The following is a 55,333-nucleotide window of genomic DNA, read 5'->3' as shown; positions in this document are numbered from 1 at the left end:
GGCCGAGCGCGCAGGGGCAGGTGATGATCAGCACTGCCGCGGCGATATTGAGCGCCACGCGCAGATCGCCGGACCACGCGAGCCAGCCGAGGAAGGCGAGGGCCGACAGGATATGCACGCCGGGCGCGTAAAGCTTGGCGGCCTTGTCGGCGAGCGGGGTGTAATTCTCGCGGCCAGATTCCGCCACGGCCACGAGATCAGCCATACGGTGCAGCGAGGTGTCGCGCCCGACGGCGCTGGCGCGGATCACCAGCGGGCCGGTGAGGTTGATCTCGCCGGCGCTGACCTGCCTGCCCGGCTCGGCGTAGACCGGGCGCGTCTCGCCGGTGAGCAGGGCGCGGTCCAGCTCGGAGGTGCCTTCGGTGATCTCGCCATCCACCGGCATCCGACCGCCGGGGCGCACGCGGATCAGATCGCCGACCCGCAGCTCGCTGGCGGCGACCTGCTCTTCGCCGGTCTCGGTCACGCGCCAGGCGCGCGGCACCTCGAGCGCCGAAAGCTCCTCGGCGGCGGAGCGGGCGATGGCGCGGGTGCGGTGGTCGAGATAGCGCCCGGTGAGCAGGAAGAAGGTCAGCGCGATGGCGGCGTCGAAATAGGCGTGCTCGCCCGACAGCATGGTCTCCCAGAGCGAAGTGGCGATGGCCAGCAGGATCGCCAGCGAGATCGGTACATCCATATTGAGATGCCCGGCGCGCAGCGCGGTCCAGGCGTTGCGGAAGAAGGGCTGCGCCGAGAAGGCGATGGTCGGCAGCACGATGGCCGCCGAGACCCAGTGGAAGAGATCGCGCGTCGGCCCTTCGGCGCCGGACCAGACGGCGATCGACAGCAGCATGACGTTCATCGCGGCAAAGCCCGCCACGGCGAGGCGCATCAGCAGATCGCGCCCGGCCTTGTCGGTGGCGGTGGCGGCCAATGTGCCAGCGTCAAGCTCATGCGCCTCGTATCCCGCCGCCTCGACCACGGGGATCAGATCTGCGGCGGTGATCTCGGGCTCGGCCTCGATGCGCACGCGTTTCTGGCTGAGGTTGACCCGCGCGCTGTGTACGCCCGGCTCGGCTTCGAGCGCGCTTTCCACCGCCGTCATGCAGGCGGCGCAATGGATGGTGGGCAGCGAGAGCGCCAGCTTGGCCTCGGTCGCGCCCGCGCGTTCGGCCAGCGCCTCGGCGGCGGGGGCGGCGACACAGGCGGGGCAGGCTGAAGCCTGCGGGCGCAGGGCGGCGGTCATTGGCTCAGTCCTTGACGAAGAATTCCAGTCGCTGCTCGAAGAGCGTGCCATCGTCAGCATGGGCGTTGACCCAGACGTTCCAATGCCCGGGGGCAAGGGCGTCGGCGGCGACGAACTGGCGGCCGTCCCAGAAGAACTCGGGCGTGTGGTCGTCTTTCACATGGGTCGAGCGGCCCAGCTTGACCGACAAATCCGCGGGCTTCACCGGCTGGCCTTCGACGTCGGTGAAGCGCAGCACCACCGCCTCTTCGCGCAATTCGGCCTGCGCGGTCCATCCCAGCGCCTCCTGCTCGGCGCGGCGGGCGTCGAAGGTCTGGCTGGCGACATAGGAGTTCTTTACCTCAAGGCCGGGGAAGGTGGCGATGGCGTTCCACGCCAGCGCGATGTTCACCGCGATGATCACTCCGAACGCGCCGCCGAAGATGGCCAGCACGTGCCAGCCGGTGAGCTTGCGTCCACTATCCTGAGCTTCGGTCATCAGTTGTCCCGTCCGTTGAAGATGGTTTCTTTGCCAGCGCGGTCGCCGGTGGTGAGGTCCTCGACCCAGATATGGAACGGGGTGCGCTCGGCCTGAGCCTCGGAGGTGTCTGCGGGGGCGGTCACATAGACCCGTTGAAGGTGCGTCTCGTTGGCGGGCACGTCAACGGTGTCGTCGTCCTCGCCCTCAAGCGTGATCTGCAGGTTGGCGTCATCCGTGAGCGTGAGTTGGAAGGGCCGGTCCTCGCCATGCTTGTTGAGCAGGCGCACGTCGTAGGTGTTGCGGATCGACCCGTCGGAGAGCACCACGAAGGTGGGGTTGCGCACTGGCGCGACGGTGAGCTCGATCTCGGGGCGCATCACCAGCGCCACGAGCAGGCCGAGGCCCACCAGCGACCACAGCGCGGTATAGAGGATCACGCGCGGGCGGAAGATGTGCTTCCACACGGCGCGCGGTGCGTGCCCCTCGCGCTCGCGGGTTTCGTCCGACAGGGCGAGGTAATCGATCAGACCGCGCGGCTTGCCGATCTTTGCCATCACGTCGTCGCAGGCGTCGATGCAGAGCGCGCAGGTGATGCAGGCCAGCTGCTGGCCGTCGCGGATGTCGATGCCCATGGGGCAGACGTTGACGCAGGCGTTGCAGTCGATGCAGTCGCCGAGGTTCTCGGCGCCCTCGGCCTTGCGGTGCTTGCCGCGCGGCTCGCCGCGCCAGTCGCGATAGCCGACGGTGAGCGTGTCCTCATCCATCATCGCCGCCTGAATGCGCGGCCAGGGGCAGGCGTAGATGCAAATCTGTTCGCGCGCGAAGCCGCCGAAGGCGAAGGTTGTGGCGGTGAGCAGCAGCATGGTGGTGTAGGCCACCGGGTGGGCGTTGCCGGTCACCAGATCGACCAGAAGCGTCGGCGCGTCGGTGAAATAGAACACCCACGCGCCCCCCGTGGCGAGCGCGATGAGGAACCACGCCACCCATTTCGTCACGCGCAGGCGGACCTTGCGGGCATCCCACTTCTTTTGCCGGTGCAGGCGCAGGCGGGCGTTGCGGTCGCCCTCGATCCAGCGCTCGACGAGGATGAAGAGATCGGTCCAGACCGTCTGCGGGCAGGCGTAGCCGCACCAGACCCGCCCAAGCGCCGAGGTGAAGAGGAACAGGCCGAGGCCCGCCATGATCAGCAGGCCCGCGACGAAGTAGAATTCATGCGGCCAGATCTCGATGAAGAAGAAAAAGAACCGGCGGCCGGCCATATCGACCAGCACCGCCTGATCAGGCAGTTCGGGGCCCCGGTCCCAGCGGATCCACGGGGTGACGTAGTAGATCCCCAGAAGCACGATCATCAGCACCCACTTGAGGTTGCGGAAGTGGCCGCGCACGCGGCGGGGGAAGATCGGCTCGCGCGCCGCGTAGAGAGAGGGCGCGCCTGGTTGGGTATCGGACACCGTGCATACTCCGGTTCGAATTTGCCTTTGTCGCCCGTTCTGACGCCGCGGCCGCTTTCGAACTTTGACATGCATCAATATGCATATCTTTCACTTAGCTTTCGCGGCTTCTCGTCGCAGCCAAGTGGCGAAGAGGCGCAGCGGAGGCCGCATGACGCCGGGGCGGATTACCAGATAATAGCCCTTTTTGCGTGTGTCCTCGAACAAAAGCCGCAGCCGTCCGGCGGCGATGTCGTCATCGGCAAAGACGCGGGCGGTGATGGCGATGCCATGGCCCTGCCGCGCCGCCTCGAGCATCAGGTTGCCGGGTAGGGAGCTGATGCCGCGGCGGGCGTCGCGGTCGATGCCGAATTGCGAGAACCATTCGCTGGCCTCATTGGTGCCAAGCTCCTGCAGCCAGTGGTACTCGGTGAGGTCCGAGGGATCGCTGATCTCGCGCTCGCCCACCAGCCGCGGCGAGCCGACCAGCGCGATGGGGGATTCCACCAGAAGCTCCGCCTCGAGGCCCGGCCATTGACCCGAGCCATAGCGCAGCGCCAGATCGACGCCGCCCGGCTCCAGCGGCGCGACCTTGGCCGAAGGGTCGATCATCAGGCTGATCTCGGGATGCGCCTCGCGAAACCGCGCGAGCCGCGGCATCAGCCATGACGAGGCGAAGCTGGGCGTCGTGGTGATCATCAGCGGGCGCTCGGCCTCGGCACCGGTGAGGGCCGAAAGCTCCTGCGCGATCCGGCCGAAACCATCGCTCAGCGCCTGCGCCAGACGCGCGCCTTCTTCGGTGAGCGCCATCGAGCGCCGCGAGCGGTCGAGCAGCCCGAGCCCGAGATGGGACTCGAGATTACGGATCTGCTGGCTGATCGCGGCATGGCTGACGTTGAGCGCGGCGCCGGCACGCTGAACAGAGCCGGTCTCTGCGTAGGCGGCAAAAGCCCGCAGCGCGGGCAGAGGGGGCAGGGAGGTCCAATCCATATGTCAATCAATCTTACATGTCTGAATTGTTCCTGACTGGCCTGAAATTGCCCTTTGGTCAATATGAGAGGGGCAAGAGCACGGTGATCAGGAGAACGAAAATGCTTGGAATCTACTCAAAAACTTTCATGACAGCGGCGCGAATGGAAAATATGCCGCCCTCTTCGGAACTGTCGCGTATGGCGCATGATGTGTTGCCCGAGGCGAAAATTGCACCTCGGCGGGTCAAAAAACAAAGATTTGGTCTGCTGCGGATGATCGGTGCAAAATTTCGGCCTGCCAAGAGCGGAATGAGCGTTGTCACACATTGCGAGGGTTAATTCGCTTGGGCGAGGCCTGCCCAACAAAAACCGCACAAAAAGAACGCCGCCCCCCGGAAACGCGCGAACAGGACGGGGTGCGGCGTTCTGCCTCCGGGCCATCGGGTCCGGAGGTTTTCGCGTTAAAGGTTATTGCTCGGAGGCTTCGCCGCCGCCAAGCCCGTGCACGTAGCTGGCCACGGCGCGAATTTCCGCCTCGGACAGACGGGCGTTCCAGTTCGGCATGACGCCGAAGCGGGCGTTGTAGACCGTCTCGTAGATGGTTTCGTAATCGCCGCCATAGAGCCAGATCGCGTCGGTCAGGTTCGGCGCGCCCTGGAAACGGTCGCCGGTGCCATCCTCTGCGTGACAGGCCGAGCAGTTGTCCATGAACAGCGTCTCGCCTTCAGACACCGCCTCGGCGTTCTGCGGCTCTTCGCCCGACAGGGTCATCACGTAGTTCGCCACAGCCGAGACCTGTTCACGGTCGAGCAGCCCATCGCGCCCAAAGGCGGGCATTTCCGAATAGCGTGCGTCGGGATCATCCTCGTTACGGATGCCGTGGGTCACCGTGAAGTGGATGTCCTCGATCGAGCCGCCCCAGAGCCAGTTGTCGTCCAGCAGGTTGGGATAGCCCACCGCGCCTGCCGCGCCAGAGCCGTGGCACTGCGCGCACCATGTGCGGAACACTGCGGCCCCGGCGTTCTGCGCGTAGCTGTTCAGCTCGGGGCTCTCGGCGATTGCCGTCAGTTCGACCGATGCCAACTCCTCGTTGATCGGTGCGAGCTTGGCTTCCTGCGCCTCGATCTCCTCGGCAACGGCGCCGCGCGTCGAATAGCCCAGCAGGCCTGCCGTGGCCGAGCGTACGCCCGGCCATGCGGGGTAGGCGATGGTGTAGCCGACGCCCCAGACAATGGTGGCGTAGAAGACCATCAGCCACCATTTCGGCAGGGGCTTGTTGTACTCTTCAATGCCGTCCCAGGAATGGCCGGTCGTCTCGTAGTCGAGATCGTCTCTCTTGGTATCTTTGTTGTCGCTCATGATCCTCGCCTCCTCACTTCTGGGCGGGTGCTTCGGGCGCGCGCGCGGCGGCCGGAGCGTCGTCATTGCGCAGCGGGATGCTGGCGGCGTTGTCGTGCGAGTGCTTGCTGCCGGGCCGGAAGAGCCAGATCAGCATGCCCACGAAGAAGACGAACATTGCCAGAAGGCCCCAGCTGTCGGCGAAGTGGCGCAGGGCGGAATAGGTGTCCATTGCGTCCCCCTTACCGGCTTGCGTCGGGCGTGAAGGTCGAGAAATCGACCAGCGTGCCGAGCATTTGCAGGTAGGCCACCAGCGCATCCATCTCAGAGATGCCCGGCTCGCCGTCGAAGTTGCGGATGTTCACCGTCTCGCCGTAGCGCTCCATCAGCCCATCGATATCGCCGAAGGGATCGTGCTGGACGCGGAAGTCGGCGGAGGCACTGGCGATCATCTCTTCGGTGTAGGGCACGCCGACCATGCGGTGCGTTTCCATCAACTCGCCCATGTGCTCGCCCTCGACCAGACGGTGCGAGAGGAAGCCATATTTGGGCATGACGGACTCGGGCACCACCGACTGCGGGTCGGTCAGGTGATCCACGTGCCACTCGTCCGAATAGCGGCCGCCGACGCGGGCGAGGTCGGGCCCCGTCCGCTTCGAGCCCCATTGGAACGGGTGGTCGTATTGCAATTCCGCCGCGAGGCTGTAGTGGCCGTAGCGTTCCACTTCGTCGCGCATCGGGCGGATCATCTGGCTGTGGCAGACATAGCAGCCCTCGCGGATGTAGATGTCGCGCCCGGCCAGTTCCAGCGGGGTGTAGGGGCGCATGCCCTCTACGTCTTCGATGGTGTTTTCGAGGTAGAACAGCGGCACGATCTGCACCAGCCCGCCGATGGTCACCACCAGAAAGGCGAAGATGGCCAGCAGGGTTACGTTCTTCTCAAGGATCCCGTGTTTGTCGAGAATGCTCATCTTCGGCCCTCCTTATTCGGCCGGAGTGGCATGCGCCGTTGCAGCCTCGGCCTCGATGGCCGGAGCCCGCTTAACGGTCATCCACAGGTTGTAGCACATGATAATCGCGCCGGAGATGTAGAGCAGGCCGCCAAGGGCACGCACCACATACATCGGGAACTTGGCAGACACGGTGTCGGCGAAGCTGTTGACGAGGAAGCCGTTGGCATCCACCTCGCGCCACATCAGGCCTTCCATGATGCCCGTGACCCACATCGAGGCGGCGTAGAGCACGATGCCGATGGTGGCGAGCCAGAAGTGCCAGCTGACGAGGCTGAGGCTGTAGAGGCGTTCACGGTTCCACAGTTTCGGCGTCAGGAAGTAGAGCGCGCCGAAGGTGATCATGCCGTTCCAGCCAAGCGCGCCGGAGTGCACGTGGCCGATGGTCCAGTCGGTGTAATGCGACAGCGAGTTCACCGCGCGGATCGACATCATCGGGCCTTCGAAGGTCGACATGCCGTAGAAGCCGATGGAGATCACCAGCATCCGCATGATCGGGTCGGTGCGCAGCTTGTCCCAGGCCCCCGAGAGGGTCATCAGGCCGTTGATCATGCCGCCCCAGCTGGGCATCCACAGGATGATCGAGAACACCATGCCGAGGGTCGAGGCCCAGTCGGGCAGGGCGGTGTAATGCAGGTGGTGCGGACCGGCCCAGATGTAGATGAAGATCAGCGCCCAGAAGTGCACGATCGACAGCTTGTAGCTGAACACCGGGCGCTCGGCCTGCTTGGGCACGAAGTAATACATCATGCCAAGGAAGCCGGCGGTCAGGAAGAAGCCCACGGCGTTGTGGCCGTACCACCATTGCGTCATCGCGTCCTGCACGCCCGAGAACACCTGCACCGACTTGGAGCCCCAGATCGACACGGGGATGCTCAGGTTGTTGACGATGTGCAGCATGGCGACGGTGATGATGAAGCTCAGGTAGAACCAGTTCGCCACGTAGATGTGGGGTTCCTTGCGCTTGATGATCGTGCCAACGAAAACCAGAAGATAGGCAACCCAGACGATGGTCAGCAGCCAGTCGACGTACCATTCGGGCTCGGCGTATTCCTTCGACTGGGTGGCGCCGAGGATGTAGCCTGTGGCCGCCAGAACGATGAACAGCTGGTAGCCCCAGAACACCCACCACGCGAGGTTGCCGCCCCAGAGGCGCGCCGCCGAGGTACGCTGAACGACATAGAACGATGTGCAGATCAGCGCGTTGCCGCCAAAGGCGAAAATCACCGCCGAGGTGTGCAGCGGCCGCAGCCGCCCGAAATTCATGTGGCCCTGCGCCCATTCGAAGTTGAGCGCGGGGAACGCCAGCTGCGCGGCGATGAAAACACCTGCCGCAAAGCCGATCACGCCCCAGAAGGCGGTTGCAATCACGCCAGCACGCACCACATCATCCATATAACTCAGTTCCCGCACCTTGGCGGGGACCGGCTCGTCGGTATTGCGGAGGGTCCAAAGGAAAAGACCGGCCGCGATGAGGAAAATGGTCAGCGCATTGACCATGTAAGCCACATCTCGTGCGTAATTGGCGGCCACCAGCGCAAAGACTGCGACGACCCCCAGCACGATGAGCTTGATATAATTCAGCATCGTTCGTCCCTTCGTCTGACTCGCACAATTCGTTGACCGCGCGAGCGGTTTGACTGACGGGGTTGTGAAGTGAATGGCCCCGCCCAACCTTGATCTGCATCAAGGCTTTGGCTGCGAAGTCTTGCCTTAAGTCATTCTGAGAATTGCCTCTCGGGGGTAGAGTGCCGCCATCCGGCTCTCCGGACAATACCAAGGAGATGAACATGGGCTACAAAACAATACTTACGGTTGTGACGGACGAAGCTTTGCTGAATTCGACCATCGACCATGCAGCCGCCGTTGCGGCGTGCTGGGATGCCCATCTCGAGGTTCTGGCCTTCGGCGTGGATCGCACCCAGACCGGCTATTACTACGCCGGGGCCGACGCGATCATCCTTCAGGAAACGCTCGACCGGGCCTCCAAGGATGCGGCAGAGCTTGCCAAGGCCGCGCGCGTGCGGCTGGGCCAGATCGAGGGCCGCTGGTCGATCGAGGAAGGCGTGGCGCAACTGGCCGACATCGGACGTCACGTGGCCGGACGGGCGCGCTTTGCCGATATGGTCGTGCTGCCCAAGCCCTACGGCAAAGAGCGCGGCGTCGAGTTGGAGCCGATCGTGGAGGGCGGTCTTTTCGAAGGTCAGGCCCCGGTGCTGGTGGTGCCGCAGGCGATCAACCCTTCGAGCAAGCCCAAGCGCGTGGTGCTGGGCTGGAACGAAAGCGCCGAAGCGCTGCGTTCGGTGCGGGCGGCGATGCCGATCCTCAAATCCGCCGATACGGTGCATGTGGTGGTCATCGACCCGCCGCAGCACGGCCCGAACCGGTCGGACCCGGGCGGCATGCTGTCGCAATATCTGTCGCGCCACGGCGTCAACGCCGAGATCGACGTGCTGACCAAGACGATGCCGCGCATCTCGGACATCCTGAACCGTCACGTGCAGGATGTGGATGCCGATATGGTGGTGATGGGGGCATATGGCCATTCCCGGTTCCGCGAGGCGATCCTCGGGGGCGCCACGCGCAACATGCTGGAACTGGCTGAGGTACCGGTCTTCCTCGCGCATTGAGGCCAAGGAGAAGAGGCTTCTGCGTGGGGGATCGGAAGGCGGCTCTGCCGCCGGAGAGCGGGTCTGGGAGGGCCCGCTCTTTTCTTGTGCGGACTTGGTCGTGCTGGGCCTTTCGGGGCCTTTGGGCTCAGACCTCGCCGAGCTTCAATAGTGCCGCCTTCAACGCGTCTAGGTCGATCTCGCCAAGCGCGGCATCGACGGCGTCATGTTCCTGCCGCCAGAGCGGCAGCGCGCGCATGAGCAGCGCATGACCCGCATCGCTCAACCGCAGCAGCTTGTTGCGCTTGTCGCCCGGCTCAAGCGCGAACTCCACCAGCCCGCGCCGTTCCAGCACCTTGAGCGCGGCGGTCAGCGTGGTGCGGTCCATGGCAAGGAAGGGCGCTAGATCGGAGATGCGCGGCGGCTCGGGGCGGTTCAGCGACATCAGAATCGAGAACTGCCCGTTGGTCAGCCCCACCGGTTTCAGCGCCGCATCGAAGCGCCGCCCCAGCGCCCGCGCCGCGCGCTGAGCACGAAAGCAGAGGCAACGGTCACGCACCTCAAGCGTGCTGGTCATCGGCAGTTTCTGGCTCATCTTTCCATTCACGTTGATATCAACTTAATTATGCGCCTACTCTGGTCACACGCAACAGAGAGATGTCCCATGACGTATGTTTCCGGCTTTCTCACCCCGGTGCCGCAGGAAAACAAGGCGGCCTATATCGAGAGCGCCCGCAAGGCGTGGACGCTGTTCAAGGAATATGGTGCCACCGAGATGCGCGAATGCTGGGAGGCCGATGTGCCCGACGGCGAGCACACCTCCTTTCCCATGGCGGTGAAGCGCAAAGAGGGCGAGGCCGTTGTCTTCAGCTGGATGGTCTGGCCCGACAAAGAGACCGCCGACCGTTGCTTTGGCTCGTTCGAAAGCGACGAGCGCTGGCAGGAGATGATGTCCATGCCTTTTGACGGCAAGCGGATGATGTGGGGCGGCTTCGAGCCGGTGTTCGAGGGCAGCTGATCAGGCGAAGACGCCGCCGTCTGCATCGTCCCCGGCTTCTTCGAGCAGGCGGCCCATGTCCGGAATGGTCACATGGCGCTTGCCCTGAAGTTCAATGACGCCCTCTTTTTTCAGAGCCGAGATCTGGCGGCTCACCGTCTCCAGCGTCAGGCCGAGGTAATCGGCCATCGCCTCACGGGTGAGCGGCAGGTCAAAGGCGAGCTGATCGCCGACGTCGCGCATGTTGATCGAGGCATCGCGGCGGGCGATGATCGACAGCAGCGAGGCGATCTTTTCGCGCGCGGTCTTGCGGCCAAGCACCAGCATCCATTCGCGCGCGGCATCAAGCTCGTCCAGCGTCATTTCCAGCAGGCGCTGCGCGATATGCGGCGTGCGGGTCATCATCTCTTCGAAGGGGGTCTTGCGGAAGCAGCACATCACCAGATCGGTGGTGGCGACCACATCATAGGCAGCCGAGGAGCGGCCCGGGCGTCCAACGAAATCGGACGGCAACAAAAGGCCGACCATTTGCGTGCGCCCGTCTTCCATCGTTTGGGTCAGCGTGGCGATTCCCGAAACCACGGAGCCGACGAATTCCATCCGGTCGCCGGACCAGATCACCGTCTGGCCGGCTTCGAACTTGCGGTAATACTTGATCTCTTCCAGCCGCTCGAGCTCGTCCGTCTCGCAGCGCGCACAGACGGCGCGATGGCGAATCGGACATTCGTTACAATCAGGAGAGACTGCGAGGCTTTTCTCGTTCAGCATACCGGTTCCAAATTCTTGATCTGCGTCAAAGTCTCGCGAAGGGGAATATCTGTAAGCCTACGCGTATGATTACGTCAGCACAACTCTCCCGACTCGGCCTCTTCGACGCCAAGGTGCCCCGTTACACCAGCTATCCGACGGCCCCTCATTTCTCGGGGGATGTGACGCCGGATCGTTTTGCCGAATGGATCGGAAGCGTGCCGGAAAATGGCACGATCTCACTCTACCTGCACGTGCCTTTCTGTCGCAGGCTCTGCTGGTTTTGCGCCTGCCGCACGCAGGGCACCGCCACGCTGGGGCCGGTGGAAAGCTATGTCGAGACGCTGAAAGCCGAGCTTGAGCTGCTGAAACGGCAGTTGCCGCGCGGCGTGAAACTTTCACGTCTGCATTGGGGCGGGGGCACGCCGACGCTGCTGACGCCGGACCTCATGCGCGCGCTGATCGACAAGATCGGCGAGGTCGCGGAGTTTGCCGAACACGCCGAGTTCTCGGTCGAGATCGACCCCAATGAGATCGACGGCGAACGGCTCGACGTGCTGGCCGCAGGCGGCATGAACCGCGCGTCTATCGGGGTGCAGGACTTCGATCCCGAGATTCAGCAGACCATCGGTCGCGAGCAGGGCTATGACGTCACCCGCCGCGCCATCGAGATGATCCGCGAGCGCGGCGTCGCCAGCCTCAACGCCGATATCCTCTACGGGCTGCCGCATCAGTCGAAGACCAAGATCACCGAGTCGGTGCAAAAGCTGCTGTCTCTGGGGCCGGATCGCGTGGCGCTTTACGGCTATGCGCATGTGCCGTGGATGGCCAAGCGCCAGCAGATGATCCCCTCGGACGCGCTGCCGACCCCGGACGAGCGGCTGGATCTCTTCGAGACCGCGCGGCAACTTTTCGCATGGGATGGCTACGACGAGATCGGCATCGACCATTTCGCCGTGCCCGACGACGGGCTGGCCATCGCGCGCAAGACCGGCAAGCTGCGGCGCAACTTCCAGGGCTACACCGACGACACGTCGGATGTGCTGATCGGCGTCGGTGCCTCGTCGATTTCGCGCTTCCCGCAGGGCTTTGCGCAGAATGCGCCCGCCACCTCGGCGCATGTGTCGGCGATCCGTGAGGGGCGCTTCTCGACCACGCGCGGCCACACGTTCCGCGGCGAGGATAAGCTGCGCTCGCGGATGATCGAGATGCTGATGTGTGACTTCCGTATTCAGACCGAAGAACTGCTGCGCGACTATGGCGCGGAAGAAGGCGCGCTGGCCGAGATGTATCGCGCCGCCAACGCGCGGTTCGACGGCCTGCTGGAGATCACCGAGGACGGGCTCTTCGTCCCCATGGGCGCGCGCCCGCTGACCCGCATGGTGGCGCGCAGCTTCGACGCTTACGAGCTGTCGAAGGCGGGCCACAGTTCGGCGATCTGAGGTCTGTGCAGAGGGCCGCGCCTGACCCTCGGGTGGGCGCAGTCCAGCGGCTTAGCAAAGCGCTTTATCGCGTCGGCCCGCAAGAGGGCTGGGTGATGCGCCACATTGCAAACGCGCCCTCCCGGGGGGAGGGTCGGGCGCGGCCCGGGGCTGGTCGCCCCGGGCAACCTTTTGCCCGCGCTATCCAGCCAGCTCGAAGGCCGCGTTGAACAGTTTTTGCGTGTACTCGGTCTTGGGCGCGGTGAAAATCTCCTCCGCGTCGCCCATTTCCACGACGTCACCCTGCTTCATCACGATGACCTTGTGGCTCATCGCGCGCACCACCTTCAGGTCGTGGCTGATGAAGAGATAGGCCAGATCGTATTTGCGCTGCAGCTCGCGCAGCAGTTCGACGATCTGCACCTGCACCGTCATGTCGAGCGCCGAGGTCGGCTCGTCCAGCACCACCAGCTTGGGCCGCAGCACCATGGCGCGGGCGATGGCGATGCGCTGGCGCTGACCGCCGGAAAACTCATGCGGGTAGCGGTGCATGGTGGCCGGGTCGAGCCCGACCTCGGCCATGATCGCCGCCACCACCTCTTTCGCGGGCCGCCCATCGGGGGAGCCGTGCACGCCAAGCCCTTCGGCGATGATCTGCTCGCACGTCATGCGCGGGCTGAGCGAGCCGAAGGGGTCCTGAAAGACGATCTGCATCTCCGAGCGCAGCTTGCGCAACTGCCGGGTCGACAGATCGCGCACATCGCGCCCGTCGAAGGTGATGCCGCCCTGCGACTGGATGAGCCGCATGATCGCCAGCGCCAGCGTCGTCTTGCCCGAGCCAGACTCGCCGACGATGCCCACGGTCTCGCCCGCGCGCACCGAAAACGACGCGTCGTTGACCGCCTTCACATAGCCGACGGTCTTTTTCAGGAAACCCTTCTGGATGGGAAACCAAATCTTCAGGTTGTCGGCCCGCGCCACCTCTTTCGCGCCCGCCTCGACGGGGCGGGGGATGCCGGTGCTCTCGGCCGAGATGAGCTTGAGCGTATAGGGATGCTGCGGGTTGGCGAAAAGCTCGGCGGTGGGGCCGTGCTCGACGATCTCGCCGTCCTTCATCACGCAGACCCGGTCGGCGAATTTGCGCACGATGTTGAGGTCGTGGGTGATGAACAGCAGGCTCATCTGCTCAGCCTGCTTGAGGTCGGCCAGCAGTTCGAGGATTTGCGCCTGAATGGTCACATCGAGCGCGGTGGTCGGCTCGTCGGCGATCAGCAGGTCCGGGCCATTGGCCAGCGCCATGGCGATCATCACCCGCTGCCGCTGCCCGCCCGAAAGCTGGTGCGGATAGGCGGAAAGGCGGCTTTCGGGGTCGCGGATGCCGACCTTGTTGAGCAGATCGAGGATCCGCTCGCGCGCCTTGTCGCCGGTCAGCCCCTGGTGCAGCGCAAGGCTCTCACCCAGCTGCTTTTCCAGCGTGTGCAGCGGGTTGAGCGAGGTCATCGGCTCTTGGAAGATGAAGCTGATGTCATTGCCGCGCACCTTGCGGAGGCGTTTGAGATCGGCGCCGATCATCTCCTGATCATTGTAGCGCACCGAGCCTTCGACATGTGCCGCATCGCCCAGCAGCGAGACGGTCGAGAGCGCGGTGACCGATTTGCCAGAGCCCGACTCGCCCACCAGCGCCACGGTCTCGCCGCGCGGGATGTCGAAGCTGACGCCTTTGACGGCAAGGGTGCGCTTGCCGTCTTGGGTGAAGCTGACCTTCAGGTCGCGGACCTCGAGGATATTGTCGCTCATGAGAAGGTCTTTCTGGGGTCAAACGCGTCGCGCACGCCTTCGAAGATGAAGACCAGCAGCGACAGCATCAGGGCGAAGACGGTGAAGGCGGTGAAGGCCAGCCACGGTGCCTGCAGGTTCTGCTTGGCCTGCAGCGTCAGCTCGCCCAGAGACGGTGCCGAGGAGGGCAGGCCGAAGCCGAGGAAGTCGAGCCCGGCGAGGGTGCTGATCGTGCCGGTGACGATAAAGGGCAGCATGGTCAGCGTCGCCACCATGGCGTTGGGCAGCATATGGCGGAACATGATGGTCCAGTTGCTGACCCCCAGCGCCTTGGCGGCACGCACATATTCAAGGTTGCGCGCGCGCAGGAACTCGGCGCGCACCACGCCCACCAGCGCGGTCCAGCCGAAGAGCACCGTGAGGAACACCAGCAGCCAGAAACTTCGGCCCAGAATGGCGAAGAGGATGATGATCACGTAAAGCGATGGCGTCGCCGACCATATCTCGATCAGCCGCTGGAAGATGAGGTCGAGCCAGCCGCCAAAGAAGCCCTGCAGCGCCCCCGCGATGACCCCGATGATCGACGAGACCACGGTGACCACCAGCGTGAACAGGATCGACAGGCGGAAGCCATAGATCACCCGCGCCAGCACGTCGCGTTTGGTGTCGTCGGTGCCCAGCAGGTTCTGCCCGTTCGGGGGCAGGGGGGCCGCACCGGGGCGGTCGACGGGCGTGTTGAACGTGTAGGGGATCGGCGGCCAGATGCTCCAGCCCTTGACGAAATCGCCCTCGGGGGTACCGCCGCCGTCGACCGTTTCGATCAACCCCTCGGGGTCGTCGAAACACTCCTCCAGTCCGCCGGTGCGAATGAGGCACTGCACCTCGGGATCGCGGTAGGCGGCCTCGGTGCGGAAATCGCCGCCAAAGGCCGTCTCGGGATAGAAGTTGAAGATCGGCATACGCAGATCGCCGCGATAGCTGACGAGGATCGGCTTGTCGTTGGCGATGAACTCGGCGAACAGCGACAGACCGAACAGCAGGATGAAAATCCACAGCGACCAGAAGGCGCGGCGGTTGCGCTTGAAGTTGCGCCAGCGCCGCTGGTTCAGCGGCGACAGGGCAAAGCGGCCGGGTTTCGGCTGCGGTGCCACAGGCGCGGCGGGCTCGGGCTGCGGGCGGATGCCGTTCGCGTCGGGCAGGCGGGGATCGGGCTCAAAGCTCATCTCAGCCCTCCCGCTTTTCGAAGTCGATGCGCGGATCGACCAGAACGTACATCATGTCCGAGATGATCCCGACAACGAGGCCAATGAGGCCAAAGATGAAGAGCGTGCCGAAGATCACCGGGTAATCCCGTGCCACCGCCGCTTCGAAGCCGAGCCGTCCGAGCCCGTCGAGCGAGAAGATCGTCTCGATGATCAGCGAGCCCGAGAAGAACACGCCGATGAACACCGCCGGGAAGCCCGCGATGACGATTAGCATGGCGTTGCGGAAAATATGGCCATAGAGCACGCGGCTCTCGGTCAGACCCTTGGCGCGGGCGGTCATCACGTAGTGCTTCTTGATCTCGTCGAGGAAGGAGTTCTTGGTCAGCAGCGTCAGCGTGGCAAAGGCCGAGATCGTCGAGGCGATCACCGGCAGCGCGATGTGCCAGAAGTAATCGGCGATCTTCATCGGCCAGCTCATCATCTCCCAATTATCCGAGGTCAGCCCTCGCAGCGGGAAGATCTGCCAGAACGAGCCGCCCGCGAAAAGCACGAGCAGCAGGATCGCGAACAGGAAGCCGGGGATCGCATAGGCCACGATGATCACGCCGGAGGTCCATGTGTCGAAGCTGCTGCCGTCCTTGACGGCTTTGCGGATGCCGAGCGGGATCGAGACGATATAGGCGATGATCGTTGACCAGAGCCCGAGCGAGATCGAGACCGGCATTTTCTCCAGCACCAGATCAATCACCGAGATCGAGCGGAAGTAGCTCTCGCCGAAGTCGAGCCGCATGTAGTTCCACATCATGTCGAGGAACCGCTGCAGCGGCGGCTTGTCGAAGCCGAACTCCTTTTCGAGGCTCTCGATGAATTCCGGCGGCAGGCCGCGGGCGCCAACGTATTTCTCGTTGCCGCCGCCGCCCATGCCAGCGCCCATGTCGTTCATGCCGGTGTCGGGCGCGCCGCCATTGCCGCCCGAAAAGCCGCCGAAGACATCGCCCTGACCTTCGATCTGGGCGATGATCTGTTCGATCGGGCCGCCGGGCACGAATTGCACCAGCGCGAAGTTGATGATCATGATCCCCAGCAGCGTGGGGATGATGAGCAGTAGTCGGCGAAGAATATAGGCGCCCATATCAGTTCAGCACGCCGGCCTCTTTGAGGGCCTTTTCCTTGTCGGGGTTCACCCACCACAGGCTGAGATAGCCCAGATCGTAGGGCGGGATGGTCTCGGGGTGTTCATACATGTCGTAATAGGCGACCCAATAGTCCGCGATATAGCCGTCTGGCACGATGAAGAACTCGTAGCGCAGCGCGCGGTCGAGCGCCATCAGCGCCACGTCGGTTTCTTCTTGGCTGTCCGCCTCGAAGCTGGCGGCGATGATCGCATCGACCAGCGGGCTGGCGAGGCCTGCGGGGTTGAACAGCGAGAATTCGGCCTCGCGCGAGCCGTACATCTGGCTAAGCCCGCCGCCCGTCGACAGAAAGGCGCCATAGCGGCTCGAATAGATCATGTCGTAATCGCGCTCGCGCTGGCGCAGCGTGTATTGCGAAGGATCGACCTTCTCGTAGCTGGCGTTGACGCCGATCGCGCGCAGGTTCTGCACATAGGTCTCGTGCATCGCCTCCACAGAGCTTTCGATGTTCGACGGGATGATCATCGCAAGATCCAGCGTCTCGCCCGCCTCGTTGCGCGCCAGCCCGTCCTCACCCACGGTCCAGCCCGCCTCCTGCAGCAGGCGCGTCGCCTCGCGGCGGGTGCGGCGGCTGATCAGAATCCTCGGGGTCGCTCTCGTGCATGGTCCACACGTCGGTGGTGTAGAGGTCCTCGGGCACCACGTCGCCGAGCGTTTTCAGGAATTCCAGTTCCTTGCCCTCGGGCACGCCCTTGGCCTCGACCGGCGTGCCCTCGACGAAGGACGAGCGCGGGCTGTAGAGCCCGTAGCGCAGGCTCTCGTTGGTCCATTCGAAGTTGAAGGCCAGCGAGATCGCTTCGCGCACATTCTTGTCCTTGAGCTGCGGCTTGGCGAGGTTGAAGACGAAGCCGGTGGGGTTGGGCGGGCTGCCGTCGGCGATCTCTTCTTTCTTCACCGTGCCCTGCTGGATGCGCGGGAAATCATAGGCGGTGGCCCAGAGACGCGGATCGCTTTCCACCCGGAAGGTATACTCGCCCGCCTTGAAGGCCTCGAAAGATGCGGTCTGATCGGCGAAATACTCCACGCGCACGGTGCCGTAGTTGTGCCGACCCTTGTTGAAGGGGATGTCCTTGCCCCAGTAATCGTCGCGCAGCTTGTAGACGATGCGGCGGTTCACCTCGTAGCTGTCGAGCTTGTAGGGGCCAGAGCCCACGGCCACTTCCATACGCGGCTCGTCAAGGCGACGCTTCTCCGGATCTTCCTCGAACCAAGCCTTTTTGAACACCGGCGTCGCGCCCACGGTCTCGATCCGCGAACGCTTGGTCAGCTCGGTGTTGAAGGTGAATTTCACCGTGCGCTCGTCCAGCGCTTCGGCGTCTGTCACCATCTCGCCCACGGCGGCGGCATAAGACGGCAGGCCCTGCGTGATGAAAAGCTTATGGGAATAGACCACGTCCTCGGCGGTGACCGGAGTGCCGTCCCAGAATTTCGCCTCGGGCCGGATGTGGAAGATCACCCACGATTTGTCCTCGGGGTATTCGAGGCTTTCTGCGAGCAGGCCGTAATACTGGCCAACGGAATCCTCGGCGCTTTCGATCAGGCTGTCATATTGCAGCGTGGTCAGCGCGCCCGCGCGGCCCTTGCGGGAATAGGGGTTCATACTGTCGAAGGTGCCCGAGGCCCCAAGCACGATCTCGCCGCCTTTGGGGGCGTCGGCATTGGCGAAATCGAAGTGGTCGAAATCGGCCGGGTAGTCGAGATTGCCGAAGTAGGAATAGCCGTGGGAGGTGATGATCTGCTGATCGGATGCCTCGCTGGTGGCGGCGGCTTCGACCTTCTCGGGGCTGGCCTCCTGCGCCCAGCCGGCTTGGGCGGCAAGGGCGATCCCCAGCGCGGTCAGCGCGCCAAGAAGGGGGCGGAAGGCGGTCGGATCGAGGCTGCGTGTGGCGGCCGCGGCAGGGCGCGTCGTCCGGATCATGAGGTCTCCCCTGTTCTGTGCGACATGAGATGTGTCGCTTGATGTAAGCTAAGGGTCTGGTGTGACCACATTCAAGCCGAACTTGCTGGAGTTTACGTGAGCGCCCGCGATTTCGGCGCGAGGGTGCCTGTGGCGGGCTCGGGTCCGCGCGCGCGCCGCTTCGTCCTGCCGCTTCGTCTAGACCCAAATATCCCGGGGGAGGCCGCGCAGCGGCCGGGGGCAGAGCCCCCTCTGGCCCCGGGTATGCGGGAAAAACGAAAAAGGCCACGGCGCGCTGCCGTGGCCTTTGAAATTCAGCGTGTTTCAGCGTGGCTGCCCGGCTCAGCCGTCCACCGAGTCCAGATAGGCGATCAGGTTCACCCGGTCCTCGGCGCTCTTCAGGCCAGCGAAGGACATCGCGGTGCCGGGCGCCACACCCTTGGGGTTTTCAAGGAAGTGGAACAGGTTCTCGGGGGTCCATGCCTCGCCGACCTGCTCGAGCGCGCCGGAGTAGCTGAAGCCGGCCACCGCGTCGATCTCGCGGCCCACGACGCCGTCCAGATGCGGGCCGGTGGCGTTGCTGCCGTCGAGCTTGTGGCAGGCGCGGCATTTGCCAAAGACCCGCTCGCCTTTGCCGGCGTCCGCCGAGGCCATGAGCGTCTCGAAGTCGACCTCTTCCTCTTCGCCGCCGCCGCCGCTCTCTTCGACCTCGATCACATAGGAGGCGACTTCCTCGCCGTGGCTGCCGCCGACGTGGTAGAGGCTCTCGCCAACCCATCCGCCGAGCAGAAAGATCAGGAACGTGCCGCAGACGCCGCCCACTATCTTGGTCAAGGTCATGGTATCAAACATGTCTGGCGCGTCCTCCCCAGGGCTGGCGTCGAAAGATAACCGTCGCAAAGTGGTCTACGGCTTCCCTTGGCCTCTGGCAAGGTATAGTAGCCGCGACCAAATGCCCACAAGGCTCAAGTGTTTCTAAAACGACGCGAGACTGACATGACCAACCGCATTGCCTTCCAGGGAGAGCTTGGCGCCTATTCGCATCAGGCCTGCCGCGACGCCCGTCCGGACATGGAGGCACTGCCGTGCCGCACCTTCGAAGACGCCATCGAGGCGGTGCGCAGTGGCGAGGCGGATTTGGCCATGCTGCCGGTCGAGAACTCCACCTACGGGCGGGTTGCCGACATCCATTCGCTGCTGCCGCATTCGGGTCTGCACATCATCGACGAAGCCTTCGTGCGGGTGCATATCAACCTTCTGGCCATGCCCGGCACGCCGCTGGAGAAGGTCGAGAAGGCGATGAGCCATACGGTGCTGCTGGGTCAGTGCCGCAGCTTCCTCAGCGAGCATGGCATCAAGCGGCTGACCGGTGCCGACACCGCGGGCTCGGCGCGGCAGGTGGCCGAGATGGGCAAGCCCGAGATCGCCGCGCTGGCCTCGGAACTGGCGGGTGAGATTTACGGCCTTGACGTTCTGGCGCGCCATATCGAGGACCAGAGCAACAACACCACCCGCTTTCTGGTGATGTCGCCGCAAGCGAATCACGCGCCTCGGGGCGATCACGGCATGATCACCACCTTCGTGTTCCAGGTGCGCAACATTCCCGCCGCGCTTTACAAGGCGATGGGCGGTTTCGCCACCAATGGCGTCAACATGACCAAGCTGGAAAGCTACATGGTTGGCGGCTCGTTCACGGCCACGCAGTTCTACGCGGATATCGAGGGGCATCCCGATGATCCGGCGGTGCAGCGGGCGCTGGATGAGCTGGATTATTTCACGGAAAACGTCGAGATCCTCGGGGTCTACCCGCGCGATCCGCGGCGCGACTGAGGCTGGCCGGATCCGCAGCATCCGGGGCAGGGAGACAGGCAGGGGGACCCCATGGAAGACACTCACGACGACAAGATCCTCGCGCGCGCCTCGGCGACCATGCCGCGGCGGCTGATCGGCGTCGGCACGCTGGCCGGGCTGGGCTTGCTGTTGATTTATCTCGCGGTGACGCAGCCTCCGGCGGCGGTGATCTGGCTGGTGTTCCTGATCGTGCTCGGTGTTGCGGCCCTGTGGGTGGCGCAGATCATGTGGCGGGTCACCTCGCGTGAGCTGCTGCTGACCGAAGAGGCGCTGACCGATAGCTCCGGCGCGGTGATCGCGCGGATCGAGAATGTCGCCAAGGTCGACCGCGGTGCCTTTGCGATGAAACCGTCGAATGGCTTTGCCCTCACGCTGAAAGAGGCGGGCCCGCGCGCATGGCTGCCGGGCCTCTGGTGGCGCACCGGCAAGCGGGTCGCGGTGGGCGGCGTCACCGCGGCGCGCGACACCAAGCCCATGGCCGATATCCTCTCGGTGATGATCATGCGCCGCGAGGGAGAGCTGCCTCCCGAGGTCTAAGCCTCGAGGCGCAGGTTTAGGGCAGGTTCAAGATTGAGGCCGCGGCACCTGCTGCGGCCTTTTTCTGTCTGGCCTACCGGGGTTCGAAGGCGGGAACGCGGGCAGGACACCGGCGCTCCCGCGGTCTTGGCAAAGCGAAACGCCCGCCGCGTGATGCGGCGGGCGTTCCCATGGGTGAGGGTGGGTTAGGCGGGCCTTACGAGTTCCTGCGTCCCTTGGGCTCATTGTTGTAGGAGCCGTCGGAGTTGTCGCAGTCGGTGGCGTTTTCCGCGTTGTTGTTACACTCCGAATTGCCAGGCGCGTCTTGATCGCCATTGCCCCAACCGTTGTTGCCGTTCTCGTCGCCAGCGAACAGAAGCTGCGGCGCATAGCGCGGCTGGGTGAAGCTGTAGGCGCGGATGGTGAAGGCATCGAGGCCGACCCGGAACAGCGGGTAATAGTCATCCCAAGTCTCGACAATGATCACCTGCGCACCATCGGCCAGGACCGGCAGCCGGTCGCTATAGCTCTGCACGTCCGAGTTGGTCAGCGCCTCGGGGTCGCCGCGTACCTCGGACCATTCGACCGAGTATTTGCCGTTGGCCGACTTGTAGCTCACCACGGTGATCCGCAGGTCGGTCGGATAGGTGTCTTCGGTCGAGATCTCGGAAACCTGCTCTTCGGAATAGGTGCCGTCGCCGGTGCGGGTCAGCACCTTGAGCAGGTTGTAGCTGTTGTCGATATAGCTGTCGTCGATCTCTTCTGTCTCGCGCGACAGCATGTCGCCGATCACGTAGTTGGCCTTTTGGTTCACACCCTGCTGGCGGAACACGTCGAAATACACCCAGCAGCCGGTGAAGATCAGCAGCAGCGCCGGCAGCACGATCATCGCCTCGAGGGTCACATAGCCGTCGTTGCCCCGAGCAAATCGCGACAGATGCGGCAGGCGTTTGGAAATCAGATCCTTGATGGTCATGACATCGCTCCTCACATCGGCTCGTGCACGAATGCCGAGGTGGCCACCAGTGCGGTGTAGCCTTCGTCATCCTTGTGCATGTGACCGGCCAGCATGCCGGCGGGGCTGATCGGGCGGTACTTGTAGCAGGCGCGCAGCAGCATGGTCTCATGCTGGCCACCGTTTACGAAATTGCGCTGCGGCGTCACAGACAACGTCGTGTCGACGCAATCGGCGCTCATCGGCGGAGCTTCCCACTCGCGCATATCAAGACCGATCATCTCCAGCTGCAGCGTATCGGTGCAGTTGGACAGGATCGGCGCGCGGGTGCAGATCATCTCTTTGATCTCGGCAGAGGTATAAAGCTCGCCGGTGCCGATCTTCACCTCACGCACGGCCTGATCGAGCGCGCGGTCCAGCGTGGTCTGGCGCATGGTCGCCGTGCCAAGCTCGACGCTGGCCACCGCCAGTCCGAGGAAGAAGGGTGTCCAGAGGGCGAAGGGTACGAGCATCGAGCCGGACTCATCGCTGCGGAAGCGCCGCAGGGCGGTTTTCACAGAGCCGATCATTGGGTCAGCCTCAGCTGGTTGAGCGTATGCGCGATGGTCGAGAAGGCTTCGGCGATCTCCACCCCTTCGACGCGGAAGAAATGCGAGGGCGAGGAGGCGCAGCTTTCCATGACGTCGGCGCCGTGGTCTTCGACCTCGAAGCCGATGGACCAGATGATGACGCCGTTTTCCTTGGCGGCGGTGCAGATGTTGTCGAGCAGCCGGTCGCCGGTGTCGGCGTCATACTTCTGGTAATAGAAATTGCCGCGCTGGTAGGAGTTCACGTTGCGGTAGAGGTAGTACCAGAGATTGTACTTGTTCCAGTGAACGTATTCGGATTCCGAGTTGTAGTAACCGTCGCGGATGCGGAACGAGCGGTCGTGCTGGCCGTCGGTCATCAGAACCACGGTCTTCAGCACATCGCTGTCGTCATAGGCAACCGGGCGGCCCGAAAACACCGTATCGACCTCGCCGTCGCTGATCAGCCCGTCGGTGATGTCCTGGCTCGACGGATCAAGCAGCGCCGCGCCCCATTTCATCCCGAGGAAGATCGACGTGCCCGCGCGCGGGGTCAGCTTGTTGATCTGCGTCTTGAGCGCGCTGGCGTCTTGGCTGAACGGGGTGATCCGCTCGTAGTCGTAACGCGGGCAGACCGTGTCGGTCAGCGAGTTCTGGCCCGAATAGTTCCACTGAAAGTGCTGCATCTGATCGTAAGAGATGTCGCGCTCGATCTCGGTGGTTTCGAAGGCATCCTCGGCAAACTCGAGGCAGTGCGAATAGCCATGCTTCCAGTTCACCGGCAGATAGCTCAGGATCTCGGGGCCGGCGTTGACCTGCTCGGAGTAGGGCACCAGCGAGATCGACACGAGGTCCTCGCTGCCGTCCGCCAGCAGCGTGTCGACGAAATCGCCTGCCGCATCCTTCAGGTTGTCCATCTTGCTGTTGCTTTCCATCGAGCCCGAGATGTCGACCACAAGCGACACTTCGACCTTGTTGAAACGCTCGGTGGCCTGCGCATGGCCCGAGGCCTGCGTTTCGGCGATGCCCAAAAGCGCGAGGAACTGCGAGGGCATATCCACATGCCCGTCGGCGGTCACCGTCTTGTAGTTGAGGCCCTCGTCGACGTCGGAGGATACCAGCGCGTCGGCAAGGCCCATCTTGGCCATGTAATCGGCGACCACACCCTCGGCATCGAGCGTCTGGTCGAGATCGGCCGCGGCGAGAACGGCGCGGTCGAGGGTGTTCTGAACTTTCGTTCGGTTGAGCTCGGCATAAATCATGTCGACGCCAATGCCGCCGAACACCATCATCACCAGCGACATCGCCAAGGCCATATAGGCCAAGCTGCCGTTTTCGTCACGGAGGAACCTCGCCGTGCTGCGCTTCAGCGCGGCAACAGGGTTCCTGCACCGCCCGGCACGCGCCCGGCGGAAAGCAGTCTGCTTTTCCATGCTTCAATACCCTCGTTATGACCGCTGCAAATACAGGGCCGTTCGTACTCACCACACAATGTTGGAATGTATTTCGCTCCATGATGGCTAAAATGCGGCGCGTCTTGCGGCAAAAGTGGGACTTACCCTATGGAGTTGGGGACAAAGCGAAAGCGCGCGCTATTTCCAGTTCCAAAGCGAGAACAATCGCTTGGTCGAGGGTTATCAGACGGTTTCGCGAGGAGGCGAAATCGTTCAGAAAGAAGAGGTGGCACATCGGGCTGTTTCAGCGCCCAGATTGCGCCACGCGGCTGGGAACGCCCCCGGCGTGCCCCTGCCAGATGCCATTGGTCAGGAGGAGAACCGATGAACGTCTTGCCATCCAACGAGCCGACATTCCGCCAGAGCGTGGATTTGATGTTCAACCGCGCCGTGGCGCTGATGGATTTGCCGCCCGGTCTTGAGGAGAAGATCCGCGTCTGCAACGCGACCTACACCGTCCGCTTCGGCGTCCGCCTGCGCGGAAAGATCGAGACCTTCACCGGTTACCGCTCGGTGCACTCGGAACATATGGAGCCGGTGAAGGGCGGCATCCGCTACGCCATCGCGGTCGATCAGGATGAGGTCGAGGCGCTGGCGGCGCTGATGACCTACAAATGCGCGCTGGTCGAGGCCCCCTTCGGCGGCTCCAAGGGCGGGCTGCGGATCGACCCCACTCAGTACGAGGAGCATGAGCTCGAGTTGATCACCCGCCGCTTTGCCTATGAGCTGTGCAAGCGCGACCTGATCCATCCCAGCCAGAACGTGCCCGCGCCCGACATGGGCACCGGCGAGCGCGAGATGGCGTGGATCGCCGATCAATACGCCCGGATGAACACCACCGACATCAACTCGCGCGCCTGCGTCACCGGCAAGCCGCTCAACGCGGGCGGCATCGCGGGCCGGGTCGAGGCCACCGGACGCGGCGTGCAATACGCGCTGCGCGAGTTCTTCCGCCATCCCGAGGATGTGGCGGCGGCGGGTCTCTCGGGCGGTCTCGCGGGCAAGCGGGTGATCGTGCAGGGCCTCGGCAACGTCGGCTCACACGCGGCGCGGTTCCTGTCGCAAGAGGATGGCGCCATTGTCACCGGCATCATCGAACGCGACGGCGCGCTCTACAATGCCGAGGGGCTCGACGTCGACGCGGTGAAGGACTGGATGCAGCGCCACGGCGGGCTGGCCGAATTTCCCGATGCGACCCATACCGCCGATGGCGGCGCGGTGCTGACCGAGGAATGCGACATCCTCATCCCCGCCGCACTGGAAGGGGTGATCAACCTCACCAATGCCCATGCCATCCAGGCGCGGCTGATCATCGAGGCGGCGAACGGCCCGATCACCGCAGGCGCCGATGACATCCTGCGCACGCGCGGCACGGTGATCATTCCCGATCTCTTCGCCAATGCGGGCGGCGTCACCGTCTCTTATTTCGAGTGGGTGAAGAACCTCAGCCACATCCGTTTCGGACGCATGCAGCGGCGTCAGGAAGAGGCGCGGCACCAGCTTGTGGTCGATGAGCTTGAACGGCTCGACACCGCGCTTGGGGACACCTGGAACCTCGATCCGGCGTTCAAGGCGCGCTACCTGCGCGGCGCCGACGAGCTGGAGCTGGTGCGCTCGGGCCTCGATGACACGATGCGCACGGCCTACCAGTCGATGCGCGAGATCTGGCACGGGCGCGACGATGTTACCGATCTGCGCACCGCGGGTTTCATCGTCGCCATCGACCGCGTCGCCAAAAGCTACCGGGCAAAGGGACTCTAAGCGACGGTGGCGGCCCGCACGCCTGCTTTCATTGTTCCAAAAATACGCCGGGGGTCCGGGGGCAGCGCCCCCGGCCTTCTACCTCAGCCAGCGGTGCATCACGTCGTTGCCCAGCACCCGCGTCTCCACCAGCCGGAAGCGCGGCGCTTCGGCCAGCGTGTCGACGCCCATCGCGCCGATGCCCGGACGCCCTTCGGCGCCAAGCGCCATACCGGCGGTGAACCCGACCAACTCATCGACCATGTCAGCTGCCAGCAGTGACGCGGCAAGCTGACCGCCGCCCTCGCAGAACACCCGTGTCAGCCCCTTGGCGCCAAGCGCGGACAGCAGCGCATTCGGCTCGAGCCGCCCGGCGGCGACACGGCTTTGTAGCAGGGTCGCGCCGCAGCTGTTCCAGGCGCGGCGGGTTTCCGTTGCCGCCTCCGAGCCATGCACGATCCACACAGGCACCTCGCGCGCGGTCGAGGCGAGACGGCTCATCAGCGGCACGTCGATCAGCCGCGAGGCGATCACCCGCACCGGCTGCTGCACCTCGCCCCAGCCGCGCACGGTGAGGTCGGGATCGTCCGAGCGCGCGGTCCCTGCGCCGACCATCACCGCGTCATGGCTGGCGCGCAGCCCATGCACGGCGCGCCGCGCCTCGGGGCCGGTGATCCAGCGGCTCTCGCCGGTGGCGGTGGCGATGCGCCCGTCAAAACTGCTCGCCAGTTTCAGCGTGACCCAAGGGCGGCCCTGTTCGGTCTTGAGGAAAAAGCCCGCGTGGTCATGCGCGGCCTCGGCAGCCATGACGCCCGTGGTGACCTCGATCCCCGCCCGGCGCAGCATCTCAAATCCGGCCCCCGCGACGCGCGGATCGCTGTCGGCCAGCGGTGCGACGACCCGCGCCACGCCCGCGGCAATCAGCGCCGAGGCGCAGGGCGGGGTCTTGCCATGATGCGAGCAGGGTTCGAGCGTGACATAGGCGGTGGCGCCTTTGGCAAGAGGCCCGGCTTCACCCAGCGCCATGGCCTCGGCATGGGGCCGACCGCCGGGCTGGGTCCAGCCGCGGCCGACAACACGGCCCTCGCGCACCAGCACGCAGCCGACCGCCGGATTGGGCCAGCACTTGCCCATTCCCCGCCGCCCGAGGCGCAGGGCATGGGCCATGTGTCGGGCGTCGTCGGTCACCTGCGCGCTCTCACCCCTGCGCTGTTCACTTGTCAGACGCGGCGCCGGGGCGCAGTTCGCTGACGAATTTGTCGAAATCGTCCGCAGCCTGGAAGTTCTTGTAGACGCTGGCGAAGCGCACATAGGCCACGGTGTCGATCCGGGCGAGCGTTTCCATCACGATCTCGCCGATCTGCTTGGACTGGATGTCGGTCTCGCCAAGGCTTTCGAGGCGGCGCACCACACCCGAGATCATCTGATCGACGCGCTCGGGCTCGATCGGGCGTTTCTGCAGGGCGATGCGGATCGAACGCTCAAGCTTGTCGCGGTCGAAATCTTCGCGTCGGCCATTGGATTTGATCACCACGAGGTCGCGCAGCTGCACTCGCTCGTAGGTGGTGAACCGTCCGCCGCAGGCCGGGCAAAAGCGCCGCCGGCGGATCGAGACGTGATCCTCAGCAGGGCGCAAGTCCTTCACCTGGGTGTCGATATTTCCACAAAACGGGCAGCGCATCGCAGTCCCCCATCACTTCGTTCCGCCGTAGGTATGAGGTTATCCCCCATTTATCCACAGCCACTATAGGGGAGCGCCCAGAAATTGGGTAGAGGTCAATTTCACCCGCAAGATGAAGGGCGTGGAAAAAGCGGTTTCCGTGGGGAAAATGCCGCGAAAACGTTCTGCAGAAGGAAAATCCGCCGCTGCCGGGACGCTTTCGGAGCGATTTTTCACGGCCCCATATGCGCGATCACCTCGCGCCGGTGCGGCAGCTCGCGGTGCTCGAACACATAGATGCCCTGCCATGTCCCCAGCCCGAGCCGCCCGTCGCTGACCGGGATAGACAGCGACACGGGCATCATCGCGGCCTTGATATGCGCGGGCATGTCGTCGGGCCCTTCGTAGGTATGCGTCAGGTACTGCATCGAAGGATCGGTGCTGGGCGGGACGAGGCGGTGGAAATAGGCGGTGAGGTCGCTGCGCACCTCGGGGTCGGCATTCTCTTGGATCAGCAGCGAGGCCGAGGTGTGCCGGATAAAGAGGGTCAGCAGTCCGGTGCCGTGCACCCACGCAGCGACATCGCGGGTGAATTCATAAAGGCCCGGGCCGCTCGTCTGGATGGTAAAACTTGTCTGCATGGCGCTCCCTTCTGGTTGGGCGGCCGCCCGATCGCACAGGATCACACCGGGCCGGGCGCTTCTTGCCTAGCAAGCGGCGCCTGTCATGGCCAGCGCGGGAAGGGGGCTATGCGGAAACGGGACCGATCAAACGGTGTCAGCGACGCAGCGCACCTGCGGCAAGTCGTCATTGCCACCAAAGAGGAGAGGGGTGCCATCGTCGGCCACCGCGGGCATGGAGCCCATCTGTTTCAGCTGCGCCTTGCAGGCGGCCAGTTCGTTCGGAGCAACTTCGATTTCGATCACCGTAGGGCCGTCGGAGGACAGCGCCTCGTTTGCGGCATAGGCGGCAACGGCACTGCAGATAGCGGCGGCGGTCAGCACGGCGAGGCGGGTCATCGTAAGTCTCCTTGACTGGTCAACAAGTAAAGGCTGCTCGGCAATAAAACGCCGGCACCCGCAAATCGTTCCCCCGGACAGTTTCCCGGGCGATCCCTCTGGGCAGTTTCCCGGCCGCCCCCGGTCATTCCTCCGGGTGCCGCGTGATCCTGCGCGAGCGGTTCCTCAAGGCGGGCGGCCACAGCACCGGCGGTCATGGGCGCAGCGGTGAAACGCCCTAGCTTGCCGGTCAGCCCGCCGGGCGCCCCAGCGGGTCTGAAAGCACCGCGAGCCCGCCGGCACTTTGAGTGTGAGACGAATTTGCTACGGGAGGATTAATCATGACGCGCAAGACCCTCTTCATCACCGGTGCCTCCTCGGGCATCGGCGCCGAAACCGCCCGCGCGGCGGTCGAGAATGGCTGGAACGTCGGGCTTTTTGCGCGCTCGGCGGACAAATTGGCGGATCTCGAAAAAGAGCTCGGCACATATGCGCTGGCGCTGCCGGGCGATGCTTCATCGCTGGAAGAGCAGACCGAGGCGATGGCCAAGCTTGCCAGGCATTTTGGTGACGTGAACGCGGCCTTCGCCAATGCGGGCACGGGGCTGTCTCAGTCAGGCACGCGCAAGGGCGACCCCGAGGAATGGGAGCTGCTGGTGCGGCTCAACGTGCTGGGTGTGCTGTGGACCGCCAAGGCCGCCTCTGCCTATTTCGTGAAGAACCGGGGGCACCTGCTGCTGACCGGCTCGGCGGCGGGGCGCACGCATATCAAGGGCTCTGTCTATGGTGCCAGCAAATGGTTCGTGCATGGCTACGGTGGCAATCTCGCCGAGGAGTTCCGCGAGTGGGGCGCGCGGGTGACGGTTATCGCGCCGGGCATGGTCGACACGCCGTTCTTTGACGAGGGCAAGCCGGACAAGCTCAAGCCCGAGGACATCGCGCGTTCTGTCATCTTCGCGATGAATGCGGACCCGCGCGCCGACGTGCGCGAGATCTTCGTCATGCCGGTGAACTGACGGTGAACTGACGGCGATCTGGCGCGGATAAGCCGCCCTAAGCGATACTGCCGCAGCGCCCGCCGAACGGGCGGTGCGGTCACAGCAGCCGGCCGGCTCCGGCGCAAGGCCTCACGCAAGGCTTTACAATAACCGGCCAAGCCGCTCAGGTGTGGGGAGTTTCCCTCACGTAGCGGACCTTTGCGAATGGCGATTACGGCAAGCATCTACCACCTGACGCATTACAAATATGACCGCCCGGTCAGCCTCGGGCCACAGATCATTCGCCTTCGCCCGGCGCCACACTCTCGCACGCGGGTCATCTCGCATTCGCTGCGGGTCTCGCCCTCGGCGCATTTCGTCAATCACCAGCAAGACCCCTATGGCAACTGGCTGGCGCGTTTCGTCTTTCCCGAGCCGGTGACCGAGTTCAAGATCGAGGTCGATCTGGTCGCCGATATGACGGTCTACAACCCGTTCGACTTTTTCGTCGACGAGAGCGCCGAAGCCTTTCCCTTCGAGTATTCGCAGGATTTCTCCGAAGACCTGTCGATCTACCGCACGCCCGAGCAGGCCGGTCCGCGCCTGCAGGCCTATCTCGACAAGATCGAAAAGAGCGCGCCGCGCACGGTGGATTTCCTCGTCGGGCTGAACGCGCGGCTGGAGCAGGACATCGGCTATATCGTCCGCATGGAGCCGGGGGTGCAGACCCCCGAGGAAACGCTGCAACTGGCCAAAGGGTCGTGCCGCGACACCTCGTGGCTGCTGGTGCAGATCCTGCGCCACCTTGGCTTTGCGGCGCGCTTCGTGTCGGGCTATCTGATCCAGCTGAAGCCCGATCTGGTCTCGCTCGACGGGCCCGCAGGCACCGATCACGATTTTACCGACCTGCACGCATGGTGTGAGGTCTATATTCCCGGCGCGGGCTGGATCGGTCTCGATCCGACCTCGGGGCTGCTCACCGGCGAAAGCCACATCCCGCTGGCCGCGACACCGCATTACCGCAACGCCGCGCCGATCGTCGGCGGCTATTCTGCGCCGCCCGACACCCAGACCGAGTTCGCCTTCGACATGCAAGTGCATCGCATGGCCGAGCATCCGCGCATCACCAAACCCTTCTCGGACGAGGCGTGGCAGGCGCTCGACAAGCTGGGGCATGAGGTGGATGCGGAGTTGCAGAAGCAGGACATGCGGCTGACCATGGGCGGCGAGCCCACCTTCGTGTCGATCGACGATTTCGAGAGCGCCGAGTGGAACACCGCTGCCGTCGGCCCGCAGAAGCGCGGGCTTGCCGACACGCTGATCCGCCGCCTGCGCGAGCGTTTTGCGCCGGGTGGCTTTCTGCACTACGGGCAGGGCAAATGGTATCCGGGCGAGACGCTGCCGCGCTGGACCTTCTCGCTTTACTGGCGGCGTGATGGCAAGCCGGTGTGGAAGAACCCCGATCTGGTCGCACAGGAAAGCGCCACCGGCGCCGATGCCGAGAAGGCCGACGCCTATATGACGCGCTTTGCCGAGAACCTCGGGCTTGGCGGGGATTACGTGCATCCCGCCTATGAAGACCCGGTGGAGTGGATCCTCAAGGAAGCCGACCTTCCAATGAACGTCACGCCTGAGGATTCCAAACTCAAGGATCCCGAGACCCGCGCCCGCATCGCCCGGGTCTTCAACCGAGGGCTCGACCGGCCCGCAGGTTTCATCCTGCCGCTGCAGCGCTGGCAGTCGAAGGCGACGGGCCCCAAGTGGCGCTCGGAGCATTGGAAGACCCGGCGCGGCCATCTCTTCCTGATCCCCGGCGACAGCCCTGTGGGCTTCCGCCTGCCGCTGGGCGCGCTGCCCTTCGTGCCGCCCTCGGCGTATCCTTATGTCTATCCCACCGATCCCAGCGTGCCGCAGACCGACCTGCCGGATTTCCACGCGGCGCAGGCCGACCGGCGCGCGCGGCTGATGGAAGAGCTGGAGCGCATCGCCGCCGAAGAGCGCGAGGCCGCCGCGATGCTGCCCGAGGTGACGCCCGAGCACAGCCAGCCGGTGTCTGAAGCGCGCGACGTGGGGCGGCGGCAGAAGATCATGGAGCAGGGCGTGGACCCGGCGGGCGGCGCTGTGCGCACCGCCATCGCCATCGAACCGCGCGACGGGCGGCTCTGTCTCTTCATGCCGCCGGTCGAGGACCTCGAGGATTATCTCGATCTTTTGGCCGCCGCAGAGGCGACTGCCGAAGATCTGGGCCTGCCGATCCATATCGAGGGCTACACGCCTCCGCATGATGCGCGGATGAACGTGATCCGCGTCGCACCCGATCCGGGCGTCATCGAGGTGAACATCCACCCCGCGCACAGCTGGGAGGACTGCAAGGAGATCACCAGCGCGGTTTACGAGGAGGCCCGCGAGTGCCGCCTTGGTGCCGACAAGTTCATGATCGACGGCAAGCACACCGGAACGGGCGGCGGCAACCACGTGGTGGTCGGCGGCGAGACACCGAACGACTCGCCCTTCCTGCGCCGCCCGGACCTGATGCGCTCGATGATCCTGCACTGGCTGCGGCATCCGTCGCTGAGCTATCTCTTCTCTGGCCTCTTTATCGGCCCGACCTCGCAGGCCCCGCGCATCGACGAGGCGCGGCATGACAGCCTGTACGAGCTGGAGATCGCGCTCGCGCATTTCCCGGCGCCGGGGCAGGGCGAGCCGCCGCTGCCGTGGCTCACCGACCGGCTGCTGCGCAACATGCTGATCGACGTGACCGGCAACACCCACCGGGCCGAGATCTGCATCGACAAGCTCTACTCCCCCGACGGTCCCACCGGACGCCTCGGTCTGGTGGAATTCCGTGGCTTCGAGATGCCGCCCGACGCCAAGATGAGCCTTGCGCAGCAGGTGCTCATCCGGGCGCTGCTGGCGCGGTTCTGGAAGTCGCCCATTCAGGGCAAACCCGTGCGCTGGGGCACCACGCTGCATGACCGCTTCATGCTGCCGCATTTCGTCTGGGAAGACTTCCTCGATGTGCTGCGCGACCTGGGCGATCACGGTTTCACCTTCCGCCCCGAATGGTACGAGGCGCAGCGCGAGTTCCGCTTCCCCTTCGCGGGCGAGGTCGACTACGAGGGCGTGCACCTCGAACTGCGGCAGGCGCTGGAGCCGTGGCATGTGCTCGGCGAGCGCGGCGCCATCGGCGGCACCGTGCGTTACACCGACAGTTCGGTCGAGCGCATGCAGGTGCAACTGACGGCGACCGAGCCGGGCCGCTACATCGTCGCCTGCAACGGGCGGCAGGTGCCAATGGCCGCCACGGGGGCCTCGGGCGTCAATGTGGGCGGCGTGCGCTTCAAGGCGTGGCAGCCCGCCGAGGCGCTGCACCCGACGCTGCCGGTGAACGCGCCGCTGACCTTCGACATCTTTGATACGTGGACCGGGCGGGCGCTGGGCGGCTGCCGCTATCACGTGGCGCATCCGGGGGGGCGCAATTACGACACCTTCCCGGTCAATACCAACGAGGCTGACGCGCGCAGGCTTGCCCGGTTCGAGAAACTGGGGCACACGCCGGGCAGCTATTGGCCCGCGCCCGAGACGCCCCATCCGGAGTTCCCGATGACCCTCGATCTGCGCCGCCTGCCGGGGATCTGATGCCGTGGAGGCAAAGACGACACAGCCGCTGCCGGAACGGGTGGCGAAACTTCTGAAAGGCTACAGCCCGCCGCCGGGTGTGGCCGACGAGCTGTTGCGCCGCGACGGCTCGCTGCGGCCGGCGTGGCAGCCGCTGATCCGCCACCTCGCCGGGCAGAGCGCCGAGACCCGTGCCCGCGCCTTTGCGCGCGGCGATCAGTATCTCGACGACACCGGCGTCTATTTCCGCCAGCACATTGGCGAGGGCTCGACCGAACGGCGCTGGCCGCTGAGCCATGTGCCCGTGGTGATCTCGTCCAGCGAGTGGGAGAAGCTCTCGGAAGGCATCGTGCAGCGCGCCGAACTGCTCGAGAAAGTGATGGCCGATCTCTACGGGCCGGGGCAACTGGTGCAGGACGGGCACCTTCCGGCGGACCTTGTGGCGCGCAATCCCGAGTGGTTGCGCCCGGTGGTGGGCATCCAGCCGCGCTCGGGGCATTTCCTGCATTTCCTCGCCTTCGAGATTGGCCGCTCGCCCGACGGCTCGTGGCTGGTGCTGGGCGACCGGACGCAGGCCCCCTCGGGCGCAGGCTTTGCGCTGGAGAACCGCATGGCGACGGGGCGGGTGTTTCACGACCTCTTCCCCAAGGCCAATGTAGAGCGGCTGGCGGGGTTCTTCCGCAGCTTCCGCGACGCGATGATCGACCTGCGCGCGAATGAGGGCGGCCGGGTCGCCATCCTCACACCTGGGCAGCACACAGACACCTATTACGAGCACGCCTATATCGCCCGCTACCTCGGCTTCATGCTGCTCGAATGCGAGGACATGGCGGTCAAGCAGGGGCAGCTCAAGGTGCGGACCGTGGCAGGCGACGAGCCGGTCTCGGTGCTGTGGCGGCGGCTCGATGCGCGTTTCGCCGACCCGCTGGAACTGGACGAAAGCTCGGCGCTCGGCACGCCCGGCATGGTCTCGGCACTGCGCTCGGGCGCGATCACCATGGTCAATTGCCTCGGGTCCGGGGCGCTGGAGTCGCGCGCGCTCATGGCCTTCCTGCCGCGCATCTGCGAGGCGCTGACCGGCGCGCCGCTGAAACTGCCCAACATCGCCACGTGGTGGTGCGGACAATCGTCCGAGCGCGCCTATGTGCGCGACAACCTGCAGCGCATGATGATCGGCCCGGCCCAATCCACCAAGCTGCCCTTCGACATAGACGCAGGCACCGCGCTTGGCGGACAGTTCCGCTGCGGCGCAGATGGCTCGGTCTCGGAGTGGCTGGAGCGCGAAGGCGAGGGGCTGGTGGGCCAAGAGGCGGTGACGCTCTCGACCACGCCCGCGATGGTCGAGGGGCATCTGGTGCCGCGCCCGATGGTGGTGCGGGTGTTTGCCGCCCGCACGCCCGAGGGTTGGACGGTGATGCCCGGCGGCTACGCCCGCATCGGGCGCAGCGACGATCCGACCGCGCTTGCGATGCAGGCGGGCGGCTCGGTCGCCGATGTCTGGATCACCGCTGACGCCCCGGTCACCAGCGAGACGCTTGCGCCGCGCGACAAGGGGCCGTTCCTGCGCCGCCAGCCCGCGCAGCTGCCCGCACGTGCCGCGGACAACCTTTATTGGCTGGGCCGCTACGTCGAGCGCGCCGAGATCGGTGTGCGCCAGATCCGCGCCTATCACCTGCGGCTCGAAGATTACGGACCCGACGCCCTGCCGCTGGTCGAAAGCCTCGCCAAATTCCTCGCAGGCTTCGGGCTCGACCCGTCGGAAGAGCCGGTGCCGCCGGGGCTGCTGCAGCTCTTTGACGTCTCGCGCGGCTGCGCCTCTAAGGTGCGCGACCGTTTCTCCACCGACGGCTGGAACGCGCTGTCCGATCTGGCCGCTACCGCGCGCGAGGTCGCCGAAGGCTGCCACCCCGGCGACGATGCCGCCCGCGCCATGAGCCTGCTGCTGCGGCGCATCGCGGGCTTCTCGGGTCTGGTACACGAAAACATGTTCCGCTTCCTTGGCTGGCGCTTTCTCACCGCCGGGCGTGCGCTGGAGCGCACGGACCAGATGGCGGCCTTCCTTGCCACATTCACCGATGCGAAGGCGCCGCAGGGCGGGCTCGATCTGACGGTTGAAGTGGGCGACAGCGTGATGACCCACCGCCGCCGCTATTCGGTCGAGACCTCGCGCGAGACGGTGATCGACCTGCTGGCGCTGGACGCGGGCAACCCGCGCTCGATGCTGTTCCAGATGGATGTGCTTTTGGCCGAGGAAGAGCGCATCCGCGCCGCCAGTGGCCATCAGATGGAAGAGGCAGGGCGGCGCATCCTGATGCTGCGCACCGCGCTTGCGGTGGCGGAACCGGCAGAGATCACCCCGGCTCGGCTGCGCGGCTTCCGCAGCGATCTGGCGGCGATCTCGCACGCGCTGACTGCGCAATACCTCAGCTGACACCCCAGCCAACGGAAGCGCGGCATGTCTCAGACCTACGATATCTCGCTGAAGATCACCTATGAATACGCGAGCCCCGCGGGTGCCAGCCGGACGCTGCTGCGCATGCTGCCGCGCGATCTGCCGGGCCAGCAGCTGATTTCGGGCCGGGTCAGCGCCGCGCCCGCGCCAAACTGGCGTCGCGACGGGATGGATTTCTTCGGCAATCCCACCTGCGAGATGGCCCACGACATGCGCCTGAGCGAGATCACCTTTGCCTTCGCGGGCCGGGTGCGCCGGGCACGGCCCATCGCCGGGCTCGATCTGTCGGGCAGCTGGCAGGCGCTGGCGCAGGATCTCGCCGCGCTGCGCAGCATCGCCCCGGAGAGCCCGCATCATTTCCTCGGACCCTCGCCGCGCCTGCCCGCCGCGCCAGAGATCGCCGCCTTCGCGCGCGAAACGGTCACCGAGGCGATGTCGGCGCAGGCGGCGGTCGAGGCGATCAGCGCGCGGCTGCATGCGGATTTTGCCTTCGACCCCGAGGCCACCGAGGTCACCACCACCGCAATCGAGGCCTTCCGTGCCCGCCGCGGGGTCTGTCAGGACATCAGCCATGTGATGATCACGGCGCTGCGCGCGGTGGGCATTCCCGCGGGCTATGTTTCGGGCTTCCTGCGCACGCTGCCGCCTGAAGGCCAGCCCCGCCTCGAAGGTGCCGACGCTATGCATGCCTGGGTGCGGGCGTGGTGCGGGGCCGAGACCGGCTGGATCGAGATCGACCCGACCAACGACATGCTCGCCGGGGCGGATCACGTCACCGTCGCCTATGGGCGCGACTATTCGGATGTGGCGCCGACGCGCGGCTCGCTGCGCTCCGAAGGCAGCCATGTGACCACCCATCAGGTGGATGTGGTGCCGGTGTAGCGGCCGATCCGATCCGGCGGCGTTGACGTTTGCTCAACCTCTTTGCCGCTATCCTCCACGCGCAACGGGCAGCGGGCAAGGATGCGCCATGCGACGGATCGACGAGAAACTGGCGAAGATCGCGCGCGGTCGCTACGGGCCGCGGGATTTCATCCTCACCTTCTGCAAGGATGCCGATCTGATCCGCGGCTGCTCGGCCGCCGGGCGCCTGCCTGACGGGCGGCTGCGCAGCGCGCCGGACTACCGCGCCGACATGCGGCGGGTCATCGAAAGCGATCTGGCCGATATCGTGCTGACTTCGCTGTCCTCCGCAGAGGTCTTCAGCGAAGAGGGGATCTACGCGCGCTCCAACGTCACGCCGGCGGTGCGGCTCAGCGACAATACCGACATCTGGCTGGTGCGCGGCGGGCGCTATGCGCAGTTTCCGGCGCTGCCCTTCCGCTCGTCGCGGCTCGAGAACGTGCGCCCGGTGGCCAACCTCGGGCTCTACGCGCTGAATTTCTACAATGATATCGACATCGACCATGCCACGCTGCGCGCCTATATCGAGTTTCGCGCGCAGGCGACTGCCGTCGGACTGCGCCACTTTTTGCGCGTCGCCGACCCGCCGATCCCGGTCGACACGCTCGAGGCCGAGTATGCCGCCTATCGTAACGACGTGCTGACCCGCAGCCTCTCGGGCATCGCCCGCAAGGAGCGCCCGCTCTTCATCGAGGTCGGCTACCACGGCCCCCGCGCGATGGAGGAATTGGCGGATTGGGATCCGGCAAGGGTCATCTTCGGCCTAACCGGCTGCAGCGAGGGCACGACGCGCGACTGCCTCGAGCGGCTCGCGCAGGCCGAGCGCCACGGCGCCCGCGTCGCCAGTTTCAGCCGTGCCGATTTCCAGTGCGAAGACCCGGTGCTGATGATGCGCGCCATGCGCCGCGTGGTGCGCGAGGGGGTCAGCTCTCTCGAAGCGGCGCAGGCCTATCACGGCGATCTGGAGAAGGCGGGGCTGACCCCACTGCGCCCGCTCAAGGAGGATATCGAACTGACCGTGCCGCTGCTCAGCCGCAACCAGACCCGCGCCGCCTGAGGGGCTCTGCCGCCCGCTAGGGTCCAAGCCTTGCCCGGTCAGGCACGAGCGTAACCTTGATGCCGCGCTGGATCGACCGCGGCGCTGCTGGGGCGCTGAAGGGGCAAGGCGCTGCTCGGGCAAGACGCTGCGCTTTCTGCTTTCCCCCACCCTCCGATATGTCCAGAAAGGGCGGCGCAAAGAGAACGGGGGCACGCAAAATATGGACGACGGCAGCGGGTTCTGGATCGCAGCGGCGCTCGCCACCTATTGCGTCGGCGCCTCGAAAGGCGGGCTGCCGATGATCGCTATGCTCGGCGTGCCGATCCTGTCGCTCTTCACCACGCCTGCCGCCGCGGCGGGGCTCTTGCTGCCGATGTATATCCTCGCGGATCTCTACGCGCTCTGGCTCTTTCGCGGCGAGTTTTCCCGCCGCAACCTCGCCATCCTGATCCCGGCGGCTGCGCTCGGCATCCTGCTCGCCTTCCTCTGCATCTCCCGCGTGCCGCCTGAGGCGGGCAAGCTGCTCGTCGCGCTGGTGGGCGTCTATTACCTGGGCGACGCGCTGCGGCGGCGCTTGGTGCGCGACAGCCGCGCGCGCCCCGCCGATGTGCCGCGCGGCATCTTCTGGGGCGCGCTGGCGGGGTTCACCAGCTATGTCTCCCACGCCGGCGGCCCGCCATTTCAGGCCTACACCCTGCCGCAAAAGCTGCCCAAGATGCGCTTTGCCGGAACCGCGGCCATCCTGTTCGCTTGCATCAACTGGATGAAACTGCCGCCCTATGTGCTGGCCGGGCAGGTGACATGGGGCAGCCTCGGCCATGTGGCGCTGCTCGCCCCGGTGGCACTCTTCGGCGCGTGGTCCGGCCACCGGCTGGTGCGCTGGCTGCCCGAGCGCGCCTTCTTCGCGGCGATCAACACCGCGCTGGCGCTGCTCACCCTGCGCCTGCTGTGGGAGGTGGCCACCGCTTGGGGCTGGCTCTAGGGCCTTCTTCTCTTTCATAAATACGCCGGGGGAGGCGCGCGCAGCGCGGCGGGGGCAGCGCCCCCATATGTCCTGCGGGTCTCCGCGCTTGCACCGCGCGGGGGCGGGCGCTAACACCAACCGGCATTCCAAAATGGGCCGAGGAGGGCACATGACCGACGCAGCGGCAACCGACTGGATCGCGGTGGACTGGGGCACGTCGAACCTGCGCCTGTGGCGCATGGCGGCGGATGGCTCGGTGCTGGAGCGCGTCGAGAGCGACGCGGGCATGGGCCGCCTCTCCCCCGAAGAGTTCGAGCCGACTCTCCTGAGCCTCCTGCCCGACCTGACGGAGCGGACCACGGTGCTGGTCTGCGGCATGGCCGGAGCGCGGCAAGGCTGGATCGAAGCGCCTTACCTCTCTGTCCCCTGCGCGCCGCCGAAAGCGGCGCAGGGCATCGCCGTGCCCACCAAGGACAGCAGGCTCGACGTGCGCATCCTGCCCGGCGTGTCGCAAAACAGCCCTGCCGACGTCATGCGGGGCGAGGAAACGCAGGTCGCGGGCTTTCTGGCGCTCAACCCGCGGTTCGACGGGGTGATCTGCCTGCCCGGCACGCACAGCAAATGGGTGCATGTGAGCGCTGGCGAGATCATCTCGTTCCGCAGCTTCATGACCGGCGAGATCTTCGAGCTGCTGAGCCAGCGCTCGGTGCTGCGGCACGGGCTGGGGCAGGGCTGGGACGATGCGGCCTTTGCCGCGGCGGTGGATCAGGCCATGGGCCGCCCCGCCGGGTTCGCGGCAGAGCTTTTCACCCTGCGCGCCGAGGGGCTGCTGCACGGTCTGTCGCCGGATGCGGCTGCCGCGCGGCTCTCAGGTCTGCTGATCGGCATGGAGCTTTCGGCGGCCAAACCCTACTGGTTGGGCACGAGCGTCGCCCTTCTGGGGGCAAGCAAGCTGGTGGCGCATTACCGCAAAGCGCTCGAGGCGCAGGCGGTACCGGTGCTCATCGCCGATGCCGACCGCATGACGCTGGAAGGGCTGAAGGCGGCCCGCAAAGAGGAGACACAAGAATGACCCGCGAGATCATCGCCATCCTGCGCGGCCTCACGCCCGAGGAAGCGCCCGCCGTGACCGAGGCGCTGATCCGCGCTGGCATCACCAAGATCGAGGTGCCGCTGAACTCGCCGCAGCCGTTCGACTCCATCGCCGCCATGGTGCAGGGCTTTGGCACGCAGGCGATCATCGGCGCGGGTACGGTGCTTGCCCCCGAAGACGTGCTGCGCCTGCAGCAGATCGGCGCGCGCATGGTGGTCTCGCCGGACATGAACCAGCGGGTGATCATGGCGACCAAGAAGGCGGGCATGCTCAGCTATCCCGGCGTGCTGACCCCGACCGAGGCGTTCACCGCGCTGCGCACCGGCGCGGACGGGCTGAAGTTCTTCCCCGCGTCGCTGATCGGTCCAGATGGGCTCAAGGCGATGAAAGCGGTGCTGCCCGAGGGCACGGCAACCTATGCGGTGGGCGGTGTCAGCGCGGGCAATATGGGCGAGTGGCTGGCGGCGGGCGTCACCGGCTTCGGCATCGGCACTTGGCTCTATAAGCCGGGGCGCAGCCTCGATGACCTAACCGCCCGCGCGCGCGAGGTGGTCGCCGCCTATGACGCGGCGCAAAAGACGGAACTGGCGGGCTGACGGCGCGCGCGTTACCCTCCTTGCAAGACGGCACGGAAGGACGCGCGATGAGCCAGGCCACCCAGCAAGCCACGGGGCAAGCCCCCGAGGATGACATCCGTCCGGGCGAAACCGCGATAGACCTGCCGCCCGCTCAGGACGCGCAGCTGCGCTTCATCGGGCGCATCAGAACACCCTTTGCCAGCCGTGCCGATTGCCCGCGGCAGGGCGATCCCGACGGCCCCGAGTGCCGCATCGAGCTTGATCCCGAATGGGCGCCTGCGCTCGACGGGGTGGAGCGGGCCGAACGGCTGCAGCTGCTCTACTGGCTCGACCGTGCCCGCCGCGACCTGCTGACCCAGAGTCCGCGCGGCAGCGACGGCACCCGTGGCACCTTTTCGCTGCGCTCTCCGGTGCGGCCCAATCCGATCGGCATCTCCTCGGTAAAACTGCTGCGGCGCGAGGGCACGGTGCTGGTGGTGCGCGGCCTCGATTGCGTCGATGGCACGCCGCTGCTCGACATCAAACCGGACCGCTGCGCGCATGGAACGCGGCCTCATGGGATGTGATTCAGTTTCGTCCATATTTTGTGCGGATGTCAGATTTTCGCATTCAAAATGCGCATTTGCGTCTCGTGCGCGCGCTTGGGGCAGCCCGCTCGGACGTCGATTGCTTGTGGTTCCCGAAACCCTGAAAGAGGGTCCGCGAGGCAACCGGAGGACAGGTCCATTCCCTATGATCAGCCGCAGATGAGCGCCGCCGGAAGTGCCCCGACTGCGGGCTCGGCGAACCGTGCGCGCGGCAAGGCCCGGATCGCCGCGCGGCGGCGCAACGCGGCCAGTGTCATCGGCGATCTGCATATGTCCGGCAGCTCGAAACTTCTGTTCCCCCGGGCGCAGGACGCGCTGCAGGCGGTCTATCTCAACAGCTCTGGCGGCGTGACCGGCGGCGATGCCTTCGACATCGAGGCGACCGCGCGCGAAGGCGCGCATCTGGCACTGACCACGCAGGCGGCGGAGCGCGTCTATCGCGCGCTGCCCGGCGAGGTTGGGCGGGTGGAGACGCGGCTGCAGATCGAGGCGGGCGCCCGGCTCGACTGGCTGCCGCAGGAGACCATCGTATTCGACGGCGCTGCGCTTGACCGGCGGCTGTCGGTCGAGATGGCCGAGGATGCCCGCTTTTTGCTGTGCGAGCCGCTGATCTTCGGGCGGGCCGCCATGGGCGAGCGCGTGACCGATCTGCGCCACGCCGACCGGATCGACATCCGGCGCGGCGGCAAGCTGGTCTGGGCCGACCGGCTGCGCCTTTTCGGCGATGCGTTCGCGCGGCTTGCCGATCCGGCCATCGCGAGCGGCGCGCAGGCCATGGCAACGGTCGTTCTGGCCGCGCCCGGCGCTGGCGTCCGCGTCGAGGCGCTGCGCGAGATGCTGCCCGAAACCGAAGGGGTGTTTTCCGCCGGTGTCTCGGCGCTCGACCCCGATCTTATTGTGCTGCGCATGCTCGCCATTGACGGGTTCGAGCTGCGCCGTCACCTTTGCCCTGTACTGCGGCGCCTGTCGGGCGCCGAACTCCCAAGACCCTGGATGATCTGACCCATGCAACTGACCCCCCGCGAAAAGGACAAGCTTCTGGTGGCGATGGCCGCCGAGGTGGCCCGCAAGCGCCTCGCGCGCGGCGTGAAGCTCAACTACCCCGAAGCGATCGCGCTGATCACCGACGCGGTGGTCGAAGGCGCGCGCGACGGCCGGTCTGTGGCCGAGATGATGGAAGCGGGCGCGCAGGTCATCACCGCAGAGCAATGCATGGAAGGGGTGCCCGAGATGGTGCACGAGGTGCAGGTTGAGGCCACCTTCCCGGACGGCACCAAGCTGGTGACCGTGCACAATCCTATTCGCTGACCGATCCGCTGACATAGCCGCCTGACCGGGCGGCCCAACACGACAAAGACCACAGGTGAGACGATGAAATACCTCCTTCCGATCATGGCGCTGCCGCTTGCCACCCCCGCCTTCGCGCATCCGGGTGCCCATATGCATCCGCATGGCGCCGAAAGCTGGCTGACCGCAGTGGCGGTGCTGGGCGCGGCGGCCTATGGCGCCTATCGCCTCTATGGCGGTGGCCGCAAATGATCCCCGGCGAGCTCTTTCCGGCAGAGGGCGAGCTGACGCTCAACGAAGGGCGCGAGGCGATCACGCTGATGGTCGCCAATACTGGCGACCGCCCGGTGCAGGTCGGCTCGCATTATCATTTCGCCGAGACCAACCCCGCGCTCGATTTCGACCGCGCCGCTGCGCGCGGCATGCGGCTTGATATCGCGGCGGGCACCGCCGTGCGCTTCGAGCCCGGCCAGCGCCGCGAGGTGCAGCTGATCCCGATCTCGGGCGCGCGCAAGATCTACGGGTTCAACCAGCACGTCATGGGGGCGCTCTGAACGGCGCTTTTCTTTCAGCATAGGGGCGATGGCCATGTTCGAGGCATTCGGGGCACTAACGGGAAGCATGATGCGACTGGGGATGCTCAGCGCCGAGGCGCAGAGCGTGATCGCCCTTAGGATGCTGGGCTTTGCCGGCATGTGGTCGGTGCCCTCGACCGAGGCGTATCGCATGACCGCAGAGAAAGGCCCGGCCTTCGTCCAAGGATGGATGCGCGCCAGTCAGGCGATGATGATGGGGGCCCCCGCGGGCACGGTGATCACCGCCTTTTCCGCGCCGCTTGAGCGCAAGGCGCGCAGCAACCGCAAACGGCTGAGCCGCCGCGGGCCGCAGTTCCGCCCAGGTCAGCGCTCGGGCTGGTGAGGCGCGGCGCGCGCGCCGGGCCCTATGTTCAGGGATTTTGTGTAAGGGGAGCGAGACGATGTTTTTCATGACACCGATGGACTGGGCCGCGATCACCATGCGCAATGCCGCGCAGTTCTACACCCTGCAACTGCAGATGGCGCAAAGCCTCGCTGCCTTCTCACGCCAGCAGGGCGCAGCGTTTGCGCCCATGGCCCGGCCCGCCGCACCTGCCGCCATGGGCATCTGCGGTCCAGTGCGCCTGTCGCTGGTGAAACCCACGTCGCCTGCGAAACCTGCGCCCGCGCGGGCGCAGCTGTGAGCCGGGATCTCGCTTGATCGCCCGTCGTCATATCCCCGTGCGGCCCTTCGGCCAGCGCTCGGCAGTTGCCGCGCCGCACCGTTGCCGAAACGCCCGCTCAGGCGTCGGGCAGTGGCGGCAGGCTGCGCAGGTAGAGGATCACCGCGTCGAGGTCCTCAGCCGTCATCCGCGCCAGATAGCCATAGGGCATGGGCGGCAGCATCGGTGCGCCGTCGGGCCGCTTGCCCTCGGTGATCATGGTCTTCAACTCGTCGTCGCTGTATCCCGCCAGCCCGTCCTCGGAACTGGTCAGATTGGGCGCGGTGACACTGCCCCACGGTCCGTGGAATTCGAACCCGCCCTTGCCAAGATGGTCGCCGTCGAGCATCGGGCCGGTCTCGCCCATCGGCGAGTGACACTCCATGCAATGGCTGACCGCCCGCGCGAGGTATTCGCCGTACTCCACCGTGACCCCGCGCGCGGGCGCGGTGACGCTTTCGACCGGCGGGCCGTACGCCGGGGGCAGGGGAATGTTGTAGACCGAGGCCGGAACCTCGTTCTCGACTGGATCGAGCGTGCGCAGGAAGGCGACGATCGCCGAGAGATTTGCATCCCCCAGATCGCGATACATGGCAAAGGGCATCGGCGCGCCGATCACCGAGCCGTCCGGGCGGAGGCCCTCGCGGATCGCGCGGGCAAGCTCGGCGTCGCTCCAGTCGGCAATGCGTCCGGCGGGCGTGATGTTGGGCGCATAAGCGGTGAACATCGGATTGTCCTCGACCAGCCGCCCGGCCAGTTCCATGTTCATGTCAAAGCCCGCCTCGCCAAAGGGCGTATGGCAGTTGCCGCATCCGGCGGGGCCGCGGACGAGATATTCGCCGCGCGCAATCTCGCTTTCGTCGGCAAGGGCGCCGCCGCAAACGAGCACCGTGCAGGACAGGGTGGAAAAGAACTTGTTAAGCATCGTGAGCTCCTTGCTGTGAAATCGCTGGGAGGAGGGACTGGCCATGACTAAGTTCACGGGTACGTTACCTGCGGCAGGCTGCCGCACCAAGAAGAATTACCGAACCGGAATATTTGCCCCCGCCGCAAGCGGGGCCGCCGCGCTGGCGCTGCTGCTCTGTGGCATGGCGGGCGCCGCATCTGCCGCCTGTAACGAGGCGAAGACGACCATCGAAATGGGCGATTGCGTCCGCGGCGAATATGAGGCGGCGGATCTCGAACTGAACCGCGTCTATGCGCAGCTGAAGGACGCGCGGGACGCGGCCTTCATGGCCAAGGTCCGCGACGCACAGCGCGCGTGGATCCCGTTCCGCGACGCCGCCTGCGACGCCGAAGGCGCGCTTTACGAGGGCGGCTCGCTGCAACCCATCGCGCAGGTGTCCTGCCTGACCAAACTTACCCGGCGTCGCAGCGAAGACCTGCGCACGCTGCTGTCGAACTGACCATCCGAGGAAGACCCACATGCCCGCAACGATTTCCCGCCGCGACTACGCCGCCATGTTCGGCCCGACCACGGGTGACAAGCTGCGCCTTGCCGACACCGATCTGATCATTGAGGTCGAGCGCGACCTCACCGCTTCGCTGGCCGGGGCCGGGCAGGGCGGCAATGGCGCCATCTACGGCGAAGAGGTGAAATTCGGCGGCGGCAAGGTGATCCGCGACGGCATGGGCCAATCGCAATACACCCGTGCCGAAGGGGCGGTGGACACCGTGGTGACCAACGCGCTGATCGTCGACCACACCGGCATCTACAAGGCCGACGTGGGGCTCAAGGACGGGCGCATCGCCAAGATCGGCAAGGCCGGCAACCCCGACACCCAGCCGGGCGTCGACATCATCGTCGGCCCGGGCACAGAGGTGATCGCGGGCGAGGGGCGCATCCTCACCGCTGGCGGCATGGACAGCCACATTCACTATATCTGTCCGCAGCAGATCGAGGACGCGCTGCACTCGGGTCTGACCACCATGCTCGGCGGCGGCACCGGTCCGGCGCATGGCACGCTGGCGACCACCTGCACACCGGGGCCGTGGCACCTTGGCCGGATGATGCAGGCCGCCGATGCCTTCCCGATGAACCTCGCCTTCGCGGGCAAGGGCAACGCGGCGCTGCCCGCGGCGCTGGAAGAGCAGATCAAGGGCGGCGCCTGCTGCCTCAAGCTGCACGAGGACTGGGGCACCACGCCCGCCACCATCGACAACTGCATGAGCGTCGCCGACGCCTGGGACGTGCAGGTGATGATCCACACCGACACGCTCAATGAATTGGGCTTCGTCGAGAATACCGTCGCGGCGATGAAGGGCCGCACCATCCACGCCTTCCACACCGAGGGCGCGGGCGGCGGCCATGCGCCGGACATCATCAAGATCTGCGGCGAAGAGTTCGTGCTGCCCAGCTCGACCAACCCGACCCGCCCGTTCACCACCAACACGCTCGAGGAACACCTCGACATGCTGATGGTCTGCCACCACCTCGACAAGTCAATCCCCGAGGATGTGGCCTTTGCCGAAAGCCGCATCCGCCGCGAGACCATCGCCGCCGAGGACATCCTGCACGATATGGGTGCCTTCTCGATCATTGCTTCGGACAGTCAGGCCATGGGCCGGGTCGGCGAGGTGATCATCCGCACCTGGCAGACCGCCGACAAGATGAAGAAGCAGCGCGGCAAGCTCGCTGAGGAAACCGGCGACAACGACAACTTCCGCGTCCGCCGCTACATCGCCAAATACACCATCAACCCCGCCATCGCCCATGGCATCAGCCAGCACATCGGCTCGATCGAAGAGGGCAAGCGCGCCGATCTGGTGCTGTGGAACCCGGCCTTCTTTGGCGTGAAGCCCGAGATGGTACTGATGGGCGGCACCATCGTCTGCGCGCAAATGGGCGATCCCAACGCCTCGATCCCGACGCCGCAGCCGGTCTACACCCGCCCGATGTGGGGCGCCTATGGCCGCTCGGTCGAGAACTCGGCGGTGATCTTCGTGTCGGAGGCGGCGCAGGCCGACGGGCTGCGTGACAAGCTGGGCCTCGCGAAACAGACCGTGGCGGTGAAGAACACCCGCGGTATCGGCAAGAAGGACCTGATCCTCAACGACGCGCTGCCCGAGGTCGAGGTGAACCCGGAAACCTACGAGGTGCGCGCCAATGGCGAGCTGCTGACCTGCGAGCCCGCGAAAGAGCTGCCGATGGCGCAGCGCTACTTCCTCTACTGAGAGCATCCCGCCGGTCCTGCGGCGGGTCCAAACTTGCTGGCGCCGGTCCCTTCCATGGGGCCGGCGCTTGGCGTATCAGGACTGCAAACTCACGCCATGACCGCGGCGCAAGGGCTGCGCCGCGCGCATGACAGAGCCGAAATCCCCATCTTTGCAAATCGCCAAGATTCTGGGCAGCCTTTCCCCTTGCGCATGGCAGCCCAAAGCTAAATGCCGTGTCTTAAAGGATTTTAACCGCGCTTCGTTCGCAAACTGTCGCTCATTTAGGCGCCTAATTATTTTGCTTCGTCTCGCGGGCGATCTCGGCAACAAAAATATCTGTGATCTCTGCATGGCTTGAAGGCCGGTTATGCAGTTGCAGCATTTGTTGTTCTGCGGGGGGTGCCCTAAATTGGATGACAAGGGAGGAAACCAACACTGAAGCTAGGATAGGTTTCCAAATGGCATTTCTGACTGCAACCGCACGCAACGAACAAGCACCGTTCTTTTCGCGTTTCTTCGCAGCCATCGGCAACGGCCTTGTCTCGATCGGTGAATCGAACCCGCGCCTGCGCAAAATCGAAGCCCTGCAGCGTCTGTCGGACGAGCAGCTGGCCGAGCGTGGCATCCGCCGCGAAGACATCGTGCGCCACGTCTTCCAAGACGTCTTCTATCTCTGAGTGTCTCGGCGCCTCTCGGGCGCTGCAGAACTCGGCATCTCAAGGCCACGCCCCGGAGAACCCGGCGCGTGGCCTTGCCTTTTCCGGCGGTTGGGACGAGGTTGCTGGCGCAATCCTGAAGACCGACGGAGCCTTCCCATGACCTCCCCCGCGCCCGCATTACCCGTGTCCCACGAGATCGCCCGGAAGGGCGCCGCGTCCGAGGCGCATCCCGATGCACCGCTGAGCGTCACGCTCAGCTACGAAGACCGCTTCCTGCGCCGCAAGGTGCTGAAGAGCGATCAGGGAGAAAGCTTCCTTGTGGATCTGGCGCATACCGAAAGCCTCGACGAGGGCGACGCCTTCGTGCTGACCGATGGGCGGGCGGTGCGCGTCGCGGCAGCGGCAGAGCCGTTGCTGGCGGTGAGCGGCGCCGACCTGCCGCGCCTCGCATGGCACATCGGCAACCGTCACACGCCTTGCCAGATCGAAGCCGCGCGGCTGCTGATCCAGCGCGACCACGTGATCCGCGACATGCTGGCCCATATCGGTGCGACGGTGGAAGAGGTGCTCGAGCCCTTCACCCCCGAGGGCGGCGCCTATGGGCATGGCCGCACCCATGGCCACGACCATTCGCATGCGCACAGCCACGGGCACGATCATTCCCATGATCACTCCCACGAGCACTCCCACTCTCACGGTTCCGCGCACACGCATGACCACTGATCCGCTGCTGACGCTGCACCAGCTGTTCTCGCCCTCCTTCCCGGTGGGGGCCTTTGCTTATTCGCACGGGCTCGAGACCTTGGTGCAGGAGGGGCGCATCACCAGCGCCGCGCAGCTTCAGGGCTGGCTCGAGGCGGTGCTGCGTCATGGCGCGGGCTGGAGCGACGTGGTGCTGCTGGCGCATGTGGCGCAGGGCGGCGATGCGACGGAACTGGCCGAGCTTGCCACCGCGCTCTCACCATCGGCCGAGCGGCGGCTCGAGACGGTGAAACAGGGCGAGGCCTTTGCCAGCACGGTGCGCGATCTTTGGCAGGTGGACATCCTGCCCGCGCCCTATCCGGTCGCCGTGGGGCAGGCGGTGCGGGCGCTGGAGCTGCCGCTGCTGCCCGCCGCGCAGCTCTACCTGCAGGCCTTCGCTTCGAACCTTGCCGCTGCCGGCATCCGCCTGATCCCGCTTGGCCAGACCGAGGGGCAGGGCGTCGTGCGCGCGCTCTCGCCGCTGTGCGAGGCGCTGGCAGCGCAGGCGATGACCGCCTCGCTTGACGAGATCGGCGGCTTCTCTCCGGTCTCGGACATTGCCAGCCAGCGCCATGAGGCGCTCTACTCCCGTATCTTCAGATCGTGACACCAATTGTGACGGAGACGACATGACTTCCCCCAACGGACCCCTTCGCGTCGGTCTCGGCGGCCCCGTGGGCGCCGGTAAGACCAGCCTCACCGCAGCCCTTGCCCGCGCGCTGCGCGACCGGCTGTCGATGGCCGTGGTGACCAATGACATCTACACCCGCGAAGACGCCGAAGAGCTGATGCGCCAGCAGATCCTGCCGCTCGACCGGATCAAGGGGGTCGAGACCGGCGGCTGCCCGCACACGGCGATCCGCGAGGATGCCTCGATCAACCTCGCCGCCATCGCCGAGCTGAACGAAGCGTTTCCCGACCTCGACCTGATCCTGATCGAAAGCGGCGGTGACAATCTCTCGGCGACCTTCTCGCCGGAACTGGCCGATGTGACCATCTATGTGATCGACACCGCCGCGGGTGAGGAAATCCCCCGCAAGGGTGGCCCGGCCATCACCAAGTCCGACATCCTCGTCATCAACAAGACCGACCTCGCGCCCTATGTGGGTGCCTCGCTCGAGGTGATGGAGCGCGATGCCACGCGGATGCGCGCGGGCAAGCCCTTCGTCTTTGCGCAGGTCAAGCACGGCAAGGGCGTCGATGAGATCGTCACGCTGCTGGCGCAGATCGGGGGGCTGCCGCTGGCCGAGGCAGTGGAATGAGCCGCTTCGTCATTCTTGGGGTCGGCGCGGTAGGCGGCACGCTCGCTGTCGCGCTGACCGAAGCCGGAGAGGATGTGATTGGCATCGCGCGCGGCGCGCAACTGGCAGCGATCAAGGCGGGCGGGCTGACGCTGCGCACGCCCGAAGGGCCGCGCCACGCCAATTTCCCCTGTGTGGCGACGCCGCAGGAGGCTGGGCTGCGCGAGGATGACGTGATCATCCTGTGCGTGAAGACCCAGCACACTGAGGCTGCGCTGGCGCAACTGCGCGAGGCCGGGGCGCAAAGGCAGCACATCTTCTGCTTCCAGAACGGGGTCGAGAACGAGCGGCTGGCGCTGCGCTACTTCCCCAATGTGCATGGGGTCACCGTGATGCTGCCCGCCGATTTCGTGCAGCCCGGCGAAGTGGTCTGCTACGGCGCGCCGGTCTGCGGATCCTTCGATGTGGGGCGCTATCCCTCGGGCTCGGACGACGCGGATGCGGTGCTGGTGTCGCGGCTGGAGGCGGCGGGCTTCCCCTCGGCGGTGCGCGATGGGGTGATGACGTTCAAATACGGCAAGCTGCTGATGAACCTTAGCAACATCGTCGGCGCTGCGCTTGGACAGGAGGCCGACGCCGCTGCCATCAACGCGGCGCTGAAGGCCGAAGCCGAGGCGGTCTTTGCCGCGGCGGGGATCGCTTGGGCGGATCCGGCCAAGGGCGATGCGGCGCGCGATGCGCAGCTAAAGATCGTCGATGTTCCGGGTGTCACCCGTGTAGGCAGTTCCACCGCGCAGAGCCTCGCGCGCGGCGCGGGTTCGGTCGAGACCGACTACCTCAATGGCCAGATCTCGCTTTTGGGTCGTCTGCACGGGGTGCCGACACCGGGCAACGATTGGTTCAATGCGCTGGCGGCGCGGCTGGTGCGCGAGGGCGCGGCGCCGGGTGCAGTGACGCTGGATGACGTGAGGGCGGCTCTGGCGCTTTAGACCATCTGTGACCCGATGCGGTCTGCAACCGAAAAGGGGCGTCCTTGCGGGCGCCCCTTTGCTTTTGGTGCTGATCGGCGACGCGGCTCAGTAATCGCGTTCGAAATACATGCCGAGCGTGCTGTCACCATCCGAGGTGACGCTGCCCTTGGCCTTCAGGCTCGGGGTGATCTTGATGTTGAGATTCACCGCGCTGTCGCCGCCGGAATCCACCTCGACATCGGTGTAGATGTTGTCAGAGATGTATTTGCCCAAGCGCAGCCCGGCCTCGCCCTCGTCATTGGTGGTGACGTCGAGGTCATCCAGCCCGAAGCCCTGCCGCAAGTTGTCCACCGCGCCCGAGCCGCCGCCCGCCAGCGTGTTGATCGCCGCGGCGATCTGCAACGCTTGGAAGCCCGAGATCTCGGTCAGGTCGCGCCCGAACAGCAGCAGCGCCAGAACCTCTTCCTCGGGGCGCGAGGGGTCAGAGGTGAAATCGACCTCGGGCGAGGTCGCCAGCCCGGTGATGCTGACCGTCACGGTGGTGCTTTCCACCTCGGAGGTGGCGGCGATATCCAGTGTCGGGATGAAATCGCCGGTCAGCGCCATCGACGCGGTGTCGAGCGTCAGGCGCTGGCCGAGGATGTCCAGCCGGCCGCGGATCAGATCGAACCGGCCCTGCGTGATGATGTCGTTCGAGGTGCCGGTCACGCGCAGCGCGCCGCCAAGCTCCATGTCGAGACCACGACCGCGGACGAAGATTTGCTGCGGCGCGCGGATCACCACATCGAGCGGGATCGAATAGCTCGACCCGCCGCCGTCGCTCTCGGCCTCGTCCAGCAGCCCGGCACGGGCGCGCGTGACACGCGATCCGGCGGGTTCCTGAATGTGGTGTAGCACAAAGCCACGGCTGCTTGGGCCAAGTCCGGTCTCGGGGATGCGGATCTCGGCGTTGTCGATGAGGATCTCGCCGCCGATCGTAGGCCCGGTGAGCAGCGGGCCAGAGATGCTGACGTTGCCGCCAAGCTGCACCTGATAGAGCCGCTGATCCTCTAGCACCAGTTGGTTGAGCGCGATGGCCAGATCGGCCGGGTAGCTGCCGCTCATGCCGATGGTGCCGTTCACCTCGATGCGCCCGCCGGTGGCCAGCGCGGTGGAGGCGGTGAGCGTGGTCTGACCGCCACCGACATTTGCGTTGAGGTTCAGCCCGGTCAGTTCGAGCCCCGGCCCGGGCAGGATCACCTGCGCGCCGTTCACCGTGACATTGCCCGACAGCGAGTTCACCGCCAGCGGGCCGCTGAGCCGCATGTCGATATTGGCATTGCCCGACAGCAGGTTCGGCGCGGCGACCTGATTGGCCAGCGCCAGCGGCGCATTGCCGGTGATTGCCAGATCGGCGGTGCCGAAGTCCTGCGCGATGCTGCCCGAGACTTGCGCCTGCGTGCCGCCGGGCGCGGTGAGCGAAGTCTGCAGTTGGTACTGCCCGCCATTCGCTGCCAGCGTGCCCTGCGCGGTGGCGCGGCCCGGAAGCTGCGGCACGATCAGCCCAAGGTCGCGCAGCGCCACCTCGTAGCTGATGCTCGAGCCTTCGCCGCCGTAGCTGCCCGAGGCCGAAGCGGTGACTTCGCCGGTCTGCACATCAAGTTGCTGGATCGTCAGCACGCCATTGGCGTCGCGGGTGACTTGCACCGTCGCGCTGCCATCGCCGCCGACCAACTGATCGGCGGTGGGGATGCCAAGGCGCAGGTTGCTGGAGTTGAGCTGACCGTTCGCCGAGAGGCTGCCGTCGGGCAAGTTATAGGACACATCGCCATCGAAGCTGACGCCGCCCGAGAGCGGCTGGCCAACCAGCGGCGCGTAGGCCGCCAGCGAGGCGACCGAGGCGTTGCCGTCAAAGGCCACCGTGCCGACGCTGCCGTCATCCAGTTTCTCGGCGGTGACGCGGCCCTGCGCCGTGGTCTCGCCGGGGCCGGAGGCGGTGAAGTCGAGCTGGTAGCTGCCATCGGTCTCTTGCAACTGGCCGTTCACATTGGCGCTGCCGGTCACGCCGGACTGGATCAGCGACATGTCGGGCAGGGTAATGTCAAAGCTCGCGTTGCTCTGGCCCGCGTCGGGCGAGGGGGTGCCGCCCATGAGGGCCGCGGTATAGACCTCGCCCTCGGCGGTGGCCCGGATCGCCTGACCGTTCACCTCAAGCTGGCGGATCTCGACCTTCTCGGTGTCATAGGCAGCCGAGACGTCGAGATCGACGGTGCCGGTCAGCAGCCCGTCGACCTGCGCGATGCCGGTGCCGATATCGCGGGTCGAGCCGTCGAGCACCGCGTCGATGGCGCCGCTTTGCATGTCGTAGGTCACATCGGCCGTCAGATCGAGCGCGCCGGCCAGCGGGCGGTCCGCAAGCCCGGCGTAGACCGACAGATCATCCGCCGCCACGTTGCCGTCGAACGACACGGTGCCGATGCTGCCATCCGCCTCTTTGCCCGCTTCAGCGAGGCCGTTGATCGCCACACCGCCGGGGCCGTTGGCGTCGATGTCGAGCCGGTAGCTGTCGGCCTCTTCCTGCAGGGTGCCGGTGGCCGCGAAGGGCCCGGTGATGCCGGGCTGGATCAGCGACATATCGGGCAGGCGAATGTCAAAGCTGGCGTTGCTGAGGCCCGCATTGGCAGAGGGGGTGCCGCCCAGCAGGGCGGCGGTATAGACCTCGCCCTCGGCGTTGACTTGCACGGCCTGACCGTCGACGGTCAGCTCGCGGATCAGCACGCGGTCGCTGTCGTAGTTCACTGAGGCGTCGAGATCGACGCTGCCGGTCAGCAGCCCGTCGAGCTGTTCGATGCCGGTCTCGATATTGGCGACAGTGCCGTCCAGAACCGCGTCGATCGCGCCACCGTCGAGCGTGTAGGTGACATCGGTGTTCAGATCGACCGCGCCCGCCAGAGGCCGCCCGGCGAGTGGGGCGTAGGCGGCCAGATCCTCTGCCGCCGCGTCGCCCTCGAAGCCAATGCTGCCGATGGTGCCATCTTCGAGCTTGCTGGCGGTCAGCAGACCATCAAGGTCGGTGCCGCCCGGCGCGCTGCCGGTGAAATCGAGAAGATAGGCGTCCGGGGTTTCGGTCAGCGTGCCCGAAAGCTGCGCCGCGCCGGCCATATCCGCCTCGACCAGCGACAGGTCGGGCAGCGAAATGTCGAAGCTGCCGGTGCTGCCGCCGGTCTGCAGCTTGGCCTCGGCCACCGCCTTGAGGCCATCGCCCGAGAGGTCGAGCCGCCGCAGTTCGGTGCCTTCTTCATTGCGCACGGCAGAGGCGAAAAGCTCCACCTCGCCAGCAAGCAGCCCGTCCGCCTGCGCGACACCGGTCTTCAGATCGCGGGTGAGGCCGTCGACAGTAAAGTCGAAGCGCCCGGCGACCGGCTCCAGCGTGCCTTTGACGGCGACATTGGCGTCGCCGCCAAGCTCGCGTCCGGCCAGACCGGAAAAGCGCCCGATGTCCTCGGCGCGCATCTGCAGGTCCGGCTCGATGATGATGTTGCCGCTGTTGCCGATGCCCGAGAAGGTGACGTCGCCCGCAAGCGCAAGGCCCGCGCCGCCAAAGTCGATCTGGCGCAGATAGAGCGGATCGCCCGCCTGCCAGTCGATCTGCATGACGCCCGTAAGCTGCTCGCCCGCGGCGTCGGCCATGGAGGCGTCGGCAAAATCGAGCCCGGTGGCATCAAAGGTCAGCTGTGCCTCGACCCCACCCGGAAGCGAATTGCCCGCGCTGCGGCGGATGGTCCCGCGGCCCGCGATATCGGCACGCGCAAGCGACATATCGGGGCGGTCGATGCCTTCGGCGATCACGTCGAGGGTGAAGGCCTCACCCTGCGAGGCGTCGTAGTCGAGATTGATTGTCGCCTGATCGACCATGGTGACATCGCCCGACATGGCCAGCCGCACCGGGCTGCCGTCATCCGAGGCGATCTCACCATCAAGCTGCAGCAGTTCCGGCCAGCCGTCGGCACCGATGCGCGCGGCGCCGGTGAGCGAGACCATGGCGGTCTGCAGATCCAGCGTTTCGAGATCAAGCACCCCGTCGGCGCCCTGCAGGCCCGCGACCTGCAGCGACTGCTCGGGGCCAAAGAACTCGCGGTGCTGCTCGGGCAGCAGCGGACGCAGATCGCCCGAGACGTCTGCGGTAAAGCGGCGGCCCTCTTCGGCGCTGCCGAGCAGGGTGATCTGGCCGCCAAGGCGCTCTTCGCCGTCGGTGGCCAGCTGCAGATCGGCGGTGAAATCGTCAAGCTCGCCGTCGCCCTGCAGCGCAAGGCTCAGCGAGGGCGCGCCGGGCAGGCCCATCTTGGTGGTGACGATGCCGCCACTTTCCTCTTCCAGCGAGACATCGAGCGACAGCGCGCCGCTTTCATTGGCGTAGCTGCCGGCCAGTTTCAGCGAATCCTGCGGCCCGTCGAGGCGATTGATCGAAATGTCGGCCTCGCCCTCGCCATCGGCCAGTTGGGCAGAGCCATTGACCTCAAGCGCCACTTCCTCGCCGAGCAGCGAAGCGCCCAGCTCGACGCGCGCAATGCTCAGCTCGCCCACATTCACCGACACGGGCAGATCGGGCAGGGCGAAATCGCCCGACGCCTCAGGCGCGGGAGCCTCTTCGCCCGCCGCCGGGGCGCGTTCCACCACCAGTCGCTCGGCGCTCAACTCGTTGACCACCAGCGCGCCACGCAGCAGCGCGGTGCGGCGCCAGTTCAGCGTCGCATTCTCCAGCACCAGCCAGACCCCCTCGTCATCCGAGATGGTCATACGTTCCAGCGTCGCCTCGGAACTGAGCGCGCCGCGGAAGCCGGTGATCGAGACGTCGCGGCCCGCGCCAGAGAGCGAGTCCTCGATCAGACGCTCGAGAAAGCCGCCGCTGTCCTCATCCTCTTCCTGCGCGAGGGCAGGGGGGGCCGCCAGAATGAGCGGCAGGAGCAGCAGCAGGGAAAAACGCTTGAGAAGGGTCAAAATGCCTGTCCTATGCCGAGGTAGATCTGCACGCCGTCACCGGTGTCGCCACCGGCGGGCATGGCCACATCAAAACGTAGCGGGCCGATCCCGGTTTTGTAGCGCACGCCGATGCCCGCGCCCGCGTGCCATTCGCCATCATCGCCGCCGGGGGTGCTGTCACGCCCGACATAACCCGCGTCGTAGAAGACCACCGCGCCGAGGCTTTCGCCGATGTCCTGCCGAAGCTCGCCAGAGATGCCGGCAAAGCTGCGCCCGCCGATCGAGTCGCCGTCGCCGAGGTCGATGTCCAGCGACTGGTAGGGCTGGCCGCGAACCGTGCCCGCGCCGCCGGAGTAGAACAGGTAGTCGGGAGGCGTCTCGTCGATGTCCGGCCCGATCACCGAGCCGAGTTGCAGCCGTCCGGCCAGCACCGTGCGCTGGCGTTCGCCAAAGGCATAGTACCCGCGGAAATCGCCGTAGAGCCGCGCGCCATTGGGATCATCGCGCAGGTTCAGGAAGGGCGTGGCGTCGGCAAGGATGTAGTAGCCCTTGCGCGGATCAAACTCGTCATCGCGGCGATCGTATTCCGCCTCGACCGGCAGGGTGAGCAGCTCGAAGGTGCGCTCGCCAAGGTCGTCGGTGGTTTCCGAGTAGAGATAGCCGATGCCGATCTCGGTATAGAGATTGTCGGTCAGCTGCCGGGTGAGACCGGTGGTCAGCTCGATGCTGTCGAGGTCATAAGCGGGCTCTTGCAGGTGCTGAAGCTCGGTCTGAAAATAGGCGTCGGTGTCCGGGCCGACAGCGGCGGGCACGTCGAGCCTGCCGGTCAGCGTGTAGTCGAGCGTGTCACTC

General features: G+C 65.7%; 53 protein-coding genes and 1 pseudogene (2 of these 54 running past the window's edge). 29 read left to right on the top strand and 25 right to left on the bottom strand.

The window, feature by feature from the left end; genetic code table 11:
- The 4 genes from ACXAD2_RS21940 to ACXAD2_RS21925 form a co-directional block, all read right to left on the bottom strand.
- On the bottom strand, positions 1-1,225 hold the 5' portion of the coding sequence (locus tag ACXAD2_RS21940; RefSeq protein WP_475174754.1) for a heavy metal translocating P-type ATPase. It extends 971 nt beyond the left edge of the window; 1,225 of the gene's 2,196 nt are visible here — the first part of the coding sequence; it begins with the start codon at positions 1,223-1,225; its stop codon lies off the left edge, out of view.
- 4 nt (positions 1,226-1,229) lie between these two features.
- Positions 1,230-1,703 (bottom strand): FixH family protein, encoded by a 474-nt coding sequence (locus ACXAD2_RS21935; RefSeq protein WP_475174749.1) that lies wholly within the window; start codon positions 1,701-1,703, stop codon positions 1,230-1,232.
- A complete protein-coding gene (gene ccoG, locus ACXAD2_RS21930) occupies positions 1,703-3,136 on the bottom strand; it encodes a cytochrome c oxidase accessory protein CcoG (RefSeq protein WP_475174746.1) in 1,434 nt (477 codons plus the stop codon). The genes ACXAD2_RS21935 and ccoG overlap by 1 nt, the downstream gene beginning before the upstream one ends.
- A gap of 90 nt (positions 3,137-3,226) precedes the next feature.
- Positions 3,227-4,105: a LysR family transcriptional regulator gene (locus ACXAD2_RS21925; RefSeq protein ID WP_224906994.1), complete on the bottom strand. Its 879-nt coding sequence runs from the start codon at positions 4,103-4,105 to the stop codon at positions 3,227-3,229.
- Between the two features lie 17 nt (positions 4,106-4,122).
- On the opposite strand from ACXAD2_RS21925, the gene ACXAD2_RS21920 reads away from it, so the two are divergent.
- The gene (locus ACXAD2_RS21920) at positions 4,123-4,425 is read left to right on the top strand and encodes a hypothetical protein (protein ID WP_475174740.1); all 303 of its coding nucleotides are present in this window, start codon (positions 4,123-4,125) and stop codon (positions 4,423-4,425) included.
- Between the two features lie 129 nt (positions 4,426-4,554).
- On the opposite strand, the gene ccoP is transcribed toward ACXAD2_RS21920, so the two are convergent.
- Genes ccoP through ccoN form a run of 4 tightly spaced genes read right to left on the bottom strand, consistent with a single transcriptional unit; the run spans position 4,555 to position 8,021 of the window.
- Positions 4,555-5,445 carry a cytochrome-c oxidase, cbb3-type subunit III gene (gene ccoP, locus ACXAD2_RS21915; RefSeq protein ID WP_475174734.1) on the bottom strand — a complete coding sequence of 297 codons (891 nt, stop codon included), beginning with the start codon at positions 5,443-5,445 and terminating at the stop codon, positions 4,555-4,557.
- Positions 5,446-5,458: 13 nt separating this feature from the next.
- Positions 5,459-5,656 (bottom strand): cbb3-type cytochrome c oxidase subunit 3, encoded by a 198-nt coding sequence (locus tag ACXAD2_RS21910; protein ID WP_475174729.1) that lies wholly within the window; start codon positions 5,654-5,656, stop codon positions 5,459-5,461.
- Positions 5,657-5,666: 10 nt separating this feature from the next.
- Complete coding sequence (ccoO, locus tag ACXAD2_RS21905) at positions 5,667-6,395, bottom strand: cytochrome-c oxidase, cbb3-type subunit II (RefSeq protein ID WP_475174725.1); 729 nt, start codon at positions 6,393-6,395, stop codon at positions 5,667-5,669.
- 12 nt (positions 6,396-6,407) lie between these two features.
- A complete protein-coding gene (gene ccoN / locus ACXAD2_RS21900; RefSeq protein ID WP_066101687.1) occupies positions 6,408-8,021 on the bottom strand; it encodes a cytochrome-c oxidase, cbb3-type subunit I in 1,614 nt (537 codons plus the stop codon).
- 203 nt (positions 8,022-8,224) lie between these two features.
- Between ccoN and ACXAD2_RS21895 the strand changes: the two genes are divergently transcribed.
- On the top strand, positions 8,225-9,064 hold the full coding sequence (locus ACXAD2_RS21895) for a universal stress protein (RefSeq protein WP_224906997.1): 840 nt from the start codon (positions 8,225-8,227) through the stop codon (positions 9,062-9,064).
- A gap of 127 nt (positions 9,065-9,191) precedes the next feature.
- Here the strand turns inward: ACXAD2_RS21895 and ACXAD2_RS21890 are convergent, their stop codons facing one another.
- Positions 9,192-9,638: a MarR family winged helix-turn-helix transcriptional regulator gene (locus ACXAD2_RS21890; RefSeq protein WP_475174719.1), complete on the bottom strand. Its 447-nt coding sequence runs from the start codon at positions 9,636-9,638 to the stop codon at positions 9,192-9,194.
- A gap of 69 nt (positions 9,639-9,707) precedes the next feature.
- Here ACXAD2_RS21890 and ACXAD2_RS21885 point away from each other — a divergent pair, with 69 nt between their 5' ends.
- Positions 9,708-10,061, top strand: coding sequence for a DUF1428 domain-containing protein (locus tag ACXAD2_RS21885; RefSeq protein ID WP_224906999.1), 354 nt, complete (start codon positions 9,708-9,710; stop codon positions 10,059-10,061).
- On the opposite strand, the gene fnrL is transcribed toward ACXAD2_RS21885, so the two are convergent.
- Positions 10,062-10,808 (bottom strand): transcriptional regulator FnrL, encoded by a 747-nt coding sequence (gene fnrL, locus ACXAD2_RS21880; protein ID WP_475174716.1) that lies wholly within the window; start codon positions 10,806-10,808, stop codon positions 10,062-10,064. It lies immediately after the preceding gene.
- A 65-nt stretch (positions 10,809-10,873) separates the two neighbouring features.
- Here fnrL and hemN point away from each other — a divergent pair, with 65 nt between their 5' ends.
- Positions 10,874-12,229 (top strand): oxygen-independent coproporphyrinogen III oxidase, encoded by a 1,356-nt coding sequence (hemN, locus tag ACXAD2_RS21875; protein ID WP_475174714.1) that lies wholly within the window; start codon positions 10,874-10,876, stop codon positions 12,227-12,229.
- A gap of 180 nt (positions 12,230-12,409) precedes the next feature.
- Here the strand turns inward: hemN and ACXAD2_RS21870 are convergent, their stop codons facing one another.
- The 5 genes and pseudogenes from ACXAD2_RS21870 to ACXAD2_RS21850 form a co-directional block, all read right to left on the bottom strand.
- Positions 12,410-14,005 (bottom strand): ABC transporter ATP-binding protein, encoded by a 1,596-nt coding sequence (locus ACXAD2_RS21870; RefSeq protein WP_475174711.1) that lies wholly within the window; start codon positions 14,003-14,005, stop codon positions 12,410-12,412.
- Positions 14,002-15,207 (bottom strand): ABC transporter permease, encoded by a 1,206-nt coding sequence (locus tag ACXAD2_RS21865; RefSeq protein ID WP_083191144.1) that lies wholly within the window; start codon positions 15,205-15,207, stop codon positions 14,002-14,004. Before ACXAD2_RS21865 ends, ACXAD2_RS21870 begins: the two co-directional genes overlap by 4 nt.
- A gap of 1 nt (position 15,208) precedes the next feature.
- A complete protein-coding gene (locus tag ACXAD2_RS21860; protein ID WP_066101668.1) occupies positions 15,209-16,321 on the bottom strand; it encodes a microcin C ABC transporter permease YejB in 1,113 nt (370 codons plus the stop codon).
- A 1-nt stretch (position 16,322) separates the two neighbouring features.
- Positions 16,323-18,300 (bottom strand): annotated as a pseudogene (locus ACXAD2_RS21855) (extracellular solute-binding protein).
- A 321-nt stretch (positions 18,301-18,621) separates the two neighbouring features.
- The gene (locus ACXAD2_RS21850; protein ID WP_475174707.1) at positions 18,622-19,131 is read right to left on the bottom strand and encodes a c-type cytochrome; all 510 of its coding nucleotides are present in this window, start codon (positions 19,129-19,131) and stop codon (positions 18,622-18,624) included.
- A 144-nt stretch (positions 19,132-19,275) separates the two neighbouring features.
- Between ACXAD2_RS21850 and ACXAD2_RS21845 the strand changes: the two genes are divergently transcribed.
- Positions 19,276-20,109: a prephenate dehydratase gene (locus ACXAD2_RS21845; RefSeq protein ID WP_066101658.1), complete on the top strand. Its 834-nt coding sequence runs from the start codon at positions 19,276-19,278 to the stop codon at positions 20,107-20,109.
- Positions 20,110-20,160: 51 nt separating this feature from the next.
- Positions 20,161-20,667, top strand: a complete 507-nt coding sequence (locus ACXAD2_RS21840; RefSeq protein ID WP_164182693.1) for a hypothetical protein — start codon at positions 20,161-20,163, stop codon at positions 20,665-20,667.
- A gap of 196 nt (positions 20,668-20,863) precedes the next feature.
- Here ACXAD2_RS21840 and ACXAD2_RS21835 read toward each other — a convergent pair whose 3' ends face one another.
- The 3 genes from ACXAD2_RS21835 to ACXAD2_RS21825 are packed head-to-tail and all read right to left on the bottom strand — an operon-like array spanning position 20,864 to position 23,600.
- Entirely contained in the window at positions 20,864-21,622 is a 759-nt protein-coding gene (locus ACXAD2_RS21835) for a TadE/TadG family type IV pilus assembly protein (RefSeq protein WP_475174702.1), read from the bottom strand.
- 11 nt (positions 21,623-21,633) lie between these two features.
- Positions 21,634-22,158, bottom strand: a complete 525-nt coding sequence (locus ACXAD2_RS21830; protein ID WP_475174699.1) for a TadE/TadG family type IV pilus assembly protein — start codon at positions 22,156-22,158, stop codon at positions 21,634-21,636.
- An 8-nt stretch (positions 22,159-22,166) separates the two neighbouring features.
- Complete coding sequence (locus tag ACXAD2_RS21825) at positions 22,167-23,600, bottom strand: pilus assembly protein TadG-related protein (protein WP_475174694.1); 1,434 nt, start codon at positions 23,598-23,600, stop codon at positions 22,167-22,169.
- A gap of 345 nt (positions 23,601-23,945) precedes the next feature.
- On the opposite strand from ACXAD2_RS21825, the gene ACXAD2_RS21820 reads away from it, so the two are divergent.
- Entirely contained in the window at positions 23,946-25,382 is a 1,437-nt protein-coding gene (locus ACXAD2_RS21820) for a Glu/Leu/Phe/Val family dehydrogenase (protein ID WP_475174690.1), read from the top strand.
- A gap of 78 nt (positions 25,383-25,460) precedes the next feature.
- On the opposite strand, the gene ribD is transcribed toward ACXAD2_RS21820, so the two are convergent.
- From ribD to ACXAD2_RS21800, 4 genes are all read right to left on the bottom strand, one after another.
- Positions 25,461-26,549, bottom strand: coding sequence for a bifunctional diaminohydroxyphosphoribosylaminopyrimidine deaminase/5-amino-6-(5-phosphoribosylamino)uracil reductase RibD (gene ribD / locus ACXAD2_RS21815; protein WP_475174687.1), 1,089 nt, complete (start codon positions 26,547-26,549; stop codon positions 25,461-25,463).
- Between the two features lie 25 nt (positions 26,550-26,574).
- Entirely contained in the window at positions 26,575-27,042 is a 468-nt protein-coding gene (gene nrdR, locus ACXAD2_RS21810) for a transcriptional regulator NrdR (RefSeq protein ID WP_475174685.1), read from the bottom strand.
- A gap of 212 nt (positions 27,043-27,254) precedes the next feature.
- Positions 27,255-27,662, bottom strand: coding sequence for a secondary thiamine-phosphate synthase enzyme YjbQ (locus ACXAD2_RS21805; RefSeq protein ID WP_475174682.1), 408 nt, complete (start codon positions 27,660-27,662; stop codon positions 27,255-27,257).
- A 126-nt stretch (positions 27,663-27,788) separates the two neighbouring features.
- The gene (locus ACXAD2_RS21800; protein WP_475174680.1) at positions 27,789-28,040 is read right to left on the bottom strand and encodes a hypothetical protein; all 252 of its coding nucleotides are present in this window, start codon (positions 28,038-28,040) and stop codon (positions 27,789-27,791) included.
- A 320-nt stretch (positions 28,041-28,360) separates the two neighbouring features.
- Between ACXAD2_RS21800 and ACXAD2_RS21795 the strand changes: the two genes are divergently transcribed.
- The 15 genes from ACXAD2_RS21795 to ACXAD2_RS21725 all read left to right on the top strand — a co-directional run bounded on the left by ACXAD2_RS21795 (position 28,361) and on the right by ACXAD2_RS21725 (position 42,736).
- Positions 28,361-29,035 (top strand): SDR family oxidoreductase, encoded by a 675-nt coding sequence (locus tag ACXAD2_RS21795; protein WP_475174678.1) that lies wholly within the window; start codon positions 28,361-28,363, stop codon positions 29,033-29,035.
- A gap of 186 nt (positions 29,036-29,221) precedes the next feature.
- Complete coding sequence (locus ACXAD2_RS21790) at positions 29,222-32,635, top strand: transglutaminase family protein (RefSeq protein ID WP_475174675.1); 3,414 nt, start codon at positions 29,222-29,224, stop codon at positions 32,633-32,635.
- 4 nt (positions 32,636-32,639) lie between these two features.
- Positions 32,640-35,045, top strand: a complete 2,406-nt coding sequence (locus ACXAD2_RS21785) for a circularly permuted type 2 ATP-grasp protein (RefSeq protein ID WP_475174673.1) — start codon at positions 32,640-32,642, stop codon at positions 35,043-35,045.
- A 24-nt stretch (positions 35,046-35,069) separates the two neighbouring features.
- Positions 35,070-35,948, top strand: coding sequence for a transglutaminase family protein (locus tag ACXAD2_RS21780; RefSeq protein ID WP_475174669.1), 879 nt, complete (start codon positions 35,070-35,072; stop codon positions 35,946-35,948).
- Positions 35,949-36,036: 88 nt separating this feature from the next.
- Complete coding sequence (locus tag ACXAD2_RS21775) at positions 36,037-37,026, top strand: hypothetical protein (protein WP_475174666.1); 990 nt, start codon at positions 36,037-36,039, stop codon at positions 37,024-37,026.
- 202 nt (positions 37,027-37,228) lie between these two features.
- Positions 37,229-37,990, top strand: a complete 762-nt coding sequence (locus ACXAD2_RS21770) for a sulfite exporter TauE/SafE family protein (RefSeq protein WP_475174663.1) — start codon at positions 37,229-37,231, stop codon at positions 37,988-37,990.
- Between the two features lie 151 nt (positions 37,991-38,141).
- Entirely contained in the window at positions 38,142-39,044 is a 903-nt protein-coding gene (locus tag ACXAD2_RS21765; RefSeq protein ID WP_475174660.1) for a 2-dehydro-3-deoxygalactonokinase, read from the top strand.
- Positions 39,041-39,661, top strand: a complete 621-nt coding sequence (locus ACXAD2_RS21760) for a 2-dehydro-3-deoxy-6-phosphogalactonate aldolase (RefSeq protein ID WP_475174657.1) — start codon at positions 39,041-39,043, stop codon at positions 39,659-39,661. The genes ACXAD2_RS21765 and ACXAD2_RS21760 overlap by 4 nt, the downstream gene beginning before the upstream one ends.
- A 47-nt stretch (positions 39,662-39,708) precedes the next feature.
- On the top strand, positions 39,709-40,209 hold the full coding sequence (gene tsaA, locus ACXAD2_RS21755) for a tRNA (N6-threonylcarbamoyladenosine(37)-N6)-methyltransferase TrmO (protein WP_475174654.1): 501 nt from the start codon (positions 39,709-39,711) through the stop codon (positions 40,207-40,209).
- 180 nt (positions 40,210-40,389) lie between these two features.
- Complete coding sequence (locus ACXAD2_RS21750; RefSeq protein WP_475174652.1) at positions 40,390-41,232, top strand: urease accessory protein UreD; 843 nt, start codon at positions 40,390-40,392, stop codon at positions 41,230-41,232.
- 3 nt (positions 41,233-41,235) lie between these two features.
- The gene (locus ACXAD2_RS21745; RefSeq protein ID WP_066101594.1) at positions 41,236-41,538 is read left to right on the top strand and encodes an urease subunit gamma; all 303 of its coding nucleotides are present in this window, start codon (positions 41,236-41,238) and stop codon (positions 41,536-41,538) included.
- A gap of 63 nt (positions 41,539-41,601) precedes the next feature.
- Complete coding sequence (locus tag ACXAD2_RS21740; RefSeq protein WP_193789509.1) at positions 41,602-41,769, top strand: hypothetical protein; 168 nt, start codon at positions 41,602-41,604, stop codon at positions 41,767-41,769.
- Positions 41,766-42,071: an urease subunit beta gene (locus tag ACXAD2_RS21735; protein ID WP_066101592.1), complete on the top strand. Its 306-nt coding sequence runs from the start codon at positions 41,766-41,768 to the stop codon at positions 42,069-42,071. The genes ACXAD2_RS21740 and ACXAD2_RS21735 overlap by 4 nt, the downstream gene beginning before the upstream one ends.
- Positions 42,072-42,105: 34 nt before the next feature.
- Entirely contained in the window at positions 42,106-42,435 is a 330-nt protein-coding gene (locus ACXAD2_RS21730) for an antifreeze protein (protein ID WP_066106634.1), read from the top strand.
- 58 nt (positions 42,436-42,493) lie between these two features.
- On the top strand, positions 42,494-42,736 hold the full coding sequence (locus tag ACXAD2_RS21725; RefSeq protein WP_475174644.1) for a hypothetical protein: 243 nt from the start codon (positions 42,494-42,496) through the stop codon (positions 42,734-42,736).
- Between the two features lie 97 nt (positions 42,737-42,833).
- Here ACXAD2_RS21725 and ACXAD2_RS21720 read toward each other — a convergent pair whose 3' ends face one another.
- A complete protein-coding gene (locus ACXAD2_RS21720; RefSeq protein WP_475174640.1) occupies positions 42,834-43,679 on the bottom strand; it encodes a c-type cytochrome in 846 nt (281 codons plus the stop codon).
- 43 nt (positions 43,680-43,722) lie between these two features.
- On the opposite strand from ACXAD2_RS21720, the gene ACXAD2_RS21715 reads away from it, so the two are divergent.
- From ACXAD2_RS21715 to ACXAD2_RS21685, 7 genes are all read left to right on the top strand, one after another.
- Positions 43,723-44,160 carry a lysozyme inhibitor LprI family protein gene (locus tag ACXAD2_RS21715; protein WP_475174635.1) on the top strand — a complete coding sequence of 146 codons (438 nt, stop codon included), beginning with the start codon at positions 43,723-43,725 and terminating at the stop codon, positions 44,158-44,160.
- Between the two features lie 19 nt (positions 44,161-44,179).
- Complete coding sequence (ureC, locus tag ACXAD2_RS21710) at positions 44,180-45,928, top strand: urease subunit alpha (RefSeq protein WP_475174632.1); 1,749 nt, start codon at positions 44,180-44,182, stop codon at positions 45,926-45,928.
- A 440-nt stretch (positions 45,929-46,368) separates the two neighbouring features.
- Positions 46,369-46,587 carry a DUF1127 domain-containing protein gene (locus ACXAD2_RS21705; protein WP_066101580.1) on the top strand — a complete coding sequence of 73 codons (219 nt, stop codon included), beginning with the start codon at positions 46,369-46,371 and terminating at the stop codon, positions 46,585-46,587.
- 138 nt (positions 46,588-46,725) lie between these two features.
- Positions 46,726-47,292, top strand: a complete 567-nt coding sequence (ureE, locus tag ACXAD2_RS21700) for an urease accessory protein UreE (RefSeq protein WP_475174626.1) — start codon at positions 46,726-46,728, stop codon at positions 47,290-47,292.
- Complete coding sequence (locus ACXAD2_RS21695; protein WP_475174621.1) at positions 47,282-47,917, top strand: urease accessory protein UreF; 636 nt, start codon at positions 47,282-47,284, stop codon at positions 47,915-47,917. The genes ureE and ACXAD2_RS21695 overlap by 11 nt, the downstream gene beginning before the upstream one ends.
- Positions 47,918-47,939: 22 nt before the next feature.
- Complete coding sequence (gene ureG / locus ACXAD2_RS21690; protein WP_475174619.1) at positions 47,940-48,572, top strand: urease accessory protein UreG; 633 nt, start codon at positions 47,940-47,942, stop codon at positions 48,570-48,572.
- Positions 48,569-49,540: a ketopantoate reductase family protein gene (locus tag ACXAD2_RS21685; protein WP_475174617.1), complete on the top strand. Its 972-nt coding sequence runs from the start codon at positions 48,569-48,571 to the stop codon at positions 49,538-49,540. The genes ureG and ACXAD2_RS21685 overlap by 4 nt, the downstream gene beginning before the upstream one ends.
- A gap of 87 nt (positions 49,541-49,627) precedes the next feature.
- On the opposite strand, the gene ACXAD2_RS21680 is transcribed toward ACXAD2_RS21685, so the two are convergent.
- Together ACXAD2_RS21680 and ACXAD2_RS21675 are read right to left on the bottom strand one after the other, a co-directional pair.
- The gene (locus tag ACXAD2_RS21680) at positions 49,628-54,499 is read right to left on the bottom strand and encodes a translocation/assembly module TamB domain-containing protein (RefSeq protein WP_475174614.1); all 4,872 of its coding nucleotides are present in this window, start codon (positions 54,497-54,499) and stop codon (positions 49,628-49,630) included.
- On the bottom strand, positions 54,496-55,333 hold the end of the coding sequence (locus ACXAD2_RS21675) for an autotransporter assembly complex protein TamA (protein ID WP_475174612.1). It continues 959 nt past the right edge of the window; 838 of the gene's 1,797 nt are visible here — the last part of the coding sequence; its start codon lies off the right edge, out of view; it ends in the stop codon at positions 54,496-54,498. Before ACXAD2_RS21675 ends, ACXAD2_RS21680 begins: the two co-directional genes overlap by 4 nt.

Source organism: Salipiger sp. ABN3_019 (assembly GCF_056158605.1).
Note: the sequence above shows the minus strand (reverse complement) of the source record. Positions and strands in the feature narration are given on the sequence as shown.

What these genes read in the sequence shown, in the direction of transcription:
- ccoP (WP_475174734.1), bottom strand. Translation starts at nt 5,445, where the DNA reads ATGAGCGACAACAAAGATACCAAGAGAGACGATCTCGACTACGAGACG.
- ureE (WP_475174626.1), top strand. Translation starts at nt 46,726, where the DNA reads ATGACCTCCCCCGCGCCCGCATTACCCGTGTCCCACGAGATCGCCCGG.
- ACXAD2_RS21775 (WP_475174666.1), top strand. Translation starts at nt 36,037, where the DNA reads ATGCGACGGATCGACGAGAAACTGGCGAAGATCGCGCGCGGTCGCTAC.
- ACXAD2_RS21860 (WP_066101668.1), bottom strand. Translation starts at nt 16,321, where the DNA reads ATGGGCGCCTATATTCTTCGCCGACTACTGCTCATCATCCCCACGCTG.
- ccoN (WP_066101687.1), bottom strand. Translation starts at nt 8,021, where the DNA reads ATGCTGAATTATATCAAGCTCATCGTGCTGGGGGTCGTCGCAGTCTTT.
- ACXAD2_RS21885 (WP_224906999.1), top strand. Translation starts at nt 9,708, where the DNA reads ATGACGTATGTTTCCGGCTTTCTCACCCCGGTGCCGCAGGAAAACAAG.
- ACXAD2_RS21890 (WP_475174719.1), bottom strand. Translation starts at nt 9,638, where the DNA reads ATGAGCCAGAAACTGCCGATGACCAGCACGCTTGAGGTGCGTGACCGT.
- ACXAD2_RS21720 (WP_475174640.1), bottom strand. Translation starts at nt 43,679, where the DNA reads ATGCTTAACAAGTTCTTTTCCACCCTGTCCTGCACGGTGCTCGTTTGC.
- ccoO (WP_475174725.1), bottom strand. Translation starts at nt 6,395, where the DNA reads ATGAGCATTCTCGACAAACACGGGATCCTTGAGAAGAACGTAACCCTG.
- ACXAD2_RS21825 (WP_475174694.1), bottom strand. Translation starts at nt 23,600, where the DNA reads ATGGAAAAGCAGACTGCTTTCCGCCGGGCGCGTGCCGGGCGGTGCAGG.
- ACXAD2_RS21750 (WP_475174652.1), top strand. Translation starts at nt 40,390, where the DNA reads ATGAGCGCCGCCGGAAGTGCCCCGACTGCGGGCTCGGCGAACCGTGCG.
- ACXAD2_RS21795 (WP_475174678.1), top strand. Translation starts at nt 28,361, where the DNA reads ATGACGCGCAAGACCCTCTTCATCACCGGTGCCTCCTCGGGCATCGGC.
- ACXAD2_RS21705 (WP_066101580.1), top strand. Translation starts at nt 46,369, where the DNA reads ATGGCATTTCTGACTGCAACCGCACGCAACGAACAAGCACCGTTCTTT.
- ACXAD2_RS21760 (WP_475174657.1), top strand. Translation starts at nt 39,041, where the DNA reads ATGACCCGCGAGATCATCGCCATCCTGCGCGGCCTCACGCCCGAGGAA.
- ureG (WP_475174619.1), top strand. Translation starts at nt 47,940, where the DNA reads ATGACTTCCCCCAACGGACCCCTTCGCGTCGGTCTCGGCGGCCCCGTG.
- ACXAD2_RS21870 (WP_475174711.1), bottom strand. Translation starts at nt 14,005, where the DNA reads ATGAGCGACAATATCCTCGAGGTCCGCGACCTGAAGGTCAGCTTCACC.
- ACXAD2_RS21910 (WP_475174729.1), bottom strand. Translation starts at nt 5,656, where the DNA reads ATGGACACCTATTCCGCCCTGCGCCACTTCGCCGACAGCTGGGGCCTT.
- ACXAD2_RS21845 (WP_066101658.1), top strand. Translation starts at nt 19,276, where the DNA reads ATGACCAACCGCATTGCCTTCCAGGGAGAGCTTGGCGCCTATTCGCAT.
- tsaA (WP_475174654.1), top strand. Translation starts at nt 39,709, where the DNA reads ATGAGCCAGGCCACCCAGCAAGCCACGGGGCAAGCCCCCGAGGATGAC.
- ACXAD2_RS21800 (WP_475174680.1), bottom strand. Translation starts at nt 28,040, where the DNA reads ATGACCCGCCTCGCCGTGCTGACCGCCGCCGCTATCTGCAGTGCCGTT.
- ACXAD2_RS21835 (WP_475174702.1), bottom strand. Translation starts at nt 21,622, where the DNA reads ATGACCATCAAGGATCTGATTTCCAAACGCCTGCCGCATCTGTCGCGA.
- ACXAD2_RS21840 (WP_164182693.1), top strand. Translation starts at nt 20,161, where the DNA reads ATGGAAGACACTCACGACGACAAGATCCTCGCGCGCGCCTCGGCGACC.
- ACXAD2_RS21820 (WP_475174690.1), top strand. Translation starts at nt 23,946, where the DNA reads ATGAACGTCTTGCCATCCAACGAGCCGACATTCCGCCAGAGCGTGGAT.
- fnrL (WP_475174716.1), bottom strand. Translation starts at nt 10,808, where the DNA reads ATGCTGAACGAGAAAAGCCTCGCAGTCTCTCCTGATTGTAACGAATGT.
- ACXAD2_RS21850 (WP_475174707.1), bottom strand. Translation starts at nt 19,131, where the DNA reads ATGTTTGATACCATGACCTTGACCAAGATAGTGGGCGGCGTCTGCGGC.
- ACXAD2_RS21920 (WP_475174740.1), top strand. Translation starts at nt 4,123, where the DNA reads ATGTCTGAATTGTTCCTGACTGGCCTGAAATTGCCCTTTGGTCAATAT.
- ACXAD2_RS21805 (WP_475174682.1), bottom strand. Translation starts at nt 27,662, where the DNA reads ATGCAGACAAGTTTTACCATCCAGACGAGCGGCCCGGGCCTTTATGAA.
- hemN (WP_475174714.1), top strand. Translation starts at nt 10,874, where the DNA reads ATGATTACGTCAGCACAACTCTCCCGACTCGGCCTCTTCGACGCCAAG.
- ACXAD2_RS21780 (WP_475174669.1), top strand. Translation starts at nt 35,070, where the DNA reads ATGTCTCAGACCTACGATATCTCGCTGAAGATCACCTATGAATACGCG.
- ACXAD2_RS21735 (WP_066101592.1), top strand. Translation starts at nt 41,766, where the DNA reads ATGATCCCCGGCGAGCTCTTTCCGGCAGAGGGCGAGCTGACGCTCAAC.
- ACXAD2_RS21790 (WP_475174675.1), top strand. Translation starts at nt 29,222, where the DNA reads ATGGCGATTACGGCAAGCATCTACCACCTGACGCATTACAAATATGAC.
- ACXAD2_RS21935 (WP_475174749.1), bottom strand. Translation starts at nt 1,703, where the DNA reads ATGACCGAAGCTCAGGATAGTGGACGCAAGCTCACCGGCTGGCACGTG.
- ACXAD2_RS21730 (WP_066106634.1), top strand. Translation starts at nt 42,106, where the DNA reads ATGTTCGAGGCATTCGGGGCACTAACGGGAAGCATGATGCGACTGGGG.
- ACXAD2_RS21695 (WP_475174621.1), top strand. Translation starts at nt 47,282, where the DNA reads ATGACCACTGATCCGCTGCTGACGCTGCACCAGCTGTTCTCGCCCTCC.
- ACXAD2_RS21770 (WP_475174663.1), top strand. Translation starts at nt 37,229, where the DNA reads ATGGACGACGGCAGCGGGTTCTGGATCGCAGCGGCGCTCGCCACCTAT.
- ACXAD2_RS21685 (WP_475174617.1), top strand. Translation starts at nt 48,569, where the DNA reads ATGAGCCGCTTCGTCATTCTTGGGGTCGGCGCGGTAGGCGGCACGCTC.
- ureC (WP_475174632.1), top strand. Translation starts at nt 44,180, where the DNA reads ATGCCCGCAACGATTTCCCGCCGCGACTACGCCGCCATGTTCGGCCCG.
- ACXAD2_RS21715 (WP_475174635.1), top strand. Translation starts at nt 43,723, where the DNA reads ATGACTAAGTTCACGGGTACGTTACCTGCGGCAGGCTGCCGCACCAAG.
- ACXAD2_RS21745 (WP_066101594.1), top strand. Translation starts at nt 41,236, where the DNA reads ATGCAACTGACCCCCCGCGAAAAGGACAAGCTTCTGGTGGCGATGGCC.
- ACXAD2_RS21895 (WP_224906997.1), top strand. Translation starts at nt 8,225, where the DNA reads ATGGGCTACAAAACAATACTTACGGTTGTGACGGACGAAGCTTTGCTG.
- ACXAD2_RS21765 (WP_475174660.1), top strand. Translation starts at nt 38,142, where the DNA reads ATGACCGACGCAGCGGCAACCGACTGGATCGCGGTGGACTGGGGCACG.
- ACXAD2_RS21725 (WP_475174644.1), top strand. Translation starts at nt 42,494, where the DNA reads ATGTTTTTCATGACACCGATGGACTGGGCCGCGATCACCATGCGCAAT.
- nrdR (WP_475174685.1), bottom strand. Translation starts at nt 27,042, where the DNA reads ATGCGCTGCCCGTTTTGTGGAAATATCGACACCCAGGTGAAGGACTTG.
- ACXAD2_RS21865 (WP_083191144.1), bottom strand. Translation starts at nt 15,207, where the DNA reads ATGAGCTTTGAGCCCGATCCCCGCCTGCCCGACGCGAACGGCATCCGC.
- ACXAD2_RS21740 (WP_193789509.1), top strand. Translation starts at nt 41,602, where the DNA reads ATGAAATACCTCCTTCCGATCATGGCGCTGCCGCTTGCCACCCCCGCC.
- ACXAD2_RS21925 (WP_224906994.1), bottom strand. Translation starts at nt 4,105, where the DNA reads ATGGATTGGACCTCCCTGCCCCCTCTGCCCGCGCTGCGGGCTTTTGCC.